Source organism: Stutzerimonas chloritidismutans, from assembly GCF_038562055.1.
GTDB classification, from domain to species: domain Bacteria; phylum Pseudomonadota; class Gammaproteobacteria; order Pseudomonadales; family Pseudomonadaceae; genus Stutzerimonas; species Stutzerimonas chloritidismutans_A.
Genome location: NZ_JBCFXD010000007.1, coordinates 57,672 through 113,973, shown reverse-complemented (window position 1 = coordinate 113,973; position 56,302 = coordinate 57,672). Strand labels below are relative to the sequence as shown.

Annotated in this window: 52 protein-coding genes, 1 pseudogene and 2 riboswitches (1 of these 55 running past the window's edge); of the genes and pseudogenes, 29 read left to right on the top strand and 24 right to left on the bottom strand. The window is 60.8% G+C overall.

Features of this window, described 5'->3' with window-relative positions:
* Nucleotides 1–499 precede the first annotated feature (499 nt).
* A pseudogene (locus tag AAGW23_RS12680) lies at nt 500–651 on the top strand (general stress protein); the annotation flags it as partial.
* Nucleotides 652–929: 278 nt separating this feature from the next.
* Nucleotides 930–1,523 (top strand): exopolysaccharide biosynthesis protein, encoded by a 594-nt coding sequence (locus tag AAGW23_RS12675; protein WP_342406836.1) that lies wholly within the window; start codon nt 930–932, stop codon nt 1,521–1,523.
* Between the two features lie 39 nt (nt 1,524–1,562).
* On the opposite strand, the gene AAGW23_RS12670 is transcribed toward AAGW23_RS12675, so the two are convergent.
* Both AAGW23_RS12670 and AAGW23_RS12665 read right to left on the bottom strand, forming a co-directional pair.
* Nucleotides 1,563–2,825: a cation:proton antiporter gene (locus AAGW23_RS12670; RefSeq protein WP_342406835.1), complete on the bottom strand. Its 1,263-nt coding sequence runs from the start codon at nt 2,823–2,825 to the stop codon at nt 1,563–1,565.
* 59 nt (nt 2,826–2,884) lie between these two features.
* A complete protein-coding gene (locus AAGW23_RS12665; protein ID WP_342406834.1) occupies nt 2,885–4,054 on the bottom strand; it encodes a DUF1615 domain-containing protein in 1,170 nt (389 codons plus the stop codon).
* Nucleotides 4,055–4,218: 164 nt separating this feature from the next.
* On the opposite strand from AAGW23_RS12665, the gene AAGW23_RS12660 reads away from it, so the two are divergent.
* Together AAGW23_RS12660 and AAGW23_RS12655 are read left to right on the top strand one after the other, a co-directional pair.
* Nucleotides 4,219–5,181, top strand: a complete 963-nt coding sequence (locus tag AAGW23_RS12660; protein WP_342406833.1) for a hypothetical protein — start codon at nt 4,219–4,221, stop codon at nt 5,179–5,181.
* 117 nt (nt 5,182–5,298) lie between these two features.
* A complete protein-coding gene (locus tag AAGW23_RS12655) occupies nt 5,299–6,177 on the top strand; it encodes an AraC family transcriptional regulator (RefSeq protein ID WP_342406832.1) in 879 nt (292 codons plus the stop codon).
* On the opposite strand, the gene AAGW23_RS12650 is transcribed toward AAGW23_RS12655, so the two are convergent.
* From AAGW23_RS12650 to AAGW23_RS12640, 3 genes are all read right to left on the bottom strand, one after another.
* Nucleotides 6,159–6,746 carry a LysE family translocator gene (locus tag AAGW23_RS12650; protein WP_342406831.1) on the bottom strand — a complete coding sequence of 196 codons (588 nt, stop codon included), beginning with the start codon at nt 6,744–6,746 and terminating at the stop codon, nt 6,159–6,161. The genes AAGW23_RS12655 and AAGW23_RS12650 overlap by 19 nt on opposite strands.
* A gap of 87 nt (nt 6,747–6,833) precedes the next feature.
* Nucleotides 6,834–7,475 (bottom strand): DUF1109 domain-containing protein, encoded by a 642-nt coding sequence (locus AAGW23_RS12645; RefSeq protein ID WP_342406830.1) that lies wholly within the window; start codon nt 7,473–7,475, stop codon nt 6,834–6,836.
* The gene (locus AAGW23_RS12640) at nt 7,472–8,038 is read right to left on the bottom strand and encodes a sigma-70 family RNA polymerase sigma factor (protein WP_342406829.1); all 567 of its coding nucleotides are present in this window, start codon (nt 8,036–8,038) and stop codon (nt 7,472–7,474) included. Before AAGW23_RS12640 ends, AAGW23_RS12645 begins: the two co-directional genes overlap by 4 nt.
* Nucleotides 8,039–8,246: 208 nt before the next feature.
* On the opposite strand from AAGW23_RS12640, the gene AAGW23_RS12635 reads away from it, so the two are divergent.
* From AAGW23_RS12635 to AAGW23_RS12590, 10 genes are all read left to right on the top strand, one after another.
* Nucleotides 8,247–8,519, top strand: a complete 273-nt coding sequence (locus AAGW23_RS12635) for a DUF2282 domain-containing protein (protein ID WP_102836367.1) — start codon at nt 8,247–8,249, stop codon at nt 8,517–8,519.
* 19 nt (nt 8,520–8,538) lie between these two features.
* Nucleotides 8,539–9,384, top strand: coding sequence for a DUF692 domain-containing protein (locus AAGW23_RS12630; RefSeq protein WP_425540831.1), 846 nt, complete (start codon nt 8,539–8,541; stop codon nt 9,382–9,384).
* The gene (locus tag AAGW23_RS12625; RefSeq protein WP_342406827.1) at nt 9,365–10,144 is read left to right on the top strand and encodes a DNA-binding domain-containing protein; all 780 of its coding nucleotides are present in this window, start codon (nt 9,365–9,367) and stop codon (nt 10,142–10,144) included. The genes AAGW23_RS12630 and AAGW23_RS12625 overlap by 20 nt, the downstream gene beginning before the upstream one ends.
* Before the next feature lie 21 nt (nt 10,145–10,165).
* The gene (locus AAGW23_RS12620; RefSeq protein WP_342406826.1) at nt 10,166–10,639 is read left to right on the top strand and encodes a DoxX family protein; all 474 of its coding nucleotides are present in this window, start codon (nt 10,166–10,168) and stop codon (nt 10,637–10,639) included.
* 123 nt (nt 10,640–10,762) lie between these two features.
* Complete coding sequence (locus tag AAGW23_RS12615; RefSeq protein ID WP_200639519.1) at nt 10,763–11,431, top strand: HAD family hydrolase; 669 nt, start codon at nt 10,763–10,765, stop codon at nt 11,429–11,431.
* A 98-nt stretch (nt 11,432–11,529) separates the two neighbouring features.
* Entirely contained in the window at nt 11,530–12,792 is a 1,263-nt protein-coding gene (locus tag AAGW23_RS12610; protein WP_200639520.1) for a DUF2254 domain-containing protein, read from the top strand.
* 285 nt (nt 12,793–13,077) lie between these two features.
* Complete coding sequence (locus tag AAGW23_RS12605) at nt 13,078–14,487, top strand: DegQ family serine endoprotease (protein WP_342406825.1); 1,410 nt, start codon at nt 13,078–13,080, stop codon at nt 14,485–14,487.
* Nucleotides 14,488–14,642: 155 nt separating this feature from the next.
* Nucleotides 14,643–14,993 (top strand): hypothetical protein, encoded by a 351-nt coding sequence (locus tag AAGW23_RS12600; protein ID WP_102836373.1) that lies wholly within the window; start codon nt 14,643–14,645, stop codon nt 14,991–14,993.
* Between the two features lie 374 nt (nt 14,994–15,367).
* Nucleotides 15,368–18,487: an ATP-binding protein gene (locus AAGW23_RS12595; protein ID WP_342406824.1), complete on the top strand. Its 3,120-nt coding sequence runs from the start codon at nt 15,368–15,370 to the stop codon at nt 18,485–18,487.
* A gap of 201 nt (nt 18,488–18,688) precedes the next feature.
* Nucleotides 18,689–18,786, top strand: a riboswitch (glycine riboswitch).
* Nucleotides 18,787–18,790: 4 nt separating this feature from the next.
* Nucleotides 18,791–18,880, top strand: a riboswitch (glycine riboswitch).
* A 62-nt stretch (nt 18,881–18,942) separates the two neighbouring features.
* Complete coding sequence (locus AAGW23_RS12590; protein WP_342406823.1) at nt 18,943–20,208, top strand: D-amino acid dehydrogenase; 1,266 nt, start codon at nt 18,943–18,945, stop codon at nt 20,206–20,208.
* Nucleotides 20,209–20,355: 147 nt separating this feature from the next.
* Here the strand turns inward: AAGW23_RS12590 and AAGW23_RS12585 are convergent, their stop codons facing one another.
* From AAGW23_RS12585 to AAGW23_RS12570, 4 genes are all read right to left on the bottom strand, one after another.
* Nucleotides 20,356–20,697: an FKBP-type peptidyl-prolyl cis-trans isomerase gene (locus AAGW23_RS12585; RefSeq protein ID WP_342406822.1), complete on the bottom strand. Its 342-nt coding sequence runs from the start codon at nt 20,695–20,697 to the stop codon at nt 20,356–20,358.
* A 32-nt stretch (nt 20,698–20,729) separates the two neighbouring features.
* The gene (locus tag AAGW23_RS12580; protein ID WP_342406821.1) at nt 20,730–21,083 is read right to left on the bottom strand and encodes a YkgJ family cysteine cluster protein; all 354 of its coding nucleotides are present in this window, start codon (nt 21,081–21,083) and stop codon (nt 20,730–20,732) included.
* A 71-nt stretch (nt 21,084–21,154) separates the two neighbouring features.
* Nucleotides 21,155–21,448 (bottom strand): GNAT family N-acetyltransferase, encoded by a 294-nt coding sequence (locus AAGW23_RS12575; protein WP_342406820.1) that lies wholly within the window; start codon nt 21,446–21,448, stop codon nt 21,155–21,157.
* A 62-nt stretch (nt 21,449–21,510) separates the two neighbouring features.
* Nucleotides 21,511–21,822, bottom strand: a complete 312-nt coding sequence (locus AAGW23_RS12570) for a hypothetical protein (RefSeq protein WP_342406819.1) — start codon at nt 21,820–21,822, stop codon at nt 21,511–21,513.
* Nucleotides 21,823–22,027: 205 nt separating this feature from the next.
* Here AAGW23_RS12570 and AAGW23_RS12565 point away from each other — a divergent pair, with 205 nt between their 5' ends.
* The 3 genes from AAGW23_RS12565 (at nt 22,028) to AAGW23_RS12555 (ending at nt 26,537) form a co-directional block, all read left to right on the top strand.
* Nucleotides 22,028–24,163 (top strand): 4Fe-4S binding protein, encoded by a 2,136-nt coding sequence (locus AAGW23_RS12565; RefSeq protein ID WP_342406818.1) that lies wholly within the window; start codon nt 22,028–22,030, stop codon nt 24,161–24,163.
* 152 nt (nt 24,164–24,315) lie between these two features.
* Nucleotides 24,316–25,503: an acetyl-CoA C-acyltransferase family protein gene (locus tag AAGW23_RS12560; protein ID WP_342406817.1), complete on the top strand. Its 1,188-nt coding sequence runs from the start codon at nt 24,316–24,318 to the stop codon at nt 25,501–25,503.
* Between the two features lie 125 nt (nt 25,504–25,628).
* Entirely contained in the window at nt 25,629–26,537 is a 909-nt protein-coding gene (locus AAGW23_RS12555; RefSeq protein WP_102836382.1) for a chemotaxis protein CheV, read from the top strand.
* A 137-nt stretch (nt 26,538–26,674) separates the two neighbouring features.
* On the opposite strand, the gene AAGW23_RS12550 is transcribed toward AAGW23_RS12555, so the two are convergent.
* Entirely contained in the window at nt 26,675–27,796 is a 1,122-nt protein-coding gene (locus AAGW23_RS12550; protein WP_342406816.1) for an SMP-30/gluconolactonase/LRE family protein, read from the bottom strand.
* A gap of 220 nt (nt 27,797–28,016) precedes the next feature.
* Between AAGW23_RS12550 and AAGW23_RS12545 the strand changes: the two genes are divergently transcribed.
* Nucleotides 28,017–30,380: a DNA polymerase II gene (locus AAGW23_RS12545; protein WP_342406815.1), complete on the top strand. Its 2,364-nt coding sequence runs from the start codon at nt 28,017–28,019 to the stop codon at nt 30,378–30,380.
* An 8-nt stretch (nt 30,381–30,388) separates the two neighbouring features.
* On the opposite strand, the gene AAGW23_RS12540 is transcribed toward AAGW23_RS12545, so the two are convergent.
* Nucleotides 30,389–31,402 (bottom strand): sodium:calcium antiporter, encoded by a 1,014-nt coding sequence (locus AAGW23_RS12540; RefSeq protein WP_342406814.1) that lies wholly within the window; start codon nt 31,400–31,402, stop codon nt 30,389–30,391.
* 270 nt (nt 31,403–31,672) lie between these two features.
* Between AAGW23_RS12540 and AAGW23_RS12535 the strand changes: the two genes are divergently transcribed.
* Nucleotides 31,673–31,879 carry a DUF3079 domain-containing protein gene (locus tag AAGW23_RS12535; RefSeq protein WP_342406813.1) on the top strand — a complete coding sequence of 69 codons (207 nt, stop codon included), beginning with the start codon at nt 31,673–31,675 and terminating at the stop codon, nt 31,877–31,879.
* A gap of 21 nt (nt 31,880–31,900) precedes the next feature.
* Here the strand turns inward: AAGW23_RS12535 and AAGW23_RS12530 are convergent, their stop codons facing one another.
* The 7 genes from AAGW23_RS12530 to AAGW23_RS12500 all read right to left on the bottom strand — a co-directional run bounded on the left by AAGW23_RS12530 (nt 31,901) and on the right by AAGW23_RS12500 (nt 38,708).
* Entirely contained in the window at nt 31,901–33,856 is a 1,956-nt protein-coding gene (locus AAGW23_RS12530; RefSeq protein WP_425540829.1) for a response regulator, read from the bottom strand.
* A complete protein-coding gene (locus tag AAGW23_RS12525) occupies nt 33,849–34,703 on the bottom strand; it encodes a sensor histidine kinase (RefSeq protein ID WP_342406812.1) in 855 nt (284 codons plus the stop codon). Before AAGW23_RS12525 ends, AAGW23_RS12530 begins: the two co-directional genes overlap by 8 nt.
* A complete protein-coding gene (locus tag AAGW23_RS12520) occupies nt 34,696–35,700 on the bottom strand; it encodes an ATP-binding protein (protein WP_342406929.1) in 1,005 nt (334 codons plus the stop codon). Before AAGW23_RS12520 ends, AAGW23_RS12525 begins: the two co-directional genes overlap by 8 nt.
* A complete protein-coding gene (locus AAGW23_RS12515) occupies nt 35,697–36,101 on the bottom strand; it encodes an anti-sigma regulatory factor (protein WP_342406811.1) in 405 nt (134 codons plus the stop codon). Before AAGW23_RS12515 ends, AAGW23_RS12520 begins: the two co-directional genes overlap by 4 nt.
* The gene (locus AAGW23_RS12510) at nt 36,098–36,460 is read right to left on the bottom strand and encodes an STAS domain-containing protein (RefSeq protein ID WP_342406810.1); all 363 of its coding nucleotides are present in this window, start codon (nt 36,458–36,460) and stop codon (nt 36,098–36,100) included. Before AAGW23_RS12510 ends, AAGW23_RS12515 begins: the two co-directional genes overlap by 4 nt.
* Nucleotides 36,460–37,311 (bottom strand): STAS domain-containing protein, encoded by an 852-nt coding sequence (locus tag AAGW23_RS12505; RefSeq protein ID WP_342406809.1) that lies wholly within the window; start codon nt 37,309–37,311, stop codon nt 36,460–36,462. Before AAGW23_RS12505 ends, AAGW23_RS12510 begins: the two co-directional genes overlap by 1 nt.
* Nucleotides 37,312–38,030: 719 nt before the next feature.
* On the bottom strand, nt 38,031–38,708 hold the full coding sequence (locus AAGW23_RS12500; protein ID WP_425540828.1) for a TIGR04211 family SH3 domain-containing protein: 678 nt from the start codon (nt 38,706–38,708) through the stop codon (nt 38,031–38,033).
* A 416-nt stretch (nt 38,709–39,124) separates the two neighbouring features.
* Between AAGW23_RS12500 and AAGW23_RS12495 the strand changes: the two genes are divergently transcribed.
* Nucleotides 39,125–39,370 carry a hypothetical protein gene (locus AAGW23_RS12495; RefSeq protein WP_342406808.1) on the top strand — a complete coding sequence of 82 codons (246 nt, stop codon included), beginning with the start codon at nt 39,125–39,127 and terminating at the stop codon, nt 39,368–39,370.
* Nucleotides 39,371–39,379: 9 nt separating this feature from the next.
* Here the strand turns inward: AAGW23_RS12495 and AAGW23_RS12490 are convergent, their stop codons facing one another.
* From AAGW23_RS12490 to nirB, 4 genes are all read right to left on the bottom strand, one after another.
* Nucleotides 39,380–41,101, bottom strand: a complete 1,722-nt coding sequence (locus AAGW23_RS12490) for a bifunctional protein-serine/threonine kinase/phosphatase (protein WP_342406807.1) — start codon at nt 41,099–41,101, stop codon at nt 39,380–39,382.
* A 40-nt stretch (nt 41,102–41,141) separates the two neighbouring features.
* Nucleotides 41,142–41,957 (bottom strand): formate/nitrite transporter family protein, encoded by an 816-nt coding sequence (locus tag AAGW23_RS12485; RefSeq protein WP_342406806.1) that lies wholly within the window; start codon nt 41,955–41,957, stop codon nt 41,142–41,144.
* Between the two features lie 78 nt (nt 41,958–42,035).
* Nucleotides 42,036–42,413, bottom strand: coding sequence for a nitrite reductase small subunit NirD (gene nirD / locus AAGW23_RS12480; protein ID WP_342406805.1), 378 nt, complete (start codon nt 42,411–42,413; stop codon nt 42,036–42,038).
* Nucleotides 42,413–44,986, bottom strand: a complete 2,574-nt coding sequence (gene nirB / locus AAGW23_RS12475; RefSeq protein ID WP_342406804.1) for a nitrite reductase large subunit NirB — start codon at nt 44,984–44,986, stop codon at nt 42,413–42,415. The genes nirD and nirB overlap by 1 nt, the downstream gene beginning before the upstream one ends.
* A 775-nt stretch (nt 44,987–45,761) precedes the next feature.
* On the opposite strand from nirB, the gene AAGW23_RS12470 reads away from it, so the two are divergent.
* The gene (locus tag AAGW23_RS12470) at nt 45,762–47,102 is read left to right on the top strand and encodes an esterase-like activity of phytase family protein (RefSeq protein WP_342406803.1); all 1,341 of its coding nucleotides are present in this window, start codon (nt 45,762–45,764) and stop codon (nt 47,100–47,102) included.
* Here AAGW23_RS12470 and AAGW23_RS12465 read toward each other — a convergent pair.
* Nucleotides 47,083–47,469, bottom strand: coding sequence for a hypothetical protein (locus tag AAGW23_RS12465; protein ID WP_342406802.1), 387 nt, complete (start codon nt 47,467–47,469; stop codon nt 47,083–47,085). The two genes, AAGW23_RS12470 and AAGW23_RS12465, sit on opposite strands and share 20 nt — an antisense overlap.
* A gap of 74 nt (nt 47,470–47,543) precedes the next feature.
* Here AAGW23_RS12465 and AAGW23_RS12460 point away from each other — a divergent pair, with 74 nt between their 5' ends.
* The 8 genes from AAGW23_RS12460 to AAGW23_RS12425 are packed head-to-tail and all read left to right on the top strand — an operon-like array spanning nt 47,544 to nt 55,096.
* The gene (locus tag AAGW23_RS12460; protein ID WP_342406801.1) at nt 47,544–48,320 is read left to right on the top strand and encodes a transporter substrate-binding domain-containing protein; all 777 of its coding nucleotides are present in this window, start codon (nt 47,544–47,546) and stop codon (nt 48,318–48,320) included.
* A 27-nt stretch (nt 48,321–48,347) separates the two neighbouring features.
* The gene (locus AAGW23_RS12455; RefSeq protein ID WP_342406800.1) at nt 48,348–49,025 is read left to right on the top strand and encodes an amino acid ABC transporter permease; all 678 of its coding nucleotides are present in this window, start codon (nt 48,348–48,350) and stop codon (nt 49,023–49,025) included.
* The gene (locus AAGW23_RS12450; RefSeq protein WP_342406799.1) at nt 49,022–49,756 is read left to right on the top strand and encodes an amino acid ABC transporter ATP-binding protein; all 735 of its coding nucleotides are present in this window, start codon (nt 49,022–49,024) and stop codon (nt 49,754–49,756) included. The genes AAGW23_RS12455 and AAGW23_RS12450 overlap by 4 nt, the downstream gene beginning before the upstream one ends.
* 14 nt (nt 49,757–49,770) lie before the next feature.
* Nucleotides 49,771–51,015, top strand: coding sequence for a cysteine desulfurase-like protein (locus AAGW23_RS12445; protein ID WP_342406798.1), 1,245 nt, complete (start codon nt 49,771–49,773; stop codon nt 51,013–51,015).
* A gap of 36 nt (nt 51,016–51,051) precedes the next feature.
* Entirely contained in the window at nt 51,052–51,924 is an 873-nt protein-coding gene (locus tag AAGW23_RS12440; RefSeq protein ID WP_342406797.1) for a MurR/RpiR family transcriptional regulator, read from the top strand.
* A 41-nt stretch (nt 51,925–51,965) separates the two neighbouring features.
* Nucleotides 51,966–52,862 carry an allantoinase PuuE gene (locus tag AAGW23_RS12435; RefSeq protein ID WP_342406796.1) on the top strand — a complete coding sequence of 299 codons (897 nt, stop codon included), beginning with the start codon at nt 51,966–51,968 and terminating at the stop codon, nt 52,860–52,862.
* A gap of 51 nt (nt 52,863–52,913) precedes the next feature.
* Nucleotides 52,914–54,350 (top strand): dihydropyrimidinase, encoded by a 1,437-nt coding sequence (hydA, locus tag AAGW23_RS12430; RefSeq protein WP_342406795.1) that lies wholly within the window; start codon nt 52,914–52,916, stop codon nt 54,348–54,350.
* Nucleotides 54,347–55,096, top strand: a complete 750-nt coding sequence (locus AAGW23_RS12425) for a fumarylacetoacetate hydrolase family protein (RefSeq protein ID WP_342406794.1) — start codon at nt 54,347–54,349, stop codon at nt 55,094–55,096. Before hydA ends, AAGW23_RS12425 begins: the two co-directional genes overlap by 4 nt.
* 203 nt (nt 55,097–55,299) lie before the next feature.
* Here the strand turns inward: AAGW23_RS12425 and AAGW23_RS12420 are convergent, their stop codons facing one another.
* Nucleotides 55,300–56,302, bottom strand: partial view of an NADP-dependent oxidoreductase gene (locus tag AAGW23_RS12420; protein WP_342406793.1) — the 3' portion only. 32 nt of this gene lie beyond the right edge of the window; 1,003 of the gene's 1,035 nt are visible here — the last part of the coding sequence; the start codon falls outside the window, past its right edge; its stop codon occupies nt 55,300–55,302.

Genomic DNA, 56,302 nt, shown 5'->3' with positions numbered 1-56,302 from the left:
GTGGTCCTGAATAAAGTCGCGTCCTTGTGCCAGCCGTCCCGGCTTTCCATGGCTCCGAGACTGCCCTGATTCGGTTACAGGTTGTTGACAACGCCGGTCTGTTTCACAGCACTGACGAGCGGCATTTTCTCCCTGCTAAGTTGTCCTCGTATATGTCAGGTGTGAGGCGTAACTTGCTATAACGCTAAAACTATCGCGAGAGAGGTATTCAGCGTTTCGTTGCTATCTAAATGCAACTAAATGCATTGAGGTGATGCGTTCGCAATGCCGAGTTGAAACGCTAAGCTGCTCATGGAAGCAAAGATGTCGCTGTAGAACTTCGGTCCTGGTCCTGCGTCCGAAATATTGAGGGGGTTGCAGAGCGGCCTGTCTTCAAGTATCACCATGTAACTGGAGTAATCTCATGTCGGACGATAAGAGCGGAAATTCGGGTAACTTTTCAAAGGATCGCGAGATGGCCGCAGAAGCCGGGCAGCGAGGTGGCCAGAGTGGCAGCTGAAACTTCGCCAACGACCGGGAAAAAGCCTCTGATGCTGGACAGAAGGTAGCCAGAAGAACAGCGGCGGAAACGATGCCAACGACCGTGATAAAGCGTCCGAGGCAGACCGGAACGTCGGTCAGAGCAGCCATGGCAGTGGCCATAATTCGTAATACGCTTAAGCTTCATTGCTAAGTTTCGAAAATATATAAGTCACTGGCTATGCAAGTTCCGTTTTTATGTTCTTGATTAATAGGCTTGGTGAACCAGGTATAAGCGCAAGATACTGAAGGTCGTACCGGCTCTGAAAAAATACTTTGCTGTGTCGTTGATCGCTGCTTCGTTGCCTACATAAAAATGCTGCAGACCATCAAGGCTATAGTTAGCGAAGCGGGTAAGGCCCCTGTGGGAGCTTGCCGCATCTTCAGAAAGCTGCGATCAGGAGGAGCACATGAGTGAGGCCAACGACCATGGTTGCCTTGAACAAGTGATCGACGGTGTCGTCGAGTTGAGTGATGACCAACCCAAGGTATCGGTTGGCGACATTCAGAAGAAAATTGGCCAGCGCAGCTTCGGGCCCTTCCTGTTCGTTCCCGCAATTATCGAGATCAGTCCGGTCGGAGGCATTCCCGGCGTGCCAAGCATGCTGGCGCTCATCGTTGCGCTGTTTGCCTTCCAGCTGCTATTCGGCCGACGTCATTTCTGGATGCCCGGGTTTCTCGCGCATCGCACCGTCAGCGGACACAAGCTTGAGAAGGGCCTGAATAGAATTCGTCCGGTGGTGCGCTGGCTGGACAAAGTGAGTAAAAAACGATTGGCCTGGGCTACGAGCAAAGGCTTTCTGCGATTTATTGCAGTGCTGTGCATCGTGCTGGCAACCTCGGTGCCACCGCTGGAATTGCTGCCCTTCGCCTCGACCGCTCCATTCGCGGCGATTGGTCTGTTCGGCCTTGGCATTACCACACAGGACGGCGCGGCCATCGTGCTGGGACTGATTCTTGCCGTTAGCGCGTTCGTGCTTGCAGGCATGGGACTGATTGGGTAACTGGCTCGTCCGTAAGGGTCCGCTCTTCTTGTCTCCGGCTCAATCCGACTCGTCGTGTAGACGAGCACTACCTGGCGGCGGCGCACCAGGATGGCCTGCGTATAAACGCGACAGCGGCGCTGCGGATACGCCATGAACCATGATCGAGGCGAAAATCAACGCGCTTGCCGCATGCCAATAGAGCGGGTCGTCAAGCTGGTTGTGAGCGAGGGCGGAATAGTAGATCGCTGCGATACCCAGCGGACCGAACCAGCCGAGGTAGAGCGAATCCCTTGAGTTGAGCGATTTGCGCCAGCTGGCCGAAAGCAGCATCACCGCCGGTGGTCGGCGCAACAGCAATATCAGCACCGCAAGTGCCACCAGCGGCCACCCCAGCGTGGCCCACTCGCGCAACGGCAGGGCGATACCGAAAATCACAAACATCGGCAGTGTGAAAAGCTTGGCCACCGCCTCCTGGATGTTCTCTTCGTCCTGCTCCTCGTGCCTCTCGCTGAAAAGGTTGAACGCCAGGCCTGCTGCGAATACCGCCAGCACGCCATCCGTCTGTAGCAGTTTGGCGAGCCCGAGGGTGAGTAGCGAGAACGCCACGGTGTAACCCAGCAGCGAGGAACTGGCGACCAGCTTCTTGCGCTCGGATAGAACCAGCAGTTTGGCTGCTGCGAACCCTACCACTGCTCCCAGGAGCGCGGCACCACCGATGCCGATCAGCACTGACTCGATAAGCCAGCGCGACCAGGCCTGATCTGGCGTATGGCTGAGCATCAGCATAGGCAGCATGACGAAGGCGTAGGCGAGGCCGTCGTTGGCACCGGATTCCGCCGAGAGGGTGTCGCGCAGGCGCAAGGGGAGATGTTTCTTGGCGAACTTGCCCGTCACGATCGAGCTTGCAACCACCGGGTCGGTGGGGGTGACTACCGCACCCAGCAGCAGGGCGGCCCATAGCGACAAGCCCAGCAGCCAGCCGGCGAGTAACGACGACACCAGCCACATGCCGAGCATGACAAAGGTCAGCAGGAGCATGATCGGCTTGAGCATAGCCTTCAGCGCCGCGGGCTGCAGGCGCAGTGCAACGCCCATCAGTCCAATCGCCAGCGTCAGCCGAGCCGCCTGCTCGAGAATGGTGAACGTATCACCCCAGCGTGCAAGGTCGAGCCAACTCAGGCCGTAGGGCCCAACGGCAACGCCGACCAGCACCGCCAGCGCCGGCTCGGATAAAGGGCTGCGCTTGATCAGCGCCGACAGCAAGGCAATACAGACGGCAACGCCGCCCATAAGGGCGAGTGCAATGTTCAGCTGGGTCATGAAGGCTCCGTATTCGCGGTACCTCTATTGCGAACGGTGCCGGTAACAAAATGTTCCCGCTAACTGCCGGCGCGTTTGATACAGGCCAGATGGCGGTCGTTGACCCGATTGGCAAACCAGGCCGTCGTCAGGTTGCGAGTGATTTTCGGGCTTTCCAGACGAATGCCGGGGAGCACGGCGCGGGGAAGGGGCTTTCCGGCGCGTTTTTCGGCCAGCGCGAACACCCGTTCATACAAGGTGGTTTTCTCGAATCCGTGCGTGTCGCCGCGTTCAAGAGCGTTGCGGATCGCCGTCTCGCTCATGTCGAGCTTGCCCGCCAGCGAGCGAACCGCACGTTCGGTCTGGCCGGCTTTGCTGCTGCCATGAATGATCAGGTCGCCATCGAGAGCCAGCTTGATGCCACTGGCGCGGCTGACCGCGGCCTGAAATGCGGCGTTGCGACTCGCATACCAGCCGGCGTTGAAGTCTGCGAAGCGGTACAGCGGCTGGGTGTAGCTGGCGGGGTAATCCAACAGATGTGCGATGCCGAAGTACATGCCACCGCGGCGCGTGAACACTTCATCTCGGATAGAGCCTTCCCGGCGGTAGGGATAGTCGCGTGCGCGGTCCTCGGCGAAGGCGATGCTGACTTGCATCGGGCCGCCGGTCTTGACCGGATTCAGTGTGCCGAACAATTGCTTGCCGAGCGGCATGATGCCGAGGAAATCGTCAAAGATCGCGCTTAGCTGCTCTTCAGTGCGCACCGCTGCAAGACGCTGGCTGTATGTCTTGCCGTTGGGTGATTGCACGTCCAGAGCCGCGTCGACAATGAAGCGAGGAACATGCAATCGGGACGCGCGGCGGTAAATCTCTTCACGGGCGATTTTGGCAAGGCCTGGGACCGGTGGCGTCGCCTGAAAAGTGGATTCCTGCACCGTGACGGCCAGAACAGCGCAGAGGTTCTCGTTGGTCGGCGGGATCGCCAACGCATCGAAGGCAGCGTAGATGTCGGTGGCCCAGCCCTGGCGATTCGGGATGTTGCTGGGGATCAGCCGAACGATCTTGGCGCGCACTTCGTCTGGACGAGGCGCTGGAACCTCAGGTTTTTGCGTGCCGCAGCCGGCCAGGCCAACCAGCAAGACGCTCGCCACAGTAAGGGCGAGCCGGCGTTTGGCCGAGGTGGAAAGGGTAGAGGTAGGCGCGTATGAGTCGGCGATCGTGGCCGGGCGCTTGGAGAGCAGAAAAGTCATGCGGTCCCATCTGAATACGTGGTGCAAGTTCGGACAGTAAAACAGACGCAGCCGTTCTGCCGCAGCTGATGCGATTGCTGGTGAACTTGAGTGGTGCGTGCTGTCCGAAACCAGACGAGCCCCGGCGTGCCGGTGGCGCCAACCTGAGACGAGCACCATACCTCATGAGCGAATCGCACTTCGATGTTCGGCGACTCGAACGCTACGACAGCACCACCCGTGAATACCTGCTGGCCATCATCACAGATGAGGACCACGCCTCCCAGGTTGAACTGGACTGTGGCCAGATCGGCTGGCAATCGACTCTGCGCCATGATCGGCTGCACCGTGACATCGACCCGCAGACGGGCAAGCCACACTACCGGTTCGAGGACATCCCAGAACACGAGGGTGGTGAGTTCCAACTGGTCAGTCTCATCGCCGAGGGCGGGCGCGGCGCCGAATTTTCCGAGCTGGCCATGTTCGGCAAGCGCTTGGTGACCTTCGATGACCGCACCGGATTGGTCTGTGAAATACGCGACCAGAATCAGCTGGTGCCTCGAAATATTCTCATGACCGGCAGCGGCGACGAGGCTTTCAAAGGCTTCAAGGCGGAATGGGCAACGCTCTACAACGATCAGTTGGTCGTCGGGAGCCACGGCAAGAACGCCGCCGAGGAGTGGATAAAGCTGCTTGACCGGCATTACGCCGTGCAGAGCGTGGACTGGTCGGGTCGCTATCAACGCATCCGCGATGCGCTCGGCGTCGGGCCAGACGGCTATGTGATTCACGAGGCGGCCGAATGGCATCCGTATCGCCGCGAATGGCTCTTCTTTCCGCGCAAAATCTCGACTGATCCCTTCGACGAGGCAGTAGATGGGCGGGAGCGCGGCGCCAATACCTTGATTATTTCCAATGAGGATTTCAGCCAGATCCGAACCCTGGAAGTTGGTCAGCGTATTCCTGAACGGGGCATCTCCTCTTTCAAGATCCTGCCGGGCCATCCCAACGAATGCATTGGCCTGAAAAGCGTTGAAATCGGTTATCGAACCGAGAGCTATCTGTTCTGCTTCAACCTCGACGGCGAGGTGCTTCTGGACGATATCTTCATCGGTGATTATAAGTGCGAGGGTCTGGAAGTCCTTTGATGGCCGCTCTTGTTACTTAGTAGGTCATTGCTCGCCATGCCGAAACACAGCGGGTTGCCCAACACAGGCGCGGTTTCGGCTACGCTGAGGCTCCCTGGCGTCGTTACATACTCGAACATGCATCAGCACATCCCCGCCCAATCTCGTTCAGCTTCCGGGTCCAGCTTCTGGCGCGACGCGGCGCTGCCGTTCATCGAGTCGCGCAGCGTGGAAGATGGTCGCCGCGTCTGTTATGCACGGCACAGTCACGACACCTTTTCCATCGGCTTGATCGACAGCGGCGTCAGTAGCTATATCAACGGCGATCAACAGTGCCGCATCGAGGCCGGCACGCTGGTGCTGATGAACCCCGGCGACGTACATGCCTGCAATCCGATCCAGAACCTGCCGTGGGCGTATCGCATGCTCTATGTCGAGACTCGATGGTTGAGCGAACTGCAGGACGCACTGGGTATGGATGGCGCGGGCTTTCGACGCTTCGCCCCGATAATGACGCGCGACCCGCTGCTGCAGGCTGGCTTTCGCCGCTTTCATGCGGAACTCATCGACGAGGACGCCGACTTGCTACAAAAGGAGACGGGCGCCGTAGCATTCTTCACCCAGCTGCACGAGCGATTGGGGCTCGACGTTGGTGTTCCAATGAACGATCTGAAACTGCAGCGCGCCGCTGAATACATTGCGGACAATTATCAGCGCTCCCTGAAGCTGGACGAGATCAGCCTCATTGCGGGTGTCTCACCGTCGAGTCTCATCCGTGCTTTCAAAAAGCATTTCGGGATGACCCCTCATGCGTATCTGACCAACCGGCGCGTGCAGTTCGCACGCGCCGAACTGCGGCGCGGCCGGCCTATCTCGGATGTAGCACTGGCTGCGGGATTTGCCGACCAGGCACACCTACAACGCGCCTTCAAGCAACTGCTGGCCGCCACGCCCGGACACTATCGAACAGGGGGCCGAAACGTGCGCCACAATACCCGTCAGGTCAGCAGCAAGTAAGCCGCGCAGGCGGTCAGCAGCGCTGCCATCAGTCGATTGAATAGCCGTACTCGTGCGGGCTCGTTAAGGTAGTGCCGCAGGAAGGTGCCGGCGTACGCCCAGCAGGCTACTGAGGCATAGCAAATCACGAAATAGACCGCGGCGAAGCGCCATACCGAAGGCGCGTCGCCGGCCGCCGCGAACAATCCCATACCCGCGACCGAAGCCAGCCAGGCCTTGGGATTGAGCCACTGCATCGCGGCGCCATACAGCATCGTCGGCGGCACCACAGGTTTGTCTGCATTCAGACGACCGTCGTCCGCCGCCAGCCGAAACGCCATGTACAGCAGAAAAGCCACGCCAGCCAGCCTGATCGATTCCGTCAGCCAGGGCCAATGATCGAGAAGTTGGTTCAGGCCCAGCCCGATAAGCACCAGCAAAAGGGTGAAGCCAAGTGCCGCGCCGGTGACGTGGCGCATGGCTGGGCGCATGCCGAACTGCGCGCCGGCGCTGAGCGCAACGATATTGACCGGGCCGGGCGATATCGAGGACGCCAGCGCGAAGGCGGCCATAGACAGCAAAAGACTCATCGAAAGCTCCTGAACGTTCGCTTGAACACAGCGCGACGATAGGAGCGGACACAGCCGTCGTATTGAAGAAAATGCGCGTTGTACGGTCTACCAACGCAACAGTCGTGGGCCGAGGAGGGCGCCGACGGCAGTGGGGATGAGCATGCCAAGCACATACCAGACGGCCCAGAACGCGACACTCATCTCCGGGCAATGCAGGCTGTAGGCAAGCGTTGCCATCGAACCGGCCAGCAACCCCCCAGATGCGCCGGCGAGACGCAGCCGGGTCGGCGCAAAACCACGGATTGCCCAGAACACGCAGGCGAACGTGGGAATCGACAGCAGGGCAATGTTCAGCGGGCAGACTCGCCAGGTTTCACCGAATATCAGTGCCCAACGGCTGTTAGCCGAGACGCTGAGCAACAGGCCCAGCGCTGCCAGCCAAACCGCTATCACCGGCAATGCGACTGTGGCCCAGCCGTTACCCACAGGCGCTCCTGGCCTGGCGAGTCGCGTGGTTACCAGCAAAGCGCCGAGGATCAGGCTTGCCGGCAACGCCAGCTTGGCCCAGAACAGCGGTGTCGTCGCGACTTGCCCAATGTCTGGACGCATGCCAAAGACCATGAGCAATAGCAGCAATGCCAGCCCCAGGCCGACTACCACGGCGGCGCCAAAGCGCCGCGCGACGATCTGCCGATCTACGGGCGGTGAGTGGTTGGCGAGCATGTTGATCAGCTCGTCGGTCTTCATCGGTGTCCTCCAATCAGGGCGGCCAGCGCTTTCAGGCCGCGGTGAACGCCCACCTTGACTGCTGATGCCGAAAGCCCGGTGCGTCGAGCGGTTTCTTCCACCGAAAGCCCCTGCAATTTGACGTGAAGAATGGGCAAGCGTTGCTTGTCCGGGAGTTGTTCGAGCAGCCGGGCCAGGTCCCGCTGCGCTTGCTGGGCCTGGTGATCTTCGTCGGCTAGCAGCTCCGCCTGGTCGCTCAATGAGTCGTTCAAGGCATCGTGCCTTGCATGGGCCCGAAAATGATCCATCAGTTTGTAACGCGCTATCGCCTGTACCCAGGCGGTCACCGGTTGCTCGCGGCGATAGGTATGCCGCGCGTTGTGCACCGCCAACAGGGCTTCCTGCAACAGGTCCTCGACCTCGGGCGACTGCAGTCGGCGCCTGAGGAAACTGCGCAAATGCGCGCCGAGCAGCGTCAAGAATTGTCGATAGGCCGCCTCGTCGCCGTCGAGCCCCAGCAGTAGCAGCTGTTGCAGGTGGGCTTCGCGTGCCTTGAGCGCCTCATGACTGGTAGTTCGTTGCATCGGTCGCTCTGGTTACACGGAAGGAAAAATCGATGCTGTGCATCCAACCAACGGCAGGGAGGTGGCGCGCCGCTACGGTAGGACGAGATGGCAGAAATCTCAAAAATATATTTCTTGCTCCCGCTGTAACCGAGCGACCGAACAGGGCGAATTACTGGTCGAGCTGCCAGTAAATCACTGTCAGCAACACTGCCTGGAGAAACATCAGATGAATAATCTCGCCCTTGCTGCAGCAGCCGTTGCCCTTGCATCCATCGCCGCCGGCGCCACGGCTGCTGAGAAAACCGAAGGCGCCATGGAGAAATGCTATGGCGTTGCGCTCGCCGGTCAGAACGACTGTAAAGCTGGTGCAGGCACCAGCTGCGCCGGCACCTCGAAAGTGGATTACCAGGGCAATGCCTGGAAGAAAGTACCGGCTGGTACTTGCACGGAAATCAAGACGCCCGAAGGCATGGGCTCGCTGACGCCGATCGAGTCCTGACAGGAGCTGCCGCATGAGCATGTCAGTTCTAGGAGCAGGTCTCGGCTTGAAGCCTGAGCATTATGAGCCGGCATATGACTGTGCCGCGCCGGGCCTCTGGTTCGAAGTGCACCCGGAAAACTACATGCTCCGCGGCGGCCCCCGTCTGGTCTGGCTGTACGCCATCGGCGAGCGTCATCCGCTTTCATTGCATGGCGTATCGCTGTCACTGGCTGCCGATTGCCCGCCGGATGAATCCCATTTGCAAGGCCTCAAATCATTGGTTGAACGGGTTCAACCGGCACTGGTGTCCGAACACCTGGCCTGGTCTGCCTGGCGAGGCCAGTACAACCCCGACCTGTTGCCTTTTCCACGAACCGAGGCGGCTCTGGCGCGTATCGTCGACAACGTCCAGCGCACCCAGGAAGTGCTGGGTCGGCAGATCGCAGTGGAAAACCCCAGCCACTACCTGCGCCTTGAGGGACATGAGTTCGATGAGATCGAGTTTCTGGCTGAGCTGGCGCGTCGCAGCGGCTGCGGCTTGTTGCTGGACGTCAATAATGTGCACGTCAGCGCTCACAATCTCGGCTTTGATGCGGCTGCTTATATCGATCGTTTTCCCGCTGAAGCCTTACTGGAGGTGCATCTGGCCGGGCATAGGCAGGATAGCTCCGCGGATTCACGGCTGTTGATCGATTCGCACGACGCGCCGATAGCGGCCGCCGTCTGGTCGCTCTACGAACGATTGATCGAGCGTACCGGCACACGACCCACATTGATCGAACGTGATGACCAGCTGCCAACCTTCGCCGAGCTGCTGATCGAGCGCGACCATGCGCAGCGGTTGCTTGAGAAAGGGGGGCGACATGACGCTCACGCTCGCTGAATTCCAAGATGGCTTGGCTGAAGCGCTATGGACCGACGAACCCATGGGCCCTGGTCCTTCTGCTGCCAATCCGCCCACTGACTGGTTGGCAAGGCTGGCGGCGCAACCAGGGTTCGCGGTCTACCGCAACACCGTGCTGAAAGGGTGCGTCGATGCGCTGCGGGCGAACTTCCCGACGGTCGAGCAACTGGTGGGTGCCGAGTGGATGAGTGGGGCAGCGCACGTGTTTGCACAGCAATGCCCTCCGACCCAACCGCAGTTGGTCCGCTATGGCGAGGGCTTTGCAGACTTTCTTGAGCGGTTCGAAGCTGCCCGCGATTTGCCATACCTCGCCGAGGTCGCGCGCCTCGATCAGTTGTGGCTTTTAGCGTTTGCCGCCCCGGAGCAACCCCGGCTTGAACTGCATACGCTGAGTTCGATGACGCCGGCGCAGCTTACCGAACTGCGTCTGCGACCCAGCGCAGCGGCGCACTGGCGCTGGTCCGTTGTGCCGGCCTTCACCCTGTGGCGTTGCAACCGTGAAGACGCCGTTTTGCCCGATCCGCTTCTTTGGCAGGGCGAGGGCACATTGCTCTGTAGGCGAGACAACCGGGTCGTCTGGCAGCCCCTTAGTTCTGGCGGTTGCGTCTTTCTCGACGCCTGCGCCGATGGCCATACCCTTGGCAGCGCCTCGGATCTCGCGCTCGAGGCCCAGCCAGCGCTGGATTTCAATGCGTTGCTGGCGGGTCTGTTTGCCGCCCAGGTTTTCGCCGCCGATTGATCACCCTCTGGAGTCACCGACATGCACACCTTGCACAGGAACCCAGCCAGCTCGAAATCGAGTCCGTTGCAGCACTGGAATCGACTCGCCTTATGGCTGCAACACCACGTCAGCGACTCGATGTTGAGCCTGGTGGCGCGCCTGGCCATCGCCGCGGTGTTCTTCTATTCGGGGCGAACCAAGGTCAGCGGATTTCTCACGATCAAACCCAGCACCTTCAACCTGTTTGAAACCGAGTACGCGCTTCCGCTGTTGTCGCCTCAGCTGGCAGCGCATCTGGCCACTTATGCCGAGCATCTGTTCCCGCTTCTGCTGGTAATCGGGCTCTTAACGCGGCTATCAGCCTTGGCCCTGCTGGGCATGACGCTGGTGATCCAGCTTTTCGTATACCCCGATGCCTGGCCCACGCACCTGACCTGGATCGGGCTGATGGTGCTTGTTATCGGACGCGGTGCGGGGCAGTGGTCAGCAGACCGGATGTTGGGCATTCGCTGAGGCGGCGTGGTTGAACGGTCGCTTTAGCGTTGCAGGCTAAACTCAACGCTGCCTGTGCAGTCCAAGCGGCTGTCTCCAAACCGGAGTCGCCGCGCCTTTCTGCGCATCAATCACGGAGATTCGATGGCCTCTATCGACTTGCTGATCAGCGACTGTGACGGCGTCATCGTCGACAGCGAAATCATCAGCCACCGCGTGCTCTTCGAAGCGCTGAGCCTGCATGTTCCGGCCGAGCAACTGCATGCCGCTTTGGAGGGCACTTTCGGTCTGACCGTCCCTAGCATCATCGATCTGATCGAAAAGCGCTTCGGCCTGGCCATGCCGGAAACCTTCGATGCCGATCTGCGTCGGCAGAGCGAGAAGGTCGTGGCGGAAGAAGTGCAGGCAATTCCCGGCGTGCGCGAGGCGCTGCTGGCGATCAAGCTGCCGTTGGCGGTGGCGTCGAACAGCCGTTTACATAATGTTGAATCATCCTTGCAGCGTGCGGGCCTGGTCGAGCGGGTGGCTGGCAACATCTTCTGTGCTGAAATGGTTCGCTCGCCCAAACCGGCGCCCGACGTCTATCTGCTGGCGGCCGAACGCATGGGCGTCGCGCCTGGCCATTGTCTTGTCGTCGAAGACAGCCCTACCGGCGTGCTGGCGGCACGAACAGCCGGGATGCAGGTAATCGGCTTCACCGGTGCCAGCCATATCCCCGCCGGGCATGACCAGGCGCTGCGGGAGTTGGGCGTGGCCGCCGTGATCAATGACATGCGTGACCTGCCAGCGGCAGTCGAGGCATTGGCCCGCTAACAACTGTTGAACGAGACTGCACGAAGAAACCGCGGATCCCACGCAACGGTCCTTCAGTACGCTTGTCTGTACTGAAACGAATGGAGTGTGAGTACCAAATGGTCGAGCGTTGGAAGTGGTTTGTAATCCGCATCAGTAAGCGACCCTGGTTCCGGGCCAGCCTGTATTCGGTGTTGGGAATAGCCACTGCACTGGTAGCACTGGTGGTGGCTCCCTACATCCCGGATGATCTATCAACGAAGATTGGTTCCGATGCCGTCGACAACATCCTGGGTGTACTGGCGTCCAGCATGCTGGCGGTCACCACCTTTTCCCTAAGCATCATGGTGGCGGCTTATGGCTCAGCGACGAACAATGTCACGCCACGTGCCATTTCTCTGCTGGTAGAGGACCCCACGACGCAGAACACGCTCTCCACTTTTATTGGTTCATTCATTTTCAGTCTGGTCGGCATCATCGCCTTGAGCACCGGCCTATACGGTGATAACGGCCGCGTGGTGCTGTTCGCCGCGACGATCGTCGTGGTCGCCCTGGTGCTTTACGCGCTGTTGCGTTGGATCGATCAGTTATCCGGGCTTGGCCGAGTCGCCGAAACGACGGCCCGAGTCGAGAAGGCCGCCACCCAGGCGCTGTGCCAGCGGATGGAACAGCCGTTTCTGGGCGGTCGCCCACTAGACGTCGATCCCAAAGCCCTGCCGGGCGCACGCCCGTTGTTCTCGAACAAGATCGGCTTCGTCCAGCATATCGACATGCCTGCGCTGGGCGAGCTGACCGAGACGGAGGGTTGTGCGGTCTACATCTGTGTACTTCCGGGCATCTTTGTGGAGCCCTCGCAGCCAATCGCCTGGTCGGTGGGGATCGATAAAGACTGCGACGATGCGCTGCGCGATGCGTTTGTGATCGGCGCGCAGCGGACCTTCGACCGAGACCCCCGCTACGGCGTCATAGTGATGGCCGAGGTCGCCTCGCGTGCACTGTCGCCTGGAATCAACGATCAAGGCACCGCCGTTGATGTGATTGGCCGAGGCGTTCGCGTACTGTCGCACCTGTCCAGGCCGACGCCGCCGGAAGACCCGAAGTTCGACCGGGTATTCGCGCCGGGGCTGACCGTAGCGGACATGCTCGACGATTTCTTTACGCCTATTGCGCGTGACGGTGCGGCGGTTGTCGAAGTCGGAATTCGCTTGCAGCAGGCATTTGCATCGCTTGCGCGACTTGGCGACGCGGCTATGACGCTTGCAGCGAACCATCATGCCCGGTTGTCGCTCAAACGCGCAGAGGCAGGGTTGTCGCTGCCTGATGACTATCAACGGGTTCGACAGGCAGCGCAGGAGATAGGGCTGCTAGACGTTTCGAGCTAGCGGGGTTACCGACTATCGGAGCGATCGCTCCAGTGAGTGCTGTGTGTAAAACCTTACTTTTCCTTTACGCCCGCTACACACCTAGCTGACTGTCTTACGCGTAAAGTCTGCTTCAGGCTGACGGAACAGCCAGCTCCCTTGGGTGGGTTTGCCGCAGCCCGGCTGTCAGCTTAGAGTCAGCCATTGTGCATGCGGCAACCCGCTGCTTTTTTTGACCAGGATCGGCTGTGGCGCGAGACCGGTCGTTTTTAACCCCATTTTTTCATCGTGGAGAGACCCGTCACTATGATTCTTCGTAGAAACTTCCTGGCTGCCGTGGCCGGCGTGGCGTTGTGTGGACAGACGCTCATTGCCCACGCTGACCTGCCGGACTTCACACCTCTGGTCGAGGATGCTTCGCCCGCAGTGGTGAACATCAGCACCAAGCAGAAGCAGCCGATGCGCGGCAACGCGCAGGCACAGATGCCTGATCTTGAGGGCATCCCGCCTATGTTCCGCGAGTTTTTCGAGCGTGGGATGCCTCAGCAACCCGAGCGTCGTCGTGAAGCTCAATCGCTGGGTTCGGGCTTCATCATTTCCGAAGACGGCTATGTTCTGACCAACAACCACGTTGTAGCCGACGCGGACGAGATCATGGTTCGCCTGCCGGATCGCAGCGAGATGCAAGCCAAGCTGGTGGGTGCTGACCCGCGCAGCGACGTGGCCTTGCTGAAAATCGAAGGTGACGGCCTGCCGACCGTCAAGATTGGAAGCTCCGAAGAGCTGAAAGCAGGGGAGTGGGTGGTCGCGATTGGCTCGCCCTTCGGGTTCGACCATACGGTGACTGCTGGCGTGGTCAGCGCCAAAGGTCGCAGCCTGCCGAACGAGAGCTACGTGCCTTTCATCCAGACCGACGTGGCAATCAACCCAGGTAACTCCGGCGGCCCGCTGTTCAACCTTGAAGGCGAAGTTGTAGGCATCAACTCGCAGATCTTCACCCGTTCCGGTGGGTTCATGGGGCTGTCGTTTGCGATCCCGATCGATGTTGCCATGGACGTGGCCAATCAGCTGCGCGATGACGGCAAGGTCAGTCGCGGTTGGCTTGGCGTAGTCATCCAGGAAGTGAACAAGGATCTGGCCGAGTCGTTCGGGCTTGATCGTCCCGCTGGTGCGCTCGTTGCGCAGGTGATGGATGGTGGACCTGCAGCGAAGGGCGGACTGAAAGTAGGCGACGTGATCCTGAGCGTCGACGGCAAGTCGATCGATATGTCCGGTGATCTGCCGCATCTGGTTGGCGCGATGAAACCCGGTAGCAAAGCCAAGCTGGAAGTGGTGCGTGATGGCCAGCGCAAGACGTTGAACATCAGCATCGGTGCGCTGCCGGAAGACGGTGACGTCGTGGCTTTGGCCGATGGCTCGGGTGCCAACACGCAGAGCGCCAATCGCCTCGGCGTTTCGGTCGCCGAACTGACCGATGCGCAGCGTCAGGCGCTGGAGATCTCTGGCGGCGTGGTGATTCGCGACATCAGCCAGGGCCCTGCAGCGATGATCGGCCTGCGCCCGGGTGACGTCATCACTCACCTGAACAACGAAGCGATCGATTCGGTCAAGCAGTTCACCCAGGTGGTCAAGGATCTGCCGAAGAACCGCTCTGTTTCGATGCGAGTACTGCGTGAAGGTCGCGCCAGCTTCATTACCTTCAAGCTGCCAAAGTAAGCGGTCATCAAGCAGGACCAGGAGGCCCGCCATGTGCGGGCCTTCTTGCACTTGGGAGGTGGATCGAGCGTGAGGCCAGTCTTCGCAGCGTTGGTCGCGAACTCCCCGGCCCAGTAGTGGCTCAATATGGTTTGAACCACGCTCTGGAGGCTTCCATGAATCCGTCCCTGACCTTGGGATTATTGCTAGTACCTGCGGTGGCCATGGCTGAGCCGCTGCATCTTGAACGTGAGCTGAATGACTTGCGGGTCGATGTCGAGGTCAGTGAGCTGGAGACCGACCCCGGCCCTGGTATCGAGTCCGGGCTGGTTCAGGTTCTGATCACCAATCACGAGCGCTTCAAAGTAGCGTGCCAGCTCCACCCCGGCGAAACCGAAGCCTCGCCTGGCCTGGATAGCACGCCGATCACCATCATTGCGCCTGAAGGGCGCCGTGCGCTTACGATGAGCGGCGAATACGGTGATTCAACACTGAATGCCTTGCTGACATGCATCCGAGACGAGTGACGTCGGGCAATGCGGTAATGCCAGAGGAAGGGCGTGACCGAGGACGCGCAACTCGCCCAAAACGTGCACTCGAAAAGCAGATCAGCACATGCTCCGACTGAGGGGGTAGATCGACGTTGCTACATTCACAGCCTGGGCAAAGTTCAAGCATGGGTCTGGTTCCTTCCCAATTCTGAATGTTGGGCGCTTCCGCTGGGGTACTGCATGACAGCGCACCCCCAGAGGGGAGATGGAACCTGTTTGGCACCCGGTTTTCCAATTCAGTGCGCGCCATCAACTGATCGCTTAAGCTACCGCGCTGCGTCCCATGCTGTACCCGTTTCGGCAGAAATATTTCGCGGCTGATCCGTCTGGGCGCCAAAGGACACGATATTTTGAATCAGTCAACGGGAGCCAAATTCGGACGGTCAGTACCGTTACGCAGCCGTCTATTGACCATCGCATTGGCGGGGATTCTGCCGCTGGCCCTGGTCGCGGGGCTGGGTATGCTCTTGATCGTCTCCGAACAGACAGAGCTGGCCAAGCAGCGCAGTCTTGAAGCGACACGCCTTGCCGCGACCGCCGTGGAGGTCGAATTGAGCCGGTCGCTCAATGTGCTCCAGACGTTGTCGCAGTCGCCACTTCTGGATGATGGCAATATCGATGGGTTTGTCGATGTGGTTCGCCGCGTGTTGCCGTCGGTGCCCAGCTGGTATGCCTTGCTGATCCTGAGTCCGGAAGGCGAGGTGCTAAGGCGAGTGTCGCTGCACAATCCTCCAGCTTCCAGAACCATCGCCGAGCCGCGCAGCTTCACCGAGCTGATTAGGACGGGCAAACCTCAGGTGGGTAGCATGAGCCAGGGGCCTGGCGGTGTCTGGGGTGTCCCGCTGCGTGTGCCGGTCCAGCAAGGCGACGTGGTTCAGTACGTATTGACCGCTGTCCTCAAGCCGCAAGCTGTGGCTGATGTGATTGCGAATCGGAGGCTGCCGACCGGTTGGGTCAACACCGTGCTGGACTCCAACGGAACGCGTATCGCGCGATCGCTGCACCACGAAGAGACGCTCGGGTTGCCGGCTTCACCCACACTGGCGGCCATTTTGCAGGAGAACGCAGGCGAAGAAGGGATTGGCCTCTCCAGAACCATGGAGGGCAATTCGGTCTACACCTCTTTTGTAAGATTGCAGCCGTCCGGGTGGATAGTGGCAACCGGCGTACCCACCGAGATTGTCGAAGCCGGCGCGGCGCGTGCCTATACAGTCTATGGCGGCGGGTTGCTGCTGTCACTGGTGTTCGCGGTGGCTGCGGCACTGTTCGCTACACGGCGAATCAACGTCCCGATGAGGCATTTGCGGCGAGCGGCCCAGGCTATCGGCCAGGGAGAGGCCTTTCAGGCGCCCGATAGCGAGATCGAAGAGATCCGTGAAGTCGGGCGTGCGCTGGAAAGCGCCGCGCAGGCACGGCTGTCGAGTGAGGCCGAGCGCGACAGCATGCTGTCGCGGCTGGAACTGGCGCAGCAGGATCTGACCCAGCAGGTCAGCGACCTGGAGTTGGTGCACGACCTAAGTAATCGCCTGCTGCAGATGCCTGCTCTGGATGACCAGTTGCAAGCGATCATCGACGTCTTGTGCAAGCTGCACGGCGCCGCGCATGGCCTGCTGGCGCTCAGCGACGGCGCGGCGCCCTTGCGCATTCATGCCTCGAGGGGGTTTTCGGTGGCTTCGTTGGCGCTCATGGATGATGTGCAGCCTGGCTTGGGTGCCTGTGGCACAGCGGTGCAACAAGGGACGCGGGTGGTGGTGTCCGATACCGAAGCCGACCCCCGCTTCAGCGAATTTGTCTCCGTTTCCCGCAGCGAAGGATTTCGCTCGGTTCACAGCACACCAATTCGGCACAGTGACAACAGCGTACTGGGCACGCTTACGGTGCAGCTCAAAGAGGCGCGATCGCCGACGGAACGGGAGATTCGACTGGCCGATGTGTTAGCGGGCATGGCCGCCGTGTTCATCGACCGGGCGCGGGCACAGACCAAGGCGGGGATGTTCGAGCAGCGCCTGCAGGTGGCGCTGGATTCGTCCACTGTGCCTTTTACAGTGCTGTCTCCCCATCGGAACGCAATGGGCGATGTGGATGACTTCTGCATCGATTTCATTAACCTCACCGGCGCGACCAGCCTGCGCGGGACAGTCACCGAACTGACTGGGCGGCGGTTAAGCGAGGTGCTTGGTGACGCGGCCAATCCGCAAGCGTTGGAAGTCTTGCTGGAGGTAGCGCGGTTTCAGCAACCGCGCGATTTGGAACTTCTCAGCACGGCGAACGATAGCGAACGTTGGGTGCGGGTGATCGCGACGCCATTCGATCAGCGCCTGGCCGTATGGTTCGCTGACGTATCCGAGGCCAAGCAGCATGAGCTGGAGATTCGTGAATCCGCGCGACGTAAGGATGAATTCCTTGCAACCCTCGCCCATGAGCTGCGTAACCCGCTGGCTCCGATTCGTCTGGCTGTCGGCATTTTCGGTTCTGCAGCGGCCAGCGATGTGCAAAAGCTGCGTAGCCAGCAAATCATCGAACGCCAGGTACGGCACATGGCGTTGCTGCTCGACGACCTGTTCGACATCTCCCGTATCACGCTTGGCAAGCTGACCTTACGAAAGGAGCAACTGGACCTGCGCAACGTTATCGAAGCGGCCGTGGATACTGCCCGGGAGAAGATCGAGGCGAAACATCACGAGTTGGTCGTGAAGCTGCCTGCCACGCCCATCCTGCTGGAAGCCGATCCGCTTCGCCTCGAGCAGATCCTGACCAATCTGCTCAACAACGCCGCGAAATTCACTCCCAATGGCGGTTGCATTCGCATCACTGCGGCTCGGGATGGCGAAAACGCCAGGGTCTCGGTCATTGACAACGGTGTGGGTATTGCGCATGAAAATCTCAAATTGATATTCGAAAGGTTCGCTCAGGTGCCGGTCGTCGGGTCGCACATCAACTCCGGCCTCGGCATCGGCCTGGCATTGGCCAAAGGACTGGCGAAGCTTCACGGAGCAGACCTACGGGTGCGCAGCGAAGGGCTCGGCCACGGCGCGGAGTTCAGCCTGTCCCTGCCGATTCTGTCTGCCAATACCGCCGGCGCAAGCCGTGATCTCAACGAAAGCGTCACGCTGAACAAGCGGCTCGTTCTGGTTGCCGACGATAACCAGGACATTGCCGAAACCATGGCCGAGATCTTGCGGCTAGAGGGGCACGAAGTGCACCTGGCGTTTGATGGCATCGAAGCCTTCGAGCGTTACCTTCAGCTCAAACCGGAGGTGGTTGTGCTGGACATAGGCATGCCAGGGCAACGGGGTGACGAGGTGGCGCGGACGATCCGTGCCCATCCCAGCGGTGCCAGTGTGCGATTGATCGCCATCACCGGGTGGGGCCAGCCGAGCGATCGCGAGCAGGCCTTGGAAGCAGGTTTCGACATACATATGACCAAACCCGTGGACCTGAGTCGGTTGATTGCCCTCGTGGGCGGTTGAGGTTCGGCCTGTTGAGGACTATCTTCTGTCTCGATTTCTGCGCTAGAAACGAGCATCGGCTTGCAACGCGCATCGCCTGTGAACTGTGGCGGTGCGGTATCAGTCGTCTTCAAGTGGCGGCGCCCAGCCACGGCGTGTCAGTGTTTATTGGCGCGCATTGTGCTTGTGATAAGACTGCCGTGAGCACATGTTCATGGCGATGAAGTGATATCGGGAGAGACTGCAGCGGCTTGGCCGTGTGCAGCGCCGAAGGAGCAACCGCCCCGGAAACTCTCAGGCAAAAGGACCGTTATCACGGGTGAACTCTGAAGAGCCGCCGGGCCATCGTCGCCCGTCGCACCGAAGGAGCAAGCGAGCGGCCATGCTCGTGAAACTCTCAGGTCCAGAACAGAGGGGGCGCCTGATCCGCATAGTGTGGACGGGCTCTGACCCCTTGACGTTCTGGAGCTATAAGCATGAAAACGATCGCTGTCATTGGTGGCGGTATCACCGGCATCACTACGGCCTACGCACTGGCCAAGCGCGGTTTCGCCGTCACGCTGTTGGAAAAACATCGCTACGCGGCGATGGAAACCTCGTTCGCCAACGGCGGCCAATTGTCCGCCTCCAACGCCGAGGTCTGGAATCACTGGTCAACCATCCTCAAGGGCATCAAGTGGATGCTCAAGAGCGACGCGCCGCTGCTGGTCAACCCCAAACCCAGTTGGCACAAGCTGTCCTGGTTCGCCGAGTTCATCGGCTCTATTCCGCAATACCGCCAGAACACCATCGAAACGGCTCGCATGGCTATCGCCGCCCGCGAGCACCTGTTCGCCTGGGCCGAGGAAGAGGGCATCGATTTCGACCTGAAAAAGGCCGGCATCCTGCACATCTACCGTGACAAGTCCGGTTTCGACCATGCCGGCCAGGTATCCAGCTTATTGGCACAAGGCGGGCTACCCCGGCGTAGCGTGACACCCGACGAGATGCGTGCGATTGAACCAACGCTGGCAGGGAAATACTACGGTGGCTACTACACCGAGTGTGATTCCACCGGCGACATCCACATGTTCACCAACGGCCTTGCGGCGGCGGCCATACGTTTGGGTGTTGAATGCCGTTACGGTCAGGAAGTGAAGGGCGTGTCGACTAACGGCCGCCAAGCAAAGGTGACGCTCGCTACGCCAGGTGGAGACGAATCCGAAACCTTCGATGGCGTGGTGATCTGTGCCGGTACTGCCAGCCGTGCGCTGGCGGCGCAACTGGGCGACCGGGTCAACATCTATCCGGTGAAGGGCTACTCGATCACAGTCAATCTCAATGACGATACCAGTCGCGCCTCGGCGCCTACCGTCAGCTTGCTGGATGACGAAACCAAGCTGGTCACCAGCCGCTTGGGTGACAGCCGTCTACGGGTAGCCGGTACTGCCGAGTTCAATGGCTATAACCGCGACATCCGCGCCGATCGTATTCGTCCGCTGGTGGACTGGGTGGCCGAGTGCTTCCCTGGGGTCAGCACCCAGAGCGTGGTCCCTTGGGCCGGCCTTCGACCGATGATGCCCAACATGATGCCCAAGGTCGGCCGCGGCAGTGCGCCCTGCGTGTTCTACAACACCGGCCATGGCCACCTTGGCTGGACGCTGTGCGCGATTACCGCCGACATGCTGGGTGACGTGGTGAGCGATTCGATCGGCCGCCCCTCATCGACCACCGCGGCTAGCGGACAGCCCGCCCACGCCTGAAGCCGATGACGACTGTTGCCCTGGCTACAGCCGTCATCGGTGGGAAGAGCGTCTGTTTGTGGAGCGGTTGTCGGAACAGGCCGCTCTCTATTCAACCCTTCAGCGGGCGGCTGTCGGGTTGGTATTTTCGGGCATTACCCATGGTGTTCAGTCGTCACGGGTCAGCACTTCCAACAGCTCTATCTCGAACAGCAGGTTCGAGTTCGGCGTGATGTGTTCACCTACCTGCCGTTCGCCATAGGCGAGGTGGGCGGGAACGAAAAGTCTGCGTTTGCCACCGACTTTCATGCCCATCAATCCCTGGTCCCAGCCCTTTATCACTCGGCCGGTGCCGATCAAGCATTGGAACGGCTTGCCGCGATCATAGGACGAATCGAACACGCGGCCGTCTTCGAGCTGGCCGCGGTATTGCGTGGTGATCAGGGCGCCTTTGACCACGGCCTTGCCGTCGCCAAGCTGGATGTCTTCGATCCGCAGTTCGTTGCTCATCGTGTCTCTCTTAGAGTTTTTTGTCTTCGTTGCTAGACCAGCACCTGGCGCGTGCTGGCAATCAGCTGATGCACCTGCTTTTCCACGTCGGGGGCCGTGGGATTTTCCGGGCCGCGGCCGCGCGGGCAGGGCAGGCTGGCGGTGGTGCCGAACAGTCGACAGATCAGCGGTCGCTGCTCATAGGCCTCGCAGCCGTTTGGCCCCAGGTGCACGCAATTCCAGTGGGCCAGGGCGGCGTCATGCTCGGCAACGCTCTTGTACGGCAAGCGGGCCATCTCTTCCGAGGACGCGGTGACCGGTCCGCAACAATCGTGGCAGCCGGATTCGCAGGCTAAACCCGGAATCTGGCGGCGAAGGTGATCGATCTTGCGATGGGTACAGGTCATGCGGAGCGCTTCGGTTCGGGGCCGGCATGGTACTCGCCTCAGCGATAAATGCCTGCCCCCTCGGCGTGCTTTTATCGCGCCTCGATAATGTCGTCCCAGTCGTGGTGCTTTTTCACGTACGCCGCGACAAACTCGCATACCGGCACGATGCGCTTGCCACTCTGGCGGGTGTCATCGAGCGATTCGCGAATCAACTTGCTGCCCATGCCCTGACCCTCCAGGCTTGGGTCGACCTCGGTATGACTGAATACCCGGCGATCACCGTCGTCTTCATAGCTGGCGACACCTAGCGCCTCGCCGCCAACGGCGAGGACATAGCAGTGCTGGGGCTCGTCGTGACGCACGACTGCGTTGTTGTCGTTCATTGAATTGAATCTCCGGTTGGTCTGGCCGCAGTTAGGCGGCAGGGCTGTTCAGGTGTTGAGTGCTAGAGCTCGTCGACCAGGCTCTGGCCCAGCTCGGTGCCGTGTGCCAAGGCTTCGTCATAGCTGCTGAAGTGTTGTGTCTGGTCGACGCTCACCGGGACGACGATTTCCAGATCTTTCACCACTTCAGCGCCTACGGCCCACAGCGTCTCGCCAAAGGTTTCGTACTCATACCCGGTGAGGTGCACGATTACGTCGTGATCGCGGTAGACCAGCCGATGGCTGTGGGGAATCTGATGGTTGCTGCCGCTGGGTATATGAGCCGGGGCTTCGAAGTAGGGTGCTTCGGCGTCCGGTTTGACTGCCTTGGTCATCGCTGGGCCTCCCTATGGGTTGTGTAGCTTGGGCCCGCAGTTGGCGTGCATCGTTCCGTCAAGGTGAGTGCGTGCGACAGGCGCGACATCGGCTGCTGTGGGTTGGGGTATGCGACTGAAGTAGCGCCGTATCAACCAGCAAGTCGCATGGCGGTGTGTCGAGTGGGGGATAGCATGGCCGTATAACAATACGACTGGAGCATCCATGACACGTCGCGCCAGCTTCTTTTCGCGCCTGTTGTTGCTGTTGAGCCTGCTGGCCTGCCCGACGCTGTTTGCGCAGGAGTTGGACGCGCAGATCCAGCAGCTGTTTCCCAAAGCGACGCGCATCGAGCCAAAGCAAGACGATCCGCCGGTGCACAGTGTCTACCAGTTGGACGAACTGCTCGGTTATGCCTTCGAGTCCACCGACTATTCGAATCTGCAGGGGTTTTCCGGCAAGCCGATCCGTCTGCTGATCGGCATGGACACTCAGGGCGTGCTGGCCGGGGTGAAGGTGCTTGAACATCACGAGCCGGTTTTCCTGCACGGGCTGGGCGAACAACCTCTGTTCGACTTCGTTGATCAGTACCAACAGAAATCGATCGGCATACCCATTGTGGTGGGCGGTTCACAGGGAGGGGCCAGCGCCAGTGAGTCGATTGTCCGAATCGACGGGGTGAGCAAGGCAACCGTGTCGGTGGTGATCCTCAACGAAACCGTGTTGCTCTCCGCCCTGAGCGTTGCTCGCAAGCTGCTCGAAGGGTTCGCCAGTGGTCCCTTGGCCACGGCCAAGCCTGACCTTTATGAACCGCTCGACTGGTCAGAGCTGCTGCAGCGTGGCTATCTTCAGCACTGGACGATCAGCCGCGATGAGGTCGAACGTGGCTTGGGCCATTCCATTGATGGTTACCAGGGTATCGAGCCGGAGAGCGATACCCAGGCCTTCACCGACCTCTACTTCGCGTACCTGAACGCGCCAAGCATCGGTCGCAACCTGTTGGGTGACGCAGGATTCGCCAGGCTCAACGAGGAGCTGAAAGCCGACGAGCAGGCTGTGCTGGTGCTCTCTTCGGGCATTTACCGCCATGTGCCAGACGACTTCGTGCCTGCCACATCGCCCAGCCGACTGGTATTGATGCAGAACGGTCACGCCATCGACCTCTACGACATGAACTTCAACAACGGCGCGGTGATGGAGCTGGTCGACGCACCGCTTGAAGAGGGCGAGGCGCAGATCTTCCGCATCAAGGCACATAGCGCGTTCAATCCAGCCGAGCCTGCCGGATTGCGCCTGAACGTGAACCTGCAGCGCAACCATCTGGTGCAAAGCAGCACGGACTTCACCCGTGACTTTCAGCTCAACCAGGCGCTGTTCAACATCGAAGAGGTGCAGGCTGCAGTCGAGCCGACGCCCATCTGGTTGCGCATGTGGCAGGAGCGCGTGTGGCAGATCGGCGTGCTTGGTGTGTCGCTGATCCTGCTGAGCGGGGTGTTTATCTGGCAGCACCGCATCAGCCAGCACAGCCGTGGCTTCCATCTGTTCCGCGCGGGATTTCTGTTGTTCACCCTGGTGTTTATCGGTCTCTATGCCCAGGGTCAGCTCTCGGTGGTGAACATCTTCACCCTGCTGTTGGCGCTGGGGGAGAACTTCGATATCCGAGTGTTCCTGATGGACCCGGTGATCTTCATCCTCTGGAGCTTTACCTTTGCCAGCCTGTTCATCTGGGGCCGTGGCGTATTCTGCGGATGGCTCTGTCCGTTTGGCGCGCTGCAGGAAATGCTCGGTTGGTTGGCCAAGCGCTTGCACATCCGCCAATGGAAAATCTCCGACCGCAGCCATCAGCGCTTGCAGTGGTTTAAGTACCTGATCCTCATCGGTCTGGTGCCAACCGCCTTCTATTCACTGACGCTGGCCGAGAGGCTTGCCGAAGTCGAGCCGTTCAAGACCAGCATCACACTGTTCTTCGTGCGCTCCTGGCCGTTTGTGCTTTATGCAGTGGTTCTGCTCGGGCTTGGTCTGTTCGTGCACAAGCTCTATTGCCGCTACGTCTGTCCGCTGGGCGCGGGGCTGGCGATGCTCGGCAAGTTCCACCTGTTTTCCTGGCTCAAACGCATCGACGCGTGCGGCCAGCCCTGTCAGCACTGCAAGCATCAGTGCGAGATCGGCGCCATCAAGCGAGATGGGCGTATCGACTATGACGAGTGCATCCAGTGTCTGGAGTGCATCGTCATCCTCAACAACGATGACCAATGTGTAGCAAGCATCAGCGCGCGCAAGCGAGCCGAGAAAGCGGCCCGACAGGCGCAGAGCGGGCTGATCGCCAGTGATGCCATGGTGCCGCGTGCCCCCGCCTGCTGATCGCCGCTTTTAGCTGACCGCTCGGTTCTGCAAATTCGCACAGCGCGTCTGCGTTGCTGAGTATTGTTCTCCTGGATCAGGCCGCTAGGATCGGGCGACTCGCCGTGTCGCGTCCCCCGGCATGCCCCGAACCTTGCAGCAGAGAGCAACCCATGGCTGAACGTGAAATCGTGATTGTCGGTGCAGTGCGCACGCCGATTGGCTCCTTTGGCGGTGCGCTAAAAGAAGTCGACCTGATCACCCTCGCGACCACCGCCTGTCGCGGTGCGCTTGAGCGTTCCGGCACGCCAGCGGACGCCGTTGGTCACGTGGTGATGGGCAATGTGATCCCCACTGAACCACGGGACGGCTACCTGGCGCGGGTCGCTGCGGTGGATGCCGGTATCCCGTTGGAAACCCCAGCGTTCAACGTTAACCGCCTGTGCGGCTCGGGCTTGCAAGCGGTTATTTCGGCGGCTCAGTCAATCCTGCTGGGTGACACCGATGTGGCCATTGGCGGCGGCGCGGAAAGCATGAGCCGCGGCCCGTTCATCCTGCCGAACCTGCGCTGGGGCGCGCGCCTTGGTGACAGTCAGGCAATCGACTACATGAACAACCTGTTGCACGATCCTTGGGGCAAGTTCCATATGGGCGTCACCGCCGAAAACGTGGCCGAGCGTTATGGCATCAACCGCGCACAGCAGGATGCGCTGGCCCTGGAAAGTCAGCAGCGCGCCGTGCGTGCAATCGAAAGTGGCCGCTTTCGCGAGCAGATCGTTCCGGTGGAAGTCACCACCCGAAAAGGCAGTGTGCTGTTCGATACCGACGAGCACCCGCGCGCGGACCTGACCGCCGAGCGCCTCGCGGCGTTGAAGCCGATCTTCAAGAAAGATAACGGCAGCGTGACGGCCGGTAACGCCTCCGGCCTCAATGATGGTGCTGCTGCGCTGGTGCTGGCTGAAGCCGGACGGGCGCGAGCGCTGGGGCTCAAGCCCATGGCTAGGCTGGTTGGGTATGCCCATGCGGGCGTGGCCCCGGCGTACATGGGCATCGGCCCGGTGCCCGCCGTGCGCAAGGTGCTGGAGCGCACCGGAATCAGCCTCGATCAGATTGACGTGATCGAAGCCAACGAAGCCTTCGCTGCCCAGGCCTGCGCGGTCATGCAGGAGCTGGGCATGGACCCGGCGCGGGTCAATCCTAACGGTTCGGGTATTTCCCTCGGTCATCCGGTGGGCGCGACCGGCTCGATCATCACGGTCAAGGCGATCCATGAACTGCAGCGCGTTCAGGGCCGCTACGCGCTGGTGACCATGTGTATCGGTGGCGGGCAGGGTATCGCGGCGGTCTTCGAGCGCTGCTGAATCCGGCGGCGCGGCGGCAACTCGTCTGGCCCGCGCCGATTCCATTGAAGATTTGCGCGCAGCAGCCGACAAGGCTCTAGCGAGGTGACCACTCGGCACGAGACCGGCTTTCCACAGGACCATCCATGAACAACGCATCCGCTACCGACGCCTTATCGCTTCTGCTGTTCACGCTGCGCAGTGGCAAGCAGATGGCGATCAACCTGTTGAAGGTCAGCGAAATCATTCCGACGCCGTCGCTGACGCGGCTGCCCGAGTCGCATCCCCATGTCCGCGGCGTCGCTACGCTGCGCGGACAGCCGTTGTCGGTGATCGACCTCAGCCTGGCGATCGGCATGGCGCCGTTGCAGGACCCCAAAGGGGGCTGCCTGATCGTCACCGAGATCAGCCGTTCCAAACAGGGCTTGCATGTCCAGGCGGTGGTCAAGATCGTGCATATCCAGACGTCGAAAATCCTCCCACCGCCCTATGGCGCACGCGCCAGCTCGTTCATTACCGGAACGGCGGAAGTGGATGGTGAGCTGATCCAGATCCTCGACGTGGAAAAGGTCATTCACAACATCGCCCCTGTGCCCGGTGAGGCCGACATTTCTCATCTGGATGACCAGGATGCGCAACTGCTCACCGAAACCCGTGCCTTGATCGTTGATGACAGCCAAGTGGCCATCCACATGTCGGTGTCCGCGCTGACCAAGATGGGCATCACCTGCCATGCGGTGCGAAGTGCCCGTGAAGCGTTCGAAACACTCGATAGTCTCAAGGGCGGCTACGAGGCGATCAATTGCGTGGTGTCGGACATCGAGATGCCCGAAATGGATGGCTATTCCTTCACCCAGGCACTGCGCAAGCACCCGGACTACGCTTCGATCTATGTGCTGCTGCATACCTCGCTGGACAGCACCATCAGCACCGACAAAGCCAAGGCTGCTGGTGCCAACGACATCCTGACCAAGTTTTCACCACCCGAAATGACCAAGTGCATGCTGCGCGCGGCCCGGGTGATTCACCTCGGCGAGGATGCGTCGGTCGCTTGAGCGATTGGAGCGTTCGGGTCGCGCCAACCTGTTGGAGAGAGCTTGCTCGCGAATGCTGTGAGCCTGGGGTGGCAGTGCTTCACGAAAGAGCTCGCTGCGAAGGGAAGCTGGGCTTGGAGGAAAGGACCGGAGCCTGGTCAGCTGCCGTACTTGCCGAAGCTCGCATCACGCGTGTTGACATAGAGCGCATACAGCGAATGGCTGCCCGCCATGAACAGGCGGTTGCCTTTGGCGCCGCCGAAGCACAGATTGGCACAGCGTTCCGGCAACCGGATCTTGCCGATCGCCTTGCCCGCCGGGTTGAAAATCATCACGCCATCTAGGTCGGCGGTCACGGCTTCCGGCGCGCCTGAGCTGCCCCAGCCACACCACAGATTGCCGTCCTCGTCGCATTTGATGCCGTCCAGTGCGCCATAGGCCGAGGCTTCGATGTGCTTGCGGCGTTCGCCAAGAGTGTTGTCATCCTTGACCGGGTAGGCCCAGACCAGTCGGTTCGGTTTGGCGCGCCCTTCCACAACATAGAGCGTCTTCTGATCAGGAGAGAAGCACAGCCCATTAGGCCCGGATATTGAATCGATTACGCGGGTCACGGCGCCGGTTTCACCGTCGATACGGTAAACGGCATCCGACAGCTCAGTCTGAACCTTGTGGCCCTCGTAATAGTTGCCGGTCTGGAAAGGCGGGTCGGTAAACCAGATCGAGCCGTCGCCGCGAACTGCCAGGTCATTGGGCGAGTTGAAGCGCTTGCCGTCGAACTGGTCAGCCAGCACAGTGATGCTGCCGTCGGGTTCGGTGCGGGTCACACGACGGCCCAGATCATTGGTGGTCGAACCTTCGCACGTCAGCAACCGGCCCTGAAGGTCGCGCGCGAGGCCGTTGGAATGGTTGGATGGCTGGCGGAACACATCGAAGGAGCCGGTGATTTCATCCCAACGCATGATGCGGTTTTCCGGAATATCGCTGACCAGCAGATAGCGCCCGTCGCCGACCCAGACCGGGCCCTCTGCCCAGCGCATGCCTGTGGCGAGACGTTCGACGCTGGCGTTGAACAACCGGTACTTGGCAAAACTCTCGTCGAGGATTTCAACCAGCTCGTCCGGGTAACGCTGGGTCAGCGGTTCAGCCGCGGCAAGCCTGGGAAAGCCGAGGCTGCCCATCGACGCAACGCCGGCTGAGAACAGCAGCGAGCTTTTCAAAAAAGAGCGCCTGTCGTTTTCTGGCTTGTCGCTGGTCAGTGGCGTGTTGAAGTTGATCGTCATGAGGGTTTTATCCATTGTTATTGTTTATCTAGTTGTCGTACAACCGCGATGAGTATTGTCAGCGTTTTCGCCATTGTCAAAGCGAATTAGGGCTGGAATGGTGATCCTTCAACTTACTCAATCGTCATGTTGTCCGATAACTGTCATTGTCATCCAGCGACGCCACCGCGGCCTTAGCCACGTAGAATGACCGCCACAGCAATAAGTGGGGCGGCGAACGGTGGATCTGCAGCAAGGGTTTGTGCTCACTCGGCACTGGCGCGATACCGCGGCGGGTACCGAGGTCGAGTTCTGGTTGGCGACCGATGCCGGTCCACGTCGCTTGCGCGTGCCGTATCAACCCTCTGTCGCCTTCATTCCGGCAGCTCAGCAACGCAAGGTTGAAATGCTGCTCAAGGGTGAGCGTGACGTTGAGCTGCGGCCCTTGAATCTGATCGATTTCCGCCACCGTCCGGTCGTCGGGCTGTATTGCAAGCAGCACCGTCAGTTGATGCACCTGGACAAGCGGCTGCGGGACGCGGGACTGGATGTTTACGAAGGCGACATTCGCCCACCAGAGCGTTACCTGATGGAGCGCTTTATCACCGCCCCGGTCAGCTATACCGGACAGCCGAACGAAGAGGGCGTGTGGGTCGAAGCACAGATCAAGCCAGCGCCGAGCTATCGACCGCAACTCAGGCTGGTCTCGCTGGACATCGAAACCACCATGCGTGGCGAGCTGTTTTCCATAGGGCTGGAAGGCTGCGGAGAGCGCCAGGTCTATATGCTCGGGCCCGCTAACGGCAATGCCGATACCGTGGATTTTCAGCTGGAATACTGTGACAGCCGCCAACAGCTGATTGAACGACTGAACGACTGGATGGCGCTGCACGACCCGGACGCCATCATTGGCTGGAATCTGGTGCAGTTCGACCTGCGGGTGCTGCGTGATCAGGCCCAGCGCTATCAGGTGCCGCTGCGCTTGGGGCGCGGCGGGGAAGAGATGGTCTGGCGTGAGCACGGCAGCCGAGGCAACCATTTTTTTGCTGCAGCGGCGGGCCGGCTGATCATCGATGGCATCGAAGCCCTGCGCTCGGCCACCTGGAGTTTTCCTTCGTTCAGCCTGGAGAATGTCGCGCAAACGCTGCTCGGAGAAGGCAAAGCCATCGACACGCCCTATCAGCGGATGGATGAAATCAACCGCATGTTCGCCGAAGACAAGCCGGCGCTGGCGCGGTACAACCTCAAGGATTGCGAGCTGGTCACGCGGATCTTCCACAAGACCGAACTGCTGACCTTCCTGCTTGAGCGCGCCACTGTCACAGGGCTGCCAGCCGACCGCAGCGGAGGTTCAGTGGCAGCGTTCGAGCACCTTTACATCCCATTGATGCATCGACAGGGCTTCGTCGCGCCCAACCCCGGTGAGCGACCACCAGAGGCCAGCCCCGGCGGCTTCGTGATGAATTCGCAGCCGGGCCTGTACGAATCGGTGCTGGTGCTGGACTACAAAAGCCTCTACCCCTCGATCATCCGCACCTTTCTGATCGATCCGGTGGGACTGGTCGAAGGCATGCGCCAACCGGACGACAGCGACTCGGTGCCTGGCTTTCGTGGTGCCCGTTTCTCGCGTACGCGGCATTGCCTGCCGGCGATTGTCGAGCGTGTCTGGGAAGGGCGCGAGTCGGCCAAGCGCGAGGGCAACAAACCGCTGTCGCAGGCGCTGAAAATCATCATGAATGCTTTCTACGGCGTGCTCGGCTCAAGCGGCTGTCGGTTTTTCGATTCGCGGCTGGCCTCGTCGATAACCTTGCGCGGCCACGAGATCATGCGCCGCACCCGCGAGCTGATCGAGGCAGAGGGGTACAGTGTGATCTACGGTGATACCGACTCCACCTTCGTCTGGCTCAAGCGCGCCCATGATGACGATGACGCGGCGCGTATCGGCAAGCAACTGGTACAGCGCATCAATGATTGGTGGAGCCAGCATTTGCAGCAAACGTTCGGGTTGATCAGCGCGCTGGAACTGCAATACGAAACACACTTCAAGCGCTTCCTGATGCCGACCATCCGAGGCGCGGAGGAGGGCAGCAAAAAGCGCTATGCAGGGCTGGTGACGCGGCCTGATGGCAGTGACGGCCTGGTGTTCAAAGGGCTGGAAACGGTGCGGACCGACTGGTCGCCGCTGGCTCAGCAGTTTCAGCAGGAGTTGTATCGGCGCATCTTCAGTCGCGAGCCCTATCAGGAGTACGTGCGCAGCTACGTTCAGCGCACCCTGACGGGGAAGCTGGACGAGCTGCTGATCTTTCGCAAGCGCTTACGTCGGCGCCTGGATGACTACGAGCGCAACGTCCCGCCACACGTGCGGGCGGCGCGTATTGCCGACGACTACAACCTGCAAAACGGTCGCCAGCGGCAGTACCAGAACGGCGGCTGGATCAGCTACCTGATCACTGTGGCTGGGCCGGAGCCGCTCGAAGTGCGGCGTGCCCCCATCGACTATGACCATTACGTGAGTCGTCAACTGCAGCCTGTGGCCGATGCCATCCTGCCCTTCGTGAATGACAGCTTCAACGCACTGATCGACGAGCAGCTCGGCTTGTTCTGAAGCCGCTATCAGCCGAGCTGGCTTTTGGCGAGGACCATGGCGACGCCGGCGAAATACAGGCCGATCAGCGTGACGCTTTCGAAGCCGATCTTGCCCAGTCCGTGCTTCTCGCGGCGTAGCAGGCCCATGAGCAACACGCCGGTCATCAGTATCGACAGGGCCACCCATAGCAGCACGCTGTTGGAAATATGGTGGTAGATAGAGCCGTCTCGATAGGCGATATCCGAGGCCGCGACAAACAAGGTATCGAAGGCGTTGCCGCCGATGATGCCACCTACGGCCAGGGTCAATGCACCGCGCCTGACCGCCGCGACCGAGGTGACCAGCTCCGGCAGCGACGTCACGACAGCCGTCAGGAGAACGCCGACCACGGCCTCGCTGAGCCAGGTTCGCGTTGCGATCTCACTGGCCGCTGCCTCCAGTACCCAGCCGCTGATGCCCAGTATTGCAGCCATGATCACGAAGCGAACCCAGAGTGACGTCAGCGAGCGATCCGTCGATTCTTCATCCGGCGTGTCCTCGCGGGTCTCGCGGGTACGCGCTGGAAACCACATGGCTTCGTTCTGGCCTTTCGCAATCACGCGCAGGCCATACAAGTAGCCGAGCAGCAGCAGTGGGGTAACCGGGTGAATAGCCCAGACGGTGACATCAGGAGAAAAGCAGCCGACAAGGATCAGCGACAGCAGGCACAACACCAGCGTGCCTTGCATGAGATTGCCGATCGAAGCCGCTGCGTGCTCTAGGTTGACCCGCCGCAAGGCGAGGTCGGCGACCGTGAGGAACAGCGTCTGTACCGCGATGCCGCCCAGCGCGTTACTCATTGCCAGCTCGGGGCGGCCTTCCCAGGCGGCGGTGACCGACAGAACGATCCCTGACAACGAGGTCGCCATTCCCAGCAGGATGGCGCCGGCCATCGCTTCGCCCATGCCGGTGCGGTCAGCGAGCTCATCGACGACCCGTGTGAGGCGGGTGCCCACGATGCCAATCACCACCGCGCAGACCAATAAAAGGCCTACGCTCATCGACAATCCCATTGTCTGAAGTTCTGGCAAAACGGGCCCTCTGGCGTAATCGCATCGTTGCGGTAATGACTCAGTAGAGCTACCCACACGGCCAGGGTTCAGCTCGCAAGACCGTAAAGACACTCAGACTGGTACAGAGGGGCCGCGTTTGGACGCTGCCAAACCCTTACCTATCTGCTGGAAATGACCATCTTTGAGCCTGATCAAGTTCAGCCAACGACGGTCTGGTTAGCCTGAATGCTTCTTTCCGCGCAAACCTGGAAGTCTGTGGTGGCCAAGAAATTTCCGCTCAATCCGCCGCATCCCGAGCGCATCTGCTGGGGGTGTGATCGCTATTGCCCAGCCGACTCGCTGGCCTGCGGCAATGGTGCTGGCAGAACTCAGCATCCGGCTGAAATGATGGGGGACGACTGGTACGAATACGGTGACTGGGGAGACTTGATCGCGATCGACAAGGGTCAGAAAAGAAAGGGGTAGTGCAGCTGGGTTTTCGCTTGGTCAGTCAGCCGGCGAAGTTGCCGACCGATCGAGCATGTGGCGCACTTTGTCGAGCAGCTCGCCGATCTGGAATGGCTTGATCACCATATCCATGCCTGCGGCGAGAAAGCGATCGCGGCGAACGGCGTTTTCAGCGTAACCGGTCATGAACAGCACCGGTAACGCAGGGCGGTGGATTCGCGCTGCGTCAGCCAGATCCCGCCCTGACATTTGTGGAAGCCCAACGTCGGTCAAAAGCAGGTCGACGGTGGCATCATCCCGCAGGACTGACAACGCCGTGGCGACATCGCCGGCTTCACTGCAGCGGTAGCCGGCCTCGCACAGCATCTCGGTCACCAGCATGCGGACTGCCGGCATGTCCTCGACGATGAGCACGTGCTCCCCATTGCCTTGCGACAAGTCTTTGACCAACGCGGTTGTCGCTTGCGCAGCAATGGCAGCCGGCAACACCAGAGAAACTTGCGTACCCTCGCCAGCAACGCTGCTTAGTCTGGCTTCGCCCCCGGACTGCCGGGCAAAACCGTAAATCGAGGACAATCCCAAACCGGTGCCTTGGCCCAGCGGTTTCGTCGTGAAGAAGGGATCGAACACCTTGCCCAGCACATCGGGCGCAATGCCGATGCCATCATCCTCCACCGTGAGCACGACATAGCTTCCGTCAGCCAGGTCCGCATCGCCCTCACACTGCAGCGCTGCGGTGCGGATGGTGATGTTGCCGCCGCGGGGCAGGGCATCGCGCGCATTGATGACCAGATTGAGGATGGCGCTTTCGAGCTGGTTGGCATCGACCTGTGCCACCGCACCTTGCTCGGACAGCTCCAGATTCAGCGATATGTGCTCGCCAATGGTTCGCTGCAAAAGCTCCTCGAGCGAGCGGACCTGATCGTTGAGGTCGGCGGGGCGCGCATCAAGCGGTTGCTGGCGGGCGAAAGCCAACAGCCGGTTGGTCATCGAGGCGGCACTGCGAGCCGAATTTAGCGCTGTATCGGCAAAACGCAGGACGGCATCGGTGCGGCCTTCGTGCACGCGCTTCTTGAGCAGCTCAATGCCGGTAATGATGCCGGTCAGCAGGTTGTTAAAGTCGTGCGCAATGCCGCCGGTCAACTTGCCCAGCGCGTCCATTTTCTGCGCCTGCATCAGCTGCCCTTCAGTGCGCACACGCTCGGCGACCTCGCGGGCAAGCTCGTTGGTGGCGTTGTCGAGTTGCTGCCGTTGCGAGCGCTCGCGTTGACGCTGTTCGGTAATATCTTCGATAACGACCAGCCCCAGCTCGGAGGCCCGGTATGGCGAAACCTGCCACTTGGTTTCAAGCCGCTCCCCAGCAACCTGCATGAACAGCGTGTCGTGCCAGCGGGCACCACTGGCCAGGCTCGCCCGCAGTGTCAGCAGCTTAGCGTCCTGTCCCCCGGCAAGGCTTGCCGTAAGCGCCGATGGTTCCGGCTGGTCACCTAGCAGCAAGGACAGCGCTCGGTTGCTCTCGTGGATCTGCAGGTTCGGGTCGATCACCGCGATGGGGGCCGCCACCTGGGAAAAGATTTCACGAAAGCGAGCCTCGCTTTCGTGCAGCGCATGCTCGGTATCGCGCACCCGCAACAGCGTACGCAGTGTCGCCAGAAGCACGTCCGGATCGACAGGGTGGATGAGGTAGGCGTCGGCCCCTGCGTCCAGGCCGGTAATGATGTCGCCGGTCTGGATTGAGGCTGCGGAAACGTGAATGACCGGCAGCAGCTGCGTGCGGTCATCGGTTCGCAGCTGCCGCACGATGTCGAAGCCGCTCATGTCCGGTAGATTTACGTCGAGAATCAGTGCGTCGAGACCCCCTGCGGCGATCAGCCCCAGGCCTTCGGTGCCCGTTCCGGCCTCGAGCACGATGTAACCGTGCCGCTCCAGTACGCGACGTATGGCATAGCGCGTAGCGGCATTGTCATCGACGATCAGCAGCCGGCTATTATCCATCAGCGCGCTCCGTGGAAATCGCCACGGGGATGACTACATAGAAAGTTGATCCCACCCCCGGCTTACTGTCGACGCCCACGCGCCCTCCCAGCAGTTCGGCGAAACGTTTGCACAGCGACAGCCCGAGACCGGTGCCGCGCAGGCGCTTCTGCAGCGGCGTATCGATCTGCACAAAGTCTTCGAACAAGTTACCGTGCATGTCCTCCGGAATGCCGATGCCTGTGTCCGTCACGGCGAAGCGAACTTCGCTGTCACCTTCGGCGCAGGCGGAAATGCGCACCTCACCGTTTTGGGTGAACTTGAGGGCATTGGAAATGAAGTTGCGCATAATCTGCGCGAGCTTCTTATCGTCAGTGTAAAGCCGCGGCATGTCCTGCGGCTCTTCAAAAATCAGATCCACCGCGTTGGCATCGACGATCGGGCGAAACATTCCGCGCAAGGCGGCGAACAGGTCCAGCATGTCGAACCAGGCGGGCGATATGGTGATGCGGCCAGCTTCGATCTTTGCCAAGTCGAGCAAGTCATCGACCATGTCGCTGAGTTCGCCTGCAGCACCGCTGATGAACAAGACCTGCTTGTGCTGTTCGGGGCTTAGCGGACCGTCCAGCTCATCGCTGAGCAGGCGGGTAATGCTGCGAATAGAGCCCAGAGGCGTTCGGAATTCATGGCTCATGTACGAGAGAAAACGGCTTTTCAGATCCGATGCCTGTCGCAGCTGCTCGGCCTGGGTATCGAGCTCGGCATATAGCGCGAGGACGCCTTGGTTGGTTTCCTCGAGTTCGGCACGTAGCAGGTCGTTTTCGCTGCGCAGCTGTTCGATGAGGTCGTTCGTGTTCGAGTCAGTCAACGATTGCCTCCAGTGCAATCACCATAACGGTCACGTCATCGCGCCCACGACAGAAGTCGCGGTGCAACAGCGCTGCAATAATGGCCGGGTGTCTATGCGTGAGGCCGGGGTAGTCACGCAGATCCCAGCGCGACTGTAGTCCATCGCTGTACATGACCAGCAGGTGTCTGGACTCGACGGGGTAATCGAAGGCGACAACCTTGCGGAACTGGGAGCCTACGATGCCAGGATGAGATGCCATGCCGCGACTCTTTTCAGCAGTCAGCAGACACGCCCCGATGTTACCGATTCCGGCGAAACGCACCTTGCCAGCGTCATGCAAGGCGATCGCCGCTGCGCCACCTCGCGTCCCGTTCATCGCCTGGTGCATGTCGAGCATGCTGCTCGTCGGGTCGGCGAACGGGGCCTCGGCAAAGGCGGCAGCACCTGCCAGACCGGCCGCCTCAGCATCTTCGCCATGTCCGATACCGTCGATGACCAACGCGCTGAGGCGCGAGCCATCGACAGCCAGATGCCAAACGTCGCCGCAGGCCGCATCATTCTTCAGTGAATGCTGACTGACCCCGAACCGAAGGGGCAGAGCCGAGACGTGGCGAGGGTACAGCTGCGCCAGGACCACCGAACCTCTGCTGTCGGAATAAACATCGAACAGCTGCGCCTGACGCTTCAACGCACCGAGACCAGTCCCCTGCGTGCCGCCAGTGGAGAAACCATCGGTCAGGCATTCGGTGGGGTTGAATCCGGGGCCACGGTCGATGGCGATTAGTTCGAGGCCGTGTCCGCCTTGCGCCGGTATCGCACGCAAGTGCAGAGCACCATGGTGTGCATGTTTGAGCAGATTGGTTGCCAGCTCTGTCGCAACAAGCGCCACGCGTCCGGCATCGGTCTCATCGAAGTCACACTCGACGGCCAAAAATTGTGCAACGCGCCGCGCGTGGCCGACCTGACTTTCGTCTTCAATCGGCAGAACGGTGGTCATCGAGCCCTGAATGTTCATGACCATTTGGTAATGCTGATGCGTGTGCCGATGCCGGGTGTACTGTCGAGCTCGAAGTCGTCGACCAAACGCTTGGCGCCGGTCAGCCCCAGGCCTAGGCCGCCGCCAGAGGTCCATCCATCGGTCAAGGCCAATTTGATATCGGCAATCCCGGGACCCTGATCACGAAAGGTCAGCCGAATGCCGGTACGCGGGCCTTCGTCGAGGATCTCCCAGTCCATGTCGCCGCCGCCACCGTACACGACGGTGTTACGGGCCAACTCGCTGACGGCAGTAACCAGCTTGGTCTGGTCAATCAAGCGCATGCCGCAGTCCTGCGCCAGCTTACGGGCTGCCTGGCGGGCCATCACCACGTCCTGTTCGATCCGTACCGGTGTGCTGCCGCTGCCGCGCACGGTCATTTAGCGGCCATCCGTTTATGCAGCAGCTGCATGCCTTTCTCGACATTGAGTGCCGTGCTGACGCCTTGCAGCGTCAGGCCCAGCTCGACCAGCGTGATCGCCACCGCCGGTTGCATGCCGACCACCACGGTTTCGGCGTCCATGATGCTGGACAGACCCGAAATCGAGCTGATCATGCGGCCAATGAAAGAGTCGACCATGTCCAGCGCCGAGATGTCGATCAGCACCGCTTTGGCGGACGTCGCACTGATGCGCTCGGCCAGATCGTCCTGCAACGTCATTGCCAGTTGGTCATGCATATCGACCTGAATGGTCACGAGCAGGAACTCGCCCATCCGGAGTATTGGGATGCGCTCCATTACAGGACCTTAGTGACGGTCAGCCCGGAGCGACGCAGCGCTAGCGCCAGCGCATCGGCCAGGGTGGCTTTGGTGACGATACCCTGAAGGTCAAGCCCCAGGTGCACGATGGTCTGTGCAATCTGTGGGCGTACGCCGCTGATGATCGCATCGGCACCCATCAGGCGAATTGCCGTGACGGTTTTCAGCAGGTGCTGCGCGACCAGTGTGTCGACGGTTGGTACGCCGGTGATGTCGATGATGGCGATTTCCGAACCGGTATCGACGATGCGCTGCAGCAGCGACTCCATTACGACTTGCGTGCGTTGCGAGTCAAGGGTGCCGATCATCGGCAACGCGAGGACACCGTCCCACAGCTTGACCACAGGCGTGGAGAGCTCGAGCAGTTCTTCCTGCTGGCGCTTGATGACCGCCTCGCGGGACTTCTGGAAGGTGCGCACCGTGTGCAGGCCCAGCTCATCGATCAGCTCGGACAGCGCCCATAGCTGTTCGGCCAGCATTGCCGGCGAATCGGCATATTCGGCCTGCATCATTGGCATCAAAGGGCGTTTGAACGAGAAGATGAAACCGGCGGTTTGCTGTGAGTCGAATCCCAGCAATACGCGGCTGTGCGACAGCTGTTCGAGGAACTGGCGCATGTCTTCCCAGTTTGTCCTGCGCAGATCGGTGGCCTCGAGCTGGCCAGCGCCCTCGATCAGTAAACGGATGAACTCGGCCGTTTGTTGGCGAAGCTCTTCGATCTTGACGTTGCGGTACAGGCCACTGGCTTCCAGTTCGCGGGTCCAGCTATCAAGCAGCTCATGCTTTTTTGCGGCGATTACGTTGAAAGTGCGTTGTTGCAATGAGGCCATTGGGGCGGGTCCTTAGGGGAGGTGCAGCGATTGTCGGGTTTGATCCGAATCACTGACAGGCGTTCCGGTTGAGCAGCATCTCTTATGCCCGATACGCAGCCAGACAGCACGGATTTTTTAGCAAGCTGCTGTCGAGCGGAGCGGTTCGCGAAATGACCGACCACGCTCAACGAGGAAGTAGGGGGGCTGCATGCGCATTTCGGCACGCACGTCTTGACCTTCGCACATTGCAAAGTGCGCGTATTTGGCCTCAAGTCTTCTGTTTGATCAAGTTCGTGCTCGTCAACGTGACGGTCGGTCGAGGCGGCTGCTTAAGCTGCCGGGTTACCGATGCAGTTCATTGGCATGCTGGCGTTCCGTCTGCCGCTTCCTATGCCGATGACTTCGGTTCCGGTTTTAGCCGGCTCTATCTCAAGCGTTTCACGGCCAACAAGTTGAAAGTCAACTCTTCATTCGTCAAGAAGATGAGCGCTGGCAACGAAATTCGGGGATTATCGAGATTGTCTAAGCGCTGGGCTTGTAAGTGGTGGCGGAATACGTGGGAACGGCCGCGCGGCAGGTGTTTCTCACCAACCTTGATGGCGAAACGCTGCAGGGTTTTCCGCTGGGCCGACCGAGGGCGCCGGAGCAGCGGATGCGGCGTGCCGCTCAGGCGCGGCCTGGACCTTCATTTAGTTCGTCCGATCCGAACCGAGCTGAACACAGCTCGGTTCAGGTCTTCAGAACCAGCGGTCGTTGCGCTTGCGGCCACGGGTCATGGCTGGGAGGATCAGGCCGACCAGCAGCCCCGCACCGGCGATGCTGCCGCCATACACCATGTAGCGCATCAGCACCTGATTGTTTTCGTCGCCTAATCGCGCCTGGGCGTCACGCAATTCCGATTCGGTGGCTGTGAGGGCTTCGTCCAGGGCCAGGCGGCGTGCTTCCAGCTCATCTATTAGCGCTTTGCGCGAATCCAGAGTCTCCTGCATTCCCTTGACGCGGGTTTTCCACGAGTCGTCAATGGTTTTCAGCTCTTCGCTGAGTTCGGCGACTTGTTGCTCAAGCTGCGGCAAGCGCTCGGCCTGACCCGGAACCTCCTGCAGATCGCTACTGCGGATCCACACCCGGTCGCCATTTTCGCCGCGGACCTGGCTGTAGTCGCCGCTGGTTTCCAGCAGCTCGACTTTCTGGCCGGACGTGAGACTGCCGACAATACGGTAGCCGTCGGTTGGGCCGCTGCGCACGTAGGTGGTGAGCGTGTCGCTGACCCAGCGATCATTGGCCGCCTCCTGGGCTTGGGTTGGCGCGGTGACGGCTAGCAGCGTACCGAGCAGACCCGTGTTGAAAGCGCGGCGCTGAGCACCGGACCAGGACATTCGGGACAAGAGTGCAATGAGATGACGAGATAGGGACATGGGATAGTGTTCGCGCTGGCAAAAATGGAGGCCCCGGTGAACGGGCCGAAACATAAGCGGAATTCCGGGCTGACGAAGTACGCCAGTTGCGTGTTTCGATGAGTCGAACAGCAGGCGTTCCGGAAGTGCCGATCGTAAGTGGGAGGATGTTTTCTCCCAGAATGGAGCCATTGGCCCCTGTGGTTCTGCAGACAGGACTGACAGCGGGAAGCCCCTGGGGTTCATTAAATTTTCACGGATATGTGCAGGCGGCGTGTCCAGCATCGCTATATGGCAGGTCCTAGCCAGGGCGGATGACATCCCTTGCCGCTAGAGCACTTCGACTGTCTGAGCGCGGATCAACATATGTTCCTGGCGAATTTGCTGGCGCTGCTGAACTCCAACGGATAACCGCATCAGCTGCAGGTAATCCCAAAATGGAATCGCCCATCACATCGGTATCTCTCTTGCAGAAAGCGCAGGACATCACGTCGCGCTGGGCCGACGGCGAGCTGGGTGCTGAGGAGGCGCAGCATGCGCTCAAATTGGTCTTTGACCACTGGCAGCAGCGCGGCGAGAACTGTGAGGAGCTGGTAACGCAGCTGCGCTGGAATCTCGACCCTTCGAAAGACGGCATCACCGATCCAGCACTCAATGTCTATGCGCCGCAACGCCCGGATTGATGCCGCTGTTCAACGAGCCAGCAGCACGATCACGGCGATCATCAGCAGCAACGACATGCCTTTCCAGAACAGCACCGGGTTGCGCTCCAGAAGCGGCGCGCGCGCCTTGTTCAGAAAAGCCTGATTTGGCTGGCGCAGCTCGAAGACGAACTCGGACAGATCCTCGTAGCGCTTGTACGGGTCCGGATGCAACGCCTTGCGCAGCACGTCATCGATCCAAGCCGGTACGCCGCGGTCGTGCTCGCGGATCGGTTGATAGCTGAGTTTGTTCTGTGCGGCGCGGGTGCGGCAGCTGGCAACTTGGGTGCCGTAGGGTAGGGCGCCGGTCAGCATCTGGTAGGTGATCACCGCCAGTGAAAACAGGTCGGAGCGGGGGCTGCCGCTCTCGCCGAGGAAGTATTCCGGCGCGGTGTACTGGGCTGTACCCAGCAACTCGTTGCGCTCGATGGGCGTCGCCACTTCCATGATGCCGGCCACGCGTGTGGAACCGAAGTCGATGATTTTCACCGTGCCGGTGGCGTCGATCATGATGTTGGCCGGGCGCAGATCCTGATGCAGCATTTCCAGCCGGTGAAAGGCACGAACCCCCTTGGCAATCTGCTCGACGATGCCGCGCACCGTTTCCAGGTCGGGGCTCGGATTGTCGATCATCCATTGCGCCAGCGTCTGGCCTTCGATGTATTCACTCACGCTGTAGAGGTAGCTGCGCTTGCGCGTCTGCAGGCACGGCTTGGCTACGTGTGCACTATTAATGCGTCGTGCCACCCAGTCCTCCGTGAGAAAACGTTCCAGGTACTGCACGTCCCGCCGCAGGTCCATCGAGGGCGTCTTGATGATGACCGTTGCGTGGCTTTCATCATCGGTGGCGAGGTACACATGGCTGCGGCTGCTGGCGTGCACTTCTCTCACGATGGTGTAGCCGTCGAACGCGGCTCGCGCCTCGAGAATGGGCGGGAAGGGCAGCTCCGTCAGCTGTTGCAAGAGTTCGTCGGCAGCCTGCAACGGCAGCGTGTCAATACGCAGGATTTGCACCGTCAGGTTGTCGTCGCTGCCCTGTTCCAGCGCTTGGGCGACGATGGCCCGTGCGGCTGCGTCCAGATCATCCGCGTAGTGAGCGATGGCGCCGAGCATCGACGGCGCGCTGACGTACTCGTACACGCCATCGGTGGCGAGGATAAAGGTGTCGCCCACGTCGACCGGTTCGGCGCGGTAGTCCAGGTCCAGCTGCGGGTGAATGCCCAGCGCTCGGCTCAAGTAGCTCTTGTCTTCCGAGACCCACATGCGGTGGTCATTGGTCAGCTGCTCGAGCGTAGCGCCCTGTACGCGGTAGATGCGTGAATCGCCCGCATGAAAGAGATGCGCGGTGGTCGACTTGATGACCATGGCGCTGAAGGTACAGACGTAGCCACGATCCGGATCGAAGCGATAGGGGCTCTGTTGCCCCTGTGAGTGCAGCCAGGAATTGGTTGCCATCAGCACTCGTTGCGCCGAGGTTTTCACTGACCAGGCGTCGGACGTGCAGTAGTAGTCAGCGAAAAAGCCGCTGACCGCTGACTCGCTGGCAATGTGGCTGACGGCGCTGCTGCTGATGCCATCAGCCAGGGCGATGGCGATGCCCTTGCTGCTCAGTTGAGGTTCCTTGGGAATGTAGACGCCGTGGAAATCCTGATTGGTTTCCTTGATGCCCTTGTCGGTGTGTTGGCCCACCGAAACCTTGAGTTGACTGCTCATTAGATGCAGTGAACCCCGGCTGCCCGGGGTTCACAACCGATCAGCGAACCAGGGCGCGCTTCGGTGCAGTCCGCACGTGAGTGGTGTAGAGGGTCAGACCGGTGAAGGCCAGACCGCCGACCAGGTTGCCCAGAGCCGTCGGGATTTCGTTCCACACCATGTAATCCATGATCGAGAAGTTGCCGCCCATGATCATCGCCGAAGGGAACAGGAACATGTTCACTACCGAGTGCTCGAAGCCCATGAAGAAGAACAGCATGATCGGCATCCACATGGCAATGACCTTGCCGCTGACCGAGGTGGAAATCATTGCGCCGACCACGCCCATGGAGACCATCCAGTTGCACAGCATCCCGCGCAGGAAGATGGTGAACCAGCCAGCGGCACCGAACTCGGCGTAACCCAGCGTACGCGCCTCACCCACATGGGAGATCTTTTCGCCGACCGGGCCCGGGTCGGTGGAGAAACCCATGGTGAAGACAAAGGCCATCATGAAGGCCACCGTCAGCGCTCCGCCGAAGTTACCCAGAAACACCAGGCCCCAGTTGCGCAGCACGCCGTTGACGGTCACGCCCGGGCGCTTGTCCAGCAACGCGAGCGGGGCGAGGACGAAGACGCCGGTGAGCAGGTCGAAGCCCATCAGGTAAAGCATGACGAAACCGACCGGGAACAGCATGGCGCCCACCAGCGGCGAGCCGGTCTGCACGGTAATGGTCACGGCGAATACCGCAGCCAGCGCCAGGATGGCACCGGCCATGAAGGCACGGATCAGCGTGTCGCGGGTGGACATGAAGATCTTGGATTCACCGGCGTCAACCATCTTGGTGACGAATTCAGAAGGGACGATGTAGGACATTTTTAAGGTCTCTGGTTGTGTTGGCAAAGCAGGTCATCCTGCTGTTGGCGTATCGCTACTCGTTGTGCCGGGCCGCGGTCAGACCGCAGCTATCTCCACGGCATCGCCGTTGAGGCGCGCTGGCCACACCTGCAATTGCTGTTCCGGGTATTCCAGACAGCTCCCATCGGCCAGGCGGAAGTGCTGCTTGTACAGGGGCGAAGCAATCACCAGGTCACCTTTGAGTTGCCCCAGGATGCCGCGACCGATGACATTGGCGCCCGATTTCGGGTCCTTGTTCGAGATGGCGAAGATCTGTTCGCCAGCCTCGGTATCGGGGAGGTGGAACAGCGCCACCTGTTCACCCTCGAGCCAGGCGACCACCCCTGAATTGGCCACCAGATCGCGGCGGCTGCACAGGGCTCGCCAACTGGCGGATTGAGCGGAATCAATACGTACGGCGTTGGGCTGGCTCATCAGAGCACCTCCTCGGTGACGGGAATCAGGTGAAGTTCGTGTGCATGTACCGGCCGGCGCTGGCCGCGCTCCCTGACGAAGTGCACGTCCGGGTCGCCGCGCTGATCGTTGATAAAGGTGCGGAAGCGCTTGAGCTTTTCCGGGTCCTTGATGGCATTCGCCCACTCGCACTCGTAGCGGTCGACCACCTGCTGCATCTGCGCTTCCAGTTCGGCGGCGAGGTTCAGGCTGTCGTCAATGACCACTTCTTTGAGGTAGTCCAGGCCGCCTTCCAGCGACTCGCGCCACACCGAGGTGCGTTGCAGCTTGTCTGCGGTGCGGATGTAGAACATCAGGAAACGGTCGATGTAGCGCACCAGGGTTTCGTCATCGAGATCGGTGGCGAACAGTTCGGCGTGGCGCGGGCGCATGCCGCCGTTGCCTGCGACATACAGGTTCCAGCCGTTCTCGGTGGCAATGACGCCGATGTCCTTGCTCTGCGCCTCAGCGCATTCGCGGGTGCAACCGGAAACGCCAAACTTGATCTTGTGCGGCGAGCGCAGGCCCTTGTAGCGGTCCTCCAGACGCAGCGCCATGCCGACGCTGTCCTGCACGCCGTAGCGGCACCAGGTGCTGCCGACACAGGACTTCACTGTGCGTAGCGACTTGCCGTAGGCGTGTCCGGTTTCGAAGCCTGCTTCGATCAGCTCGCCCCAGATGTCCGGCAGTTCGTGCAGCTGCGCGCCGAACAGGTCGATGCGCTGGCCACCGGTAATCTTGGTGTAAAGGTCATATTTCTTGGCAACTGCCCCGAGGGCGATCAGCTTGTCCGGGGTTATTTCGCCACCGGCGATGCGCGGCACCACCGAGTAGGTGCCGTTCTTTTGCATGTTCGCCATGAAGGTGTCGTTGGTGTCCTGCAGCGGAATCAGCCCTGGGTCAGTGATCGGCTGGTTCCAGCAAGAGGCGAGAATCGAGCCAACGGCCGGCTTGCAGATGTCGCAACCGGTGTGGCCGCGGCCGTGTTTGGCGAGCAGCTCGTTGAAACTGATGATGCCTTCGACGCGCACGATCCCGTATAGCGCCTGGCGGGTGTGGGCGAAATGCTCGCACAGGCTCTTGTCGACTTCGACGCCGCGTGCGGTCAGCTCGTGCTCGAAGACTTGCTTGAGCAGCGCGCTGCAACCCCCGCAGCCGGTGCCGGCCTTGGTCGCGGCCTTCAGCTCGCCGAGGTCGGTAATGCCAGCGTCGACTTGGCAGCACACCGCGCCCTTGGTGACGTTGTGGCATGAGCAAAGAGTGGCCGTGTCGGGGAGCGCGTCCGCGCCCAGTGTGGGCGCCCCATCGGACAGCGGCAGTATCAGGCTGGACGGGTCTGCCGGCAGCTTGATGCCGTTCTGTGCGTATTGCAGCAGGGTGTCGTAGTAGCTGTTGTCGCCGATCAGTACGGCACCGATGACGCGCTTGCCGTCTTCGGACAGCACCAAACGCCGGTAGCTGGCATTGGCTTCATCGATGAAGCGGTAGCTCTTGGCGCCAGGCGAGGCGGCATGGGCATCGCCGATGGAGCCGACATCGACGCCGAGCAGCTTGAGCTTGGTCGACATGTCCGCGCCGCTGAACGGCTGGTGCGGTTCGCCGCAGAGCAGGGCGGCGAGGTTACGCGCCATGGTGTAGCCGGGCGCGACCAGGCCGAAGACCATGCCATTCCAGGACGCACACTCACCGATGGCGAAGATCGAGGGATCGCTGGTGCGGTAGTCGCTGTCGATCATCACGCCGCCGCGCGGCGCGATGTCCAATTCGGCGCTGCGGCCCAGCGCATCCTGCGGGCGGATGCCGGCAGAGAAAACGATCAGGTCGGTTTCCAGATACTCACGTCTACCATCAGCACCGTCCTGGAAGTTCATCCGGTAGGCGTATTCCTCGCCGACGATGATTTCCTGAGTGGCGCGGGACAGGTGCACGCCGACGCCCAGCGCCTCGATGCGGGCCTTGAGTGCCTTGCCACCTTCTTCATCGAGCTGCACCGGCATCAGGCGCGGGGCGAACTCGACCACATGGGCTTCGAGGCCGAGCGACTTGAGCGCGTTGGCCGCTTCCAGGCCGAGCAGCCCGCCACCAACCACGACGCCGCGCTTGGCATTGCTGGCCGCAGCACGGATTGCATCCAGATCATCAAGGGTGCGGTAAACCAGGCGCGAGTTGCCTTCGGCGCCCGGAATCGGCGGTACGAACGGGTAGGAGCCGGTCGCCAGGATCAGTTTGTCGTACGCCTGGCGGCCTTCGCTTGTGACCACTTCCTTGCGCTCGCGGTCGATCTCCAGCACCTGCAAGCCGAGGTGCATGTGCACGCCGTGAGTGGCGTAGTAGTCGGCTTCACACATGGCCAGGGAGTCGGCATCGCGCCCCCCGAAGTACTCGGAGAGATGAACACGGTCATAGGCGCGCTGGCGTTCTTCGCCATACACATGAATCTGGTACTGGCCCAGCGCGCCGCGCTCGACCAGTTGCTCGACGCAGTGGTGGCCCACCATCCCGTTGCCGATGACGACCAGCGTTTCACTTTTGAGCGGGGTGACGATTGCGTTCATGACCGGTTCCTCCGTCGACACCGCGTGCGTGTCGTCGTACAAAAACAAAAAAGGCGCCTGGAGCTGTCGAGCAGCTCCAGGCGCCTTTGCCTGGAAATTAAGTGTTGTGGAGGTGATATTCGAGCGACGTTGCCCGCTGCACCCGTCCCGTGCCGTTTACGGCTGAGGGTCTACGCTGACCTCGGGATGCGCTGCCGAATCAATCGGCAGGCGTTACATAGGCCATAGCAGGTTGCGTGCCATTCCTGCCTGATCACCGTTGGAAGGTCAGAACCCTTGAGCAGGCGGGCCGTTGAGACGTGTGGTTAACGTCGCTGTCACCGGGCAGCAGAGTTCTCATGGGGCGTCGGGATGAGCTGCAATGGTGCGGCAGTCTTTAGTGGTCCCCATTTGAGGGCACTATCAAGCCGTTGCGGTGACCTTCGGTCCAGGTTATGCGCCTGTAATTGCCTCGGTTCATCAGCGGTTCGGCTCCAGGCGCGAAATTAGATGATCTCGTTGCGCTGCGGGCCTGGCTCTGCTGATGCCTCGAGATTTCGCGCGGCTGTAAATGACACACCCGGGTCGCTGCCTAGTGCGCCGCGGCGATAGGACAGGCTGGGTTGATGTTGCGTGACTAACGGTCCGTGGTTTTTTCGGGTACTGCCAACCGTATGGCTATTTTTCAGCTATAGCCATATTCCTGACACAGTGACTTTCTAAGGTGGTTCTCCGGTGCCAGAGTGCCGAGCATGTCGCGCGGCGCCGGGCTCCGACCGGATGGAGACACTGCCCCATGCGAATCCCGAAGCCGCTGGTCGTGGCGCTTGTCGCTGCGATTTCCGCCCCCGCCATGGCCGCCAGCAATACCCTGGTGGGTTGGGCCATGATGCCTGCCGATACCTTCTCCGATGGCCCGACGTCGGGTCAGATGGCTAGCGCCAATCCCTACGGGACCTTCGCGCCGCCGTATGCAGACCGCCAGCCGGTCCAGGGTTTCTCCGCCGTGCTGCCAGGCGCCGATCAAAACAGCTTCATATTCATGACCGACAACGGCTTCGGCGGTCAGACGAACTCCGCAGACACCGTGTTGCGGCTCTATAGCGTGCGGCCTGATTTCCGCACGGCGAGCGGCGGCAGCGGCAAGGTCAGCGCCAGCGACTATCTCAGCGGTGCACCACTGGCTCGCTTCAACCATCCTTCGCGTCTGACGCTCAACGACATCAACCAGAAGCTCGCGCTGCCGATCCAGGCAGATTATCGTTTCTATTACAACGACGGCTCCAAACCACACGTGGACAGTGCCATCGAGTTCGGTCGCCTGCTGACAGGCGCCGACCTGGACGTCGAGTCGGTGCGTCGCGACAAGCATTGCGCCATGTGGTTTGGCGATGAGTTCGGACCTTATCTGGTCAAGACCGATGCGTCCGGCACCGTCATGCGCAGTGCAATTTCACTGCCCGGCGTTTACGCGCCGCAGCACAAGGACGTGGTGGCGGGGCACGCGACGGCGAACCTGGCGGGGTCGGGAGGCTTCGAAGGCATGGCGATCAACCCGCGTGGTGATCGGCTGTATGCGCTGTTGGAGAAGACCGTCACCGGCGACCCTGCCGGAACATTGCGTATCAACGAGTTCGACATCGATCGCGAGCGTTACACCGGAAACCTGTTCTTGTATCGACTGCAGGCGCCCGAGCACGCCATCGGCGACATGACAGCCATTGACGAGACCCGCTTTCTGGTCATCGAGCGCAACGGCGCCACGGCCACCAGCGGCACGCCGTTCAAGAAGATCTACATGATCGACATCCGCGGTGTCGCCAGTGGCGGCACCGTGCGCAAAACCGAGGTGGTCGACCTGATGCAGCTGGCCGACCCGGACGACCTCAACGGCGATGGCCAGCGTTCGTTCAGCTTTCCCTACGTGACCATCGAGAGTGTGCTGCCGCTGGATTCGCACACCTTGCTGGTGGCCAACGACAACAATTTCCCTTACGGCGGTGGGCGGGAGCTCAATGCGGATGTCACCGAATTCCTGAAAATTCGCGTGGCCACTCCCATCCCCGGCGTCCGTCCGCCGCATCTGCAGCAGGCCAGGGACGCGCGTCGCTGTGAAATCACGGCGGGGCTGCGCTGAAATTCCTGTTGTTGAGGCGTTGATGCCGGGAAGTGGTGCTGTGCTGATGATCGGAGCCGTGGCAAGCCCACAGGATCATCAGCACGCCACCGCTTCCAACGACGACCGGGTGGTGGTTCGCTCGCGCGATTGACTCGCGTTCCAGACATGGGGGGTGTGCATCGCCTGGATTGTCTGCTCGAACACTGCGCGTGTCCGGACAACAAAATGCACCAGCTTTGCGCAAACAGCGGATGCCAAGCGGGTGAAACATTGGCAATTGGGCGGACGGCGGGTGTTTCGCTATGCACCAAACTGGGCAAAATCCGCCCTCAATTGGATCAAATAATTCATTAAAAATAATATTTGAAATATTTAATTCGCTCACTTAGCCTGATTCCAGTCGCATCGATCCAGTGGGGCGACTTTCCTCTCATCGAACGAAAGAACGGACGGGCAGATATGAAAGCGAAGCTACTGGCGGGAATAGCTATGACCATGGCGGCCTCCACGCCATCCTGGGCGGCGGACTGGACCGTGGGTGCCAACGTCGGCAACGTTCCCTGGGAGTTCCAGGACGCCAAGGGCGAGATCGTTGGCTTCGAGGTGGACTTGGTGAATGAGATCGCCAAGCGCGCCGGCAAGAGCGTCGAATTCGTCAATGTGCCGTTCAACGGCTTGTTCAGCGCCGTGCAATCGGGGCGCGTGGATATCGCGATCTCCTCGATCACCATTACCCCTAAACGCCTGGAATCGGTTGGTTTCGCTCAGCCTTACTACGACAGCGATCAGTCCCTTACGGTGCTGGCTGCGTCGAAAATAGAAGGGCTCGATGGGATGTCGGACAAGGTGGTTGGCGTTGACACCGGTTCCACTGGCGATATGTGGGCAGAGAAGCATAGGGACGAGCACGGTTTTGCCAAGATTTCACGCTATGAGGGCCTTTCCCCGGCGATGCTGGATCTGGGCTCGGGCCGTATCGACGGCTACATCAGCGACATCCCGGCGGTGCTTTATTACATCAAAGACAAGCCGCAATTCAGCGTGGTCAGCCGCATCCCGACTGGCGAGCGGTATTCGATGATGCATGCCAAGGGGTGGGACAAGGCCGAGGAGGTCAACAGCATCATCTCGACGCTGAAGAAGGAAGGCGTGGTGGGTGAACTGCACAGCAAATGGTTTGGCGCTAATGCGGCTGAAGGCTCCTCGACATTGACCGTGGCTGACGTCCCGCACTAACGCTCACAACCCGCAACGGAACCGCAAATGGATCTGCTCGATACGTTTTTTAACTGGAACGTCCTGGTCGCCTCACTCCCCCTGATGTTGCGAGGGTTGGGCGTGACCATAATGCTTGGCTTGACCAGCATCCTGCTGGGGTTGGTCGGCGGCCTGGCGCTGGCTTTGGTGCGGCTCTACGGGGTCTCGCCTCTGCGCATCGCGGCAAAGATCTACATTGATACCCTGCGCTCGATTCCGCTGCTGGTGCTGTTGGTGCTCATCTATTACGCGCTGCCGTTCGTGGGCATTCGACTGTCCTCGTTCGCGGCAGCCACCGCCGCACTGTCGCTGGTATCAAGCGCCTATGCGGCGGAAATCTTCCGTTCCGGTATCGAGGCAATCCCTCGCGGCCAGTTCGAGGCGTCTTTGTCGCAGGGCATGAGCTTTGTCAACACCATGCGTGATGTGATCCTCCCGCAGGCGATCCGCATCGTGTTGCCGCCTATGACCAGCAACTGCATCAACGTGATGAAAGACACCGCTCTGGCCTCCGTTGTGGCAATGCCCGATCTGCTGAAGCAGGCGACCCAGGCTCAGGCACTTTCTGCCAACCCGACACCGTTGGTGGGGGCTGCGCTGATGTATCTGCTCCTGTTACTGCCATTGGTTCAGCTGGTGGGCTGGGTGGAACGGCGCAACATGGCCGCGAGGACAGGCGAATGAGTGCATTGATCGAAGTCGAACGGTTGGGCAAGTTCTACGGCAAGTTTCAGGCATTGGCAGATATTGATCTGACCATTGAGCAGGGCGAGGTGGTGGTGATTCTGGGACCCTCCGGCTCTGGCAAATCGACACTGATCCGCTGCATCAACCTGCTGGAGGTTTACCAGCATGGCCATATCCGCTTCGCCGGTGAGCGTGTCGAGCCCGGACCCAGGCTCGCGGCCGTGCGCAGTGAGGTGGGCATGGTGTTCCAGAACTTCAATCTCTACCCGCACCTCAGTGTGATCGATAACGTGGCGCTGGCGCCGGTGCGGGTACGCGGCCTTTCCCGCATTGATGCTCGTAAACGCGCAAACGTGCTCTTGGAGCGTGTCGGCATGGCCGGTCACGCCAACAAATATCCGACCCAGCTGTCCGGCGGGCAGCAACAGCGGGTAGCTATCGCCCGCACCATGGCGATGGAGCCGCGCGCGATCCTGTTCGACGAGCCGACCTCGGCGCTAGACCCTGAAATGGTCGGCGAGGTGCTGGATGTCATGCAGACGCTCGCACGCTCGGGCGTAACCATGGTTGTGGTCACTCACGAGATGGGCTTTGCCCGCCAGGTCGCCGATCGAGTGATCTTCATGGAGAGCGGTCGCATCGTCGAACAGAACGCTCCCGAGCCCTTTTTCAACGCGCCGCAAGAGCCTCGAACCCAGGCATTTCTGCGCGCGATCCTGCCCCATTGATCTGGAGAGTCGACTTGAATTCAGCCGCAGCGCTAGACATCGCGTACGTTCGCAGCCAATTTCCCGCCCTGGCCACCGATTTTGCCTACATGGACAATGCCGGCGGCTCGGCTGTGCTGCGGGGCGTCGCGGACCGTGTGCGTGATTACCTGCTCACCAGCAGCGTGCAACTGGGCGCGTCTTATCAAGGGTCCGCCGAAGCCGGCGCCAAAGTGATCCAGGCCCGCCACGCGGTCGCCGAGCTGATCAATGCTGCGCATCCCGATGAGGTGGTGATGGGCGGTTCGACGACGCATCTGCTGCAAACTCTGGCGCGCGCCCTGGCTCCTTCCATTTCGGCCGACGATGAGATCATCGTGACCAACTGTGACCACGAGGCCAATATCGGGCCCTGGGTCTGGCTTTGCGAAACGCGTGGCGCGACGCTGCGGGTTTGGGAAGTCAACCGCGAGAGCGGCGAGTTGGAACTGGACGATCTGCAGGGGCTGCTGAGTGATCGCACCCGGCTGCTGAGCATGACCCACGCGTCAAACATTCTCGGCACGGTGAACCCTATCGAGGATGTCGCCCGTCGCGTGCACGCTGTCGGCGGCGAACTGTGCGTGGATGCGGTCGCCTATGCGCCTCATCGGCTGGTGGATGTGCAGGCCAGTGGCGCCGACTATTACGTCTACAGCTTCTACAAGACATTCGGTCCGCATTTTGCCGTGCTTTGGGGGCGTCGCGAGGCGCTGCTGGCGTTGCCCAGCCTTAACCATTACTTCATTGGGAAAACGGTGCTGCCCTACAAGTTGCAGCCCGGCAACCTCAACTATGAGCTGGCTTACGGCTGCATCGGCATCAGCGAGTACCTCAAGGACATCGGCGCTCGCCTCGGTGTGCAGGGTTCGCCGCGTGAACAGATGCAAGCCGCGTTCGATGCATTCGAGCTTCAGGAAAATCGGGTCGCCGAACGCTTGTTGAGCTTCCTGCGCGCACGCTCGGACGTACGCATCATCGGCCGGCCAACAGTGCACGGGCGGGTGCCTACCATCAGCTTTGTCTTGGACGGCGTGCAATCGGAAGCCATCGTCAAGCAAGTCGATCACCATGGTATTGGCATTCGCTTCGGCGATTTTTATGCGAAGCGGCTGATCGAGCACCTTGGCCTGGACAAGATGGGCGGCGTGGTTAGGGTCTCACTCGCGCACTACAACACGCTGGAAGAGATCGATCGGCTTATCGACGCACTGACGCAGGCAATCGACGCCGCGCGCTGATAGCGTGTGCCCTTTTTTATCCTAGAGCCGCTTTGCATGAACCTTCCCACGACCCTTGCAGAACTTCGCGAAGCGATTGCCGCCCAGCAGGATCGCCTCACAGCGCGCCAGCGAGACGCCGCGCGCTATCTAGTGGAGAACCCGCACGACGCGGCGTTGAACACCATTGCCGAGCTTGCCCGGCGTTCCGAGATCGCCTCCTCGGCGTTCATCCGTTTGGCGCAAACGCTGGGCTTCGGCGGGTTCAAGGAACTGCAGCGTCTGTTCCGTGAACCGCTGCAGGGCGGCAATGCACGCAACAGCGAGCGTATCCGCCACCATGGTGGTGAGCAGCTGCTCGAAGACCCGACAGATGTTGGCGGCATCCTGCGTGAGTTCAGCCGGGCCAACATCGTCTCGTTGGAGCACTTGGCCGAAGGCGCAGGTCAGGCCAGCATCGAAGACGCTATCGCTCACCTTCAGCGGGCGCGCACTACCTTCGTTCTCGGCCTGCGTCGGGCCTTTCCGGTGGCGGCGTACCTCAGTTACGCACTCAGCCGGGTAGGCCGTCGCTCCGTACATATCAGCGGTGCCGGCGGCACGCTGGCAGAGCAGGTCGGGGCGGTTGCCGATGACGATCTGCTGGTTGCCATCAGCTTCCCGCCCTATGCCAAGGACACCGTGGAAGCCTGTCGCCAGGCCACGGCCCGTGGCGTGCCGCTGGTGGCGATTACCGATAGCGTGCTGAGCCCCATCGCCCAGAGCGCAGCAACGGTGATCGAAGTCAGCGACGCGGAGCTGCTCGGGTTCCGCTCGCTGACCGCGTCCTTCTGCATTGCCCAGACTCTGACCATGGGCCTGGCTTTCCGTGACTGGCAATCGAGCACGGGCGGCTTGAGCCACGATCGCCTGGAAGACATCGACTGCTAGCCGAACCGCTTGCTCACATTCAAACACCCCCTGGAGTTTTCATGACTGCACCGCGTCGCGACCTGGTTGGCTACGGCAGGCAACGGCCTCAAGGCACTTGGCCAAACGGGGCCCGGCTGGCCATTAGCCTGGTGATCAATTACGAAGAGGGCTCGGAGCGGTCGCTTGCTCTGGGCGATCCGGATCAGGAGACGATGACCGAATGGGGCAGCTACGCCATACCCGCCGGGACCCGTAATCTCGCCATGGAATCAATGTACGAATACGGCTCGCGGGTAGGCATCTGGAGGATTCTCGATCTGCTTGACGTGGCTTCTGTGCGCTCGACCTTTCATGCCTGTGCGCTGGCATTCGAGCAAAATCCGGAGGTCGCCCGCGCGGCCGTGGCTGGCGGTCACGAGATCTGCAGCCATGGCTACCGTTGGGAGGAAGTGTTTCGCCTCACCGAGGCCGAGGAGCGCGAGCACATGCGCATGGCCATCGAGTCGTTCGAGCGCACCTGCGGCAAGCGTCCGGTCGGTTGGTACTGCCGCTACGGGGCGAGTATCCACACCCGTCGCCTGGTGGTGGAAGAGGGCGGGTTCCTCTACGACTCCGATGCCTACAACGACGATGTGCCCTATTTCGTCGAGGTTGATAACACGCAGCATCTGGTCGTGCCTTATACGGCTGACGTGAATGATTTCCGCTATTGGAATTCGCCTGGCCTGGCCCAGGCTTCGGATTTTTTCGAGTACATGCGTGAGAGCTTCGACGTGCTTTACGAGGAGGCCGCCAGCGGTCCGCGAATGATGTCGGTTGGCTTGCATCCGCGAATGGTTGGACGCCCGGGGCGCGTGCGTGCGATCAAACGCTTCATCGAGTACGCCCAACAGCACGGTGATGTCTGGTTCGCAACCCGCGAGGACATCGCTCGGGCCTGGCTGTCACGCGGTTAACCCGCTGTCGTCTATTTGAATCTTGCAAGCGGCCGTGCCGCGGGAGTGCTCATGGGTCCATTTGACCTGATCGTTCGCAATGCGAAGGCTGTCACGGCGGCCGATGTTTTTACCTGTGACATCGGCATCCGCGACGGTCGCATCGTGGCCATGGCCGAAGGCCTTGAGGGCGCGGCCCGCGAGATCGACGCCGCGGGTCGACACGTTACGCCCGGCGGGATAGACAGCCACATCCATCTGGATCAGCCGACCGGCGACGGCTCGGTCATGGCCGACGACTTTCTTAGTGGCACGCGGTCTGCGGCGTGTGGCGGGACGACGACGGTGATCCCATTCGCTTGCCAACAAAAAGGCGGCACCCTGCGTGAGGCGGTGGATGACTATCACCGTCGCGCAGAAGGCAAACCGCTGATCGATTATGCCTTCCATCTGATCGTCACTGATCCCACACCTGAAGTGCTGACAACGGAGCTGCCGCAGCTGATTGCCGAGGGCTACACCTCGTTCAAGCTGTACATGACCTACGACGCGTTGAAGCTCGATGATCGGCAGATACTCGACACGCTTAGCCTGGCCCGGCGTGAGGGCGCCATGGTGATGCTGCATGCGGAGAACCGTGACTGCATTGCCTGGCTCACCGAAAAGCTGCTGGCGGCCGGGCACACCGCGCCGCGCTTTCATGCCAGTTCGCGCCCCATGCTCGTTGAGCGCGAGGCTACCCACCGGGCCATTGCATTGGCTGAGCTGATCGATGTACCGATTCTGATTGTGCACGTGTCGGGCCGTGAGGCGCTCGAGCAGATTCGCCGGGCGCAAGGGCTGGGCTTGAAGATCTACGCGGAGACCTGTCCGCAGTACCTGTTCCTGACTGCCGACTCGCTCGGCTGTGATGAGGGGTTCGAAGGGGCAAAATGCATCTGCAGCCCGCCACCGCGGGATGCCGCGAACCAGCAGGTCATCTGGGATGGCCTGGAGAATGGCAGTTTCGCGGTGCTCTCGTCCGACCATGCGCCATTTCGCTTCGACGGCCCCGACGGCAAGCGTGCGCATGGCGTAAACGCGTCTTTCGATCAGATTGCCAACGGTATTCCCGGCGTTGAGACACGGATGGCGCTGCTCTGGTCCGAAGGCGTGTGCACGGGCCGGATCACACCGCAGCGATTTGTCGACCTCACTTCGACCCAAGCCGCCCGGCTGTACGGCCTTTATCCACGCAAAGGGACCCTGGCGATAGGGAGCGATGCGGATCTGGTGATCTGGGACGAAAACCTGGAGCTGATCCTGGACAACGCCATGTTGCACCACAACGTGGATTACACCCCTTACGCCGGTCGCCGGCTCACGGCCTGGCCGGCGCTGACGCTTTCGCGCGGAGAAGTGGTGTGGGACGGCACGCCGCAAGGCACTCTCGGGCGCGGTCAGTTTCTTCCCTGCGACCGGCCGGCGCCGGCCATGGCGAGGCGGCGCCATAGCGAGCTGCCGCTGTGAGTCCCGACTCGTCAGTCGCCGGATTTGCCGAACGACTGCGCCATGCACGACTGACCGGAGAGTTGGTTTACGGCGATATTCGTTTGACCAGTACAGAGCAGGCATACGCCGTACAGGCCCTCGTGGCGCAACAGCTCGGTTGGTTCAAGGAGGGTCGGCCGCGCCACTGGAAGTTGGGTGGCAGTCCGTCCGCGGGGGCATGTGCTGCGGCGGTTGCCGACGACGATGTTCATCCATCCGGCTGGCAGACGCGGCCTACGGTGCTCGGATTCGAGGCTGAACTGGCAGTCCGGTTGGCGCGCGACCTGCCTGCAGGTTCGACCCTCGCACAGGCGAGGGCAGCGGTGGACGCCTGGCTGCCCTGCACCGAGGTATGTGCCAGCCGTTTTGCCCAGGCGACTGGTGATGCGCTGTTGCAACTGGCCGACCAACAACTGAACCAGTCTCTGGTGCTGGGCGAGCCGCTGACGCTAGCCGAGGGTGTCGACTGGACAAGGCTTGGCGTATCGCTCGAGGCTGATGGCCACGGGTTGCTGAAGCAGTCCGGTGGTCATCCATGGGGTGACCCGTTGGCTGCCTTGCCGTGGCTTGCCAACCATGCCGCGCACCACGCCGACGGTCTGCGCGCGGGCGACACGATCGCCACCGGTAGCTGGGTCGGACTGTTTCCGGTGCTGCCGGGGGCGACTGTGCGCATTGTGTACGAAGGGGTTGGCGAGGTTCAGGTGGGCTTCACCCATCGGTAAACCGCAGCGCGCGCTGAGTACCCTTACTGTTGGTGGATTTCATGCGAGCTTGGCACGAATCGTGCGGGCGCCTGGAGATCAGCACAACCAAGCCCCGTGCCATGAACGGCAGCGCGCTTGGTGTGTTTCAATCTTGAACGGCTATGCCTGGTGTGCCGGGATATACGTGGGTGTGCCAAGCACGGCGCGAAAAACGAAACCGATCACGCCTCTCCAACCTGCACCACCACCTTGCCGAAGTTCTTCCCTTCGAGCAGTCCAATGAATGCTTCCGGTGCGTTTTCCAACCCTTGAACGACGTGCTCGCGGTATTTGATCTTGCCCTCGGAGTACCAGGCGCTCATGTCGCGGGCAAACTCGTCATAGCGATGGCCGTAATCATTAAAGATGATGAAGCCCTGCATGCGCATGCGTTTCTTCAATAGGGTGTCGAGCAGCAGTGGCAAGCGATCCGGGCCATCCGGCAGATCGGTGCTGTTGTACTGAGCTACAACGCCGCAGATCGGCACCCGGGCGCAGGTGTTGAGCAGCGGCAGCACCGCATCGAACACCTTACCGCCGACGTTCTCGAAGTAGACGTCAATGCCGTCCTGGCAGTGTTGGGCCAGCTGTTGCGGAAAATCATTGGCTCGGTGATCGACACAGGCATCGAAGCCGAGTGTTTCGACAGCATGCCGGCATTTTTCAGCGCCGCCAGCGATACCCACGACGCGACAGCCTTTCAGCTTGCCGATCTGTCCGACGGTGGCGCCGACGGGGCCGGTGGCCGCTGCCACCACCAACGTCTCCCCGGCCTTCGGCTGGCCAATGTCGAGAAGCCCCATGTAAGCGGTGAAACCCGGCATGCCCAGTACACCAAGCGCGTGAGACGGATGCGCCATATCAGGGTCGAGCTTGATCAGCCCTTGTCCGGCAGACAGGGCATAGTCCTGCCAGCCATTGCCGCTTAGGACCCAGTCACCTGGCTGATAGTCAGGGTGACGTGACTCGACGACCCGGCAAACCGTGCCGCCAACCATCACATCGCCCACTTCCATGGGGGGCGCGTAGGAAGGCCCGGCACTCATGCGGCCGCGCATATAGGGATCAAGCGAGAGATAAACCGTACGCAGCAACAGCTCCCCGTTGTCGGGAGTAGGGACCGCACCGTTATCAAGGTGGAAATTATCCGGCGTGGGCGCACCGTGAGGACGCGAAGCGAGGCGG

Excerpts from the sequence above, each read along its gene's own strand:
- AAGW23_RS12675 (WP_342406836.1), top strand. The coding sequence starts at position 930 with ATGAGTGAGGCCAACGACCATGGTTGCCTTGAACAAGTGATCGACGGT.
- AAGW23_RS12670 (WP_342406835.1), bottom strand. The coding sequence starts at position 2,825 with ATGACCCAGCTGAACATTGCACTCGCCCTTATGGGCGGCGTTGCCGTC.
- AAGW23_RS12665 (WP_342406834.1), bottom strand. The coding sequence starts at position 4,054 with ATGACTTTTCTGCTCTCCAAGCGCCCGGCCACGATCGCCGACTCATAC.
- AAGW23_RS12660 (WP_342406833.1), top strand. The coding sequence starts at position 4,219 with ATGAGCGAATCGCACTTCGATGTTCGGCGACTCGAACGCTACGACAGC.
- AAGW23_RS12655 (WP_342406832.1), top strand. The coding sequence starts at position 5,299 with ATGCATCAGCACATCCCCGCCCAATCTCGTTCAGCTTCCGGGTCCAGC.
- AAGW23_RS12650 (WP_342406831.1), bottom strand. The coding sequence starts at position 6,746 with ATGAGTCTTTTGCTGTCTATGGCCGCCTTCGCGCTGGCGTCCTCGATA.
- AAGW23_RS12645 (WP_342406830.1), bottom strand. The coding sequence starts at position 7,475 with ATGAAGACCGACGAGCTGATCAACATGCTCGCCAACCACTCACCGCCC.
- AAGW23_RS12640 (WP_342406829.1), bottom strand. The coding sequence starts at position 8,038 with ATGCAACGAACTACCAGTCATGAGGCGCTCAAGGCACGCGAAGCCCAC.
- AAGW23_RS12635 (WP_102836367.1), top strand. The coding sequence starts at position 8,247 with ATGAATAATCTCGCCCTTGCTGCAGCAGCCGTTGCCCTTGCATCCATC.
- AAGW23_RS12630 (WP_425540831.1), top strand. The coding sequence starts at position 8,539 with ATGTCAGTTCTAGGAGCAGGTCTCGGCTTGAAGCCTGAGCATTATGAG.
- AAGW23_RS12625 (WP_342406827.1), top strand. The coding sequence starts at position 9,365 with ATGACGCTCACGCTCGCTGAATTCCAAGATGGCTTGGCTGAAGCGCTA.
- AAGW23_RS12620 (WP_342406826.1), top strand. The coding sequence starts at position 10,166 with ATGCACACCTTGCACAGGAACCCAGCCAGCTCGAAATCGAGTCCGTTG.
- AAGW23_RS12615 (WP_200639519.1), top strand. The coding sequence starts at position 10,763 with ATGGCCTCTATCGACTTGCTGATCAGCGACTGTGACGGCGTCATCGTC.
- AAGW23_RS12610 (WP_200639520.1), top strand. The coding sequence starts at position 11,530 with ATGGTCGAGCGTTGGAAGTGGTTTGTAATCCGCATCAGTAAGCGACCC.
- AAGW23_RS12605 (WP_342406825.1), top strand. The coding sequence starts at position 13,078 with ATGATTCTTCGTAGAAACTTCCTGGCTGCCGTGGCCGGCGTGGCGTTG.
- AAGW23_RS12600 (WP_102836373.1), top strand. The coding sequence starts at position 14,643 with ATGAATCCGTCCCTGACCTTGGGATTATTGCTAGTACCTGCGGTGGCC.
- AAGW23_RS12590 (WP_342406823.1), top strand. The coding sequence starts at position 18,943 with ATGAAAACGATCGCTGTCATTGGTGGCGGTATCACCGGCATCACTACG.
- AAGW23_RS12585 (WP_342406822.1), bottom strand. The coding sequence starts at position 20,697 with ATGAGCAACGAACTGCGGATCGAAGACATCCAGCTTGGCGACGGCAAG.
- AAGW23_RS12580 (WP_342406821.1), bottom strand. The coding sequence starts at position 21,083 with ATGACCTGTACCCATCGCAAGATCGATCACCTTCGCCGCCAGATTCCG.
- AAGW23_RS12575 (WP_342406820.1), bottom strand. The coding sequence starts at position 21,448 with ATGAACGACAACAACGCAGTCGTGCGTCACGACGAGCCCCAGCACTGC.
- AAGW23_RS12570 (WP_342406819.1), bottom strand. The coding sequence starts at position 21,822 with ATGACCAAGGCAGTCAAACCGGACGCCGAAGCACCCTACTTCGAAGCC.
- AAGW23_RS12565 (WP_342406818.1), top strand. The coding sequence starts at position 22,028 with ATGACACGTCGCGCCAGCTTCTTTTCGCGCCTGTTGTTGCTGTTGAGC.
- AAGW23_RS12560 (WP_342406817.1), top strand. The coding sequence starts at position 24,316 with ATGGCTGAACGTGAAATCGTGATTGTCGGTGCAGTGCGCACGCCGATT.
- AAGW23_RS12555 (WP_102836382.1), top strand. The coding sequence starts at position 25,629 with ATGAACAACGCATCCGCTACCGACGCCTTATCGCTTCTGCTGTTCACG.
- AAGW23_RS12550 (WP_342406816.1), bottom strand. The coding sequence starts at position 27,796 with ATGACGATCAACTTCAACACGCCACTGACCAGCGACAAGCCAGAAAAC.
- AAGW23_RS12540 (WP_342406814.1), bottom strand. The coding sequence starts at position 31,402 with ATGAGCGTAGGCCTTTTATTGGTCTGCGCGGTGGTGATTGGCATCGTG.
- AAGW23_RS12530 (WP_425540829.1), bottom strand. The coding sequence starts at position 33,856 with ATGGATAATAGCCGGCTGCTGATCGTCGATGACAATGCCGCTACGCGC.
- AAGW23_RS12520 (WP_342406929.1), bottom strand. The coding sequence starts at position 35,700 with ATGAACATTCAGGGCTCGATGACCACCGTTCTGCCGATTGAAGACGAA.
- AAGW23_RS12515 (WP_342406811.1), bottom strand. The coding sequence starts at position 36,101 with ATGACCGTGCGCGGCAGCGGCAGCACACCGGTACGGATCGAACAGGAC.
- AAGW23_RS12510 (WP_342406810.1), bottom strand. The coding sequence starts at position 36,460 with ATGGAGCGCATCCCAATACTCCGGATGGGCGAGTTCCTGCTCGTGACC.
- AAGW23_RS12505 (WP_342406809.1), bottom strand. The coding sequence starts at position 37,311 with ATGGCCTCATTGCAACAACGCACTTTCAACGTAATCGCCGCAAAAAAG.
- AAGW23_RS12500 (WP_425540828.1), bottom strand. The coding sequence starts at position 38,708 with ATGTCCCTATCTCGTCATCTCATTGCACTCTTGTCCCGAATGTCCTGG.
- AAGW23_RS12495 (WP_342406808.1), top strand. The coding sequence starts at position 39,125 with ATGGAATCGCCCATCACATCGGTATCTCTCTTGCAGAAAGCGCAGGAC.
- AAGW23_RS12490 (WP_342406807.1), bottom strand. The coding sequence starts at position 41,101 with ATGAGCAGTCAACTCAAGGTTTCGGTGGGCCAACACACCGACAAGGGC.
- AAGW23_RS12485 (WP_342406806.1), bottom strand. The coding sequence starts at position 41,957 with ATGTCCTACATCGTCCCTTCTGAATTCGTCACCAAGATGGTTGACGCC.
- nirD (WP_342406805.1), bottom strand. The coding sequence starts at position 42,413 with ATGAGCCAGCCCAACGCCGTACGTATTGATTCCGCTCAATCCGCCAGT.
- nirB (WP_342406804.1), bottom strand. The coding sequence starts at position 44,986 with ATGAACGCAATCGTCACCCCGCTCAAAAGTGAAACGCTGGTCGTCATC.
- AAGW23_RS12470 (WP_342406803.1), top strand. The coding sequence starts at position 45,762 with ATGCGAATCCCGAAGCCGCTGGTCGTGGCGCTTGTCGCTGCGATTTCC.
- AAGW23_RS12460 (WP_342406801.1), top strand. The coding sequence starts at position 47,544 with ATGAAAGCGAAGCTACTGGCGGGAATAGCTATGACCATGGCGGCCTCC.
- AAGW23_RS12455 (WP_342406800.1), top strand. The coding sequence starts at position 48,348 with ATGGATCTGCTCGATACGTTTTTTAACTGGAACGTCCTGGTCGCCTCA.
- AAGW23_RS12450 (WP_342406799.1), top strand. The coding sequence starts at position 49,022 with ATGAGTGCATTGATCGAAGTCGAACGGTTGGGCAAGTTCTACGGCAAG.
- AAGW23_RS12440 (WP_342406797.1), top strand. The coding sequence starts at position 51,052 with ATGAACCTTCCCACGACCCTTGCAGAACTTCGCGAAGCGATTGCCGCC.
- AAGW23_RS12435 (WP_342406796.1), top strand. The coding sequence starts at position 51,966 with ATGACTGCACCGCGTCGCGACCTGGTTGGCTACGGCAGGCAACGGCCT.
- hydA (WP_342406795.1), top strand. The coding sequence starts at position 52,914 with ATGGGTCCATTTGACCTGATCGTTCGCAATGCGAAGGCTGTCACGGCG.